At 54.4% G+C, this 57,671-nt stretch carries 52 protein-coding genes (2 of these 52 running past the window's edge); 28 read left to right on the plus strand and 24 right to left on the minus strand.

The genetic code is table 11. From position 1 onward, the window contains the following. Window positions 1-1,139: the 5' portion of a lysylphosphatidylglycerol synthase domain-containing protein gene (locus BLP93_RS06395; RefSeq protein WP_092118783.1), read on the minus strand. It extends 529 nt beyond the left edge of the window; only the first 1,139 of its 1,668 coding nucleotides appear in the window; its start codon is at window positions 1,137-1,139; the stop codon falls past the left edge of the window. Window positions 1,140-1,183: 44 nt separating this feature from the next. Between BLP93_RS06395 and BLP93_RS06400 the strand changes: the two genes are divergently transcribed. Continuing rightward, a complete protein-coding gene (locus BLP93_RS06400; RefSeq protein ID WP_092118786.1) occupies window positions 1,184-1,708 on the plus strand; it encodes an acyltransferase in 525 nt (174 codons plus the stop codon). Window positions 1,709-1,913: 205 nt separating this feature from the next. On the opposite strand, the gene BLP93_RS06405 is transcribed toward BLP93_RS06400, so the two are convergent. The 4 genes from BLP93_RS06405 to BLP93_RS17005 all read right to left on the minus strand — a co-directional run bounded on the left by BLP93_RS06405 (window position 1,914) and on the right by BLP93_RS17005 (window position 4,640). Further along, on the minus strand, window positions 1,914-2,636 hold the full coding sequence (locus BLP93_RS06405; RefSeq protein ID WP_092118790.1) for a class I SAM-dependent methyltransferase: 723 nt from the start codon (window positions 2,634-2,636) through the stop codon (window positions 1,914-1,916). Window positions 2,637-2,707: 71 nt separating this feature from the next. After that, window positions 2,708-3,877, minus strand: a complete 1,170-nt coding sequence (locus BLP93_RS06410) for a DegT/DnrJ/EryC1/StrS family aminotransferase (RefSeq protein ID WP_092118793.1) — start codon at window positions 3,875-3,877, stop codon at window positions 2,708-2,710. Window positions 3,878-3,880: 3 nt separating this feature from the next. Beyond that, a complete protein-coding gene (locus BLP93_RS06415; RefSeq protein WP_161946210.1) occupies window positions 3,881-4,351 on the minus strand; it encodes a methyltransferase domain-containing protein in 471 nt (156 codons plus the stop codon). Next, window positions 4,329-4,640 (minus strand): class I SAM-dependent methyltransferase, encoded by a 312-nt coding sequence (locus BLP93_RS17005; RefSeq protein ID WP_161946211.1) that lies wholly within the window; start codon window positions 4,638-4,640, stop codon window positions 4,329-4,331. Before BLP93_RS17005 ends, BLP93_RS06415 begins: the two co-directional genes overlap by 23 nt. A 421-nt stretch (window positions 4,641-5,061) precedes the next feature. Here BLP93_RS17005 and BLP93_RS06425 point away from each other — a divergent pair, with 421 nt between their 5' ends. Continuing rightward, window positions 5,062-7,170 (plus strand): hypothetical protein, encoded by a 2,109-nt coding sequence (locus BLP93_RS06425; RefSeq protein WP_092118802.1) that lies wholly within the window; start codon window positions 5,062-5,064, stop codon window positions 7,168-7,170. Window positions 7,171-7,380: 210 nt separating this feature from the next. On the opposite strand, the gene BLP93_RS06430 is transcribed toward BLP93_RS06425, so the two are convergent. From BLP93_RS06430 to BLP93_RS06450, 5 genes are all read right to left on the minus strand, one after another. Then, window positions 7,381-7,785: a prepilin-type N-terminal cleavage/methylation domain-containing protein gene (locus tag BLP93_RS06430; protein ID WP_244148665.1), complete on the minus strand. Its 405-nt coding sequence runs from the start codon at window positions 7,783-7,785 to the stop codon at window positions 7,381-7,383. Between the two features lie 41 nt (window positions 7,786-7,826). Next, window positions 7,827-8,189, minus strand: coding sequence for a type II secretion system protein (locus tag BLP93_RS17540; RefSeq protein WP_092118808.1), 363 nt, complete (start codon window positions 8,187-8,189; stop codon window positions 7,827-7,829). A gap of 970 nt (window positions 8,190-9,159) precedes the next feature. Continuing rightward, window positions 9,160-10,362, minus strand: a complete 1,203-nt coding sequence (locus BLP93_RS06440) for an efflux RND transporter periplasmic adaptor subunit (protein WP_092118811.1) — start codon at window positions 10,360-10,362, stop codon at window positions 9,160-9,162. A gap of 47 nt (window positions 10,363-10,409) precedes the next feature. Further along, entirely contained in the window at window positions 10,410-12,773 is a 2,364-nt protein-coding gene (locus BLP93_RS06445; protein ID WP_092118814.1) for an ABC transporter permease, read from the minus strand. Beyond that, the gene (locus BLP93_RS06450; protein WP_092118817.1) at window positions 12,770-13,513 is read right to left on the minus strand and encodes an ABC transporter ATP-binding protein; all 744 of its coding nucleotides are present in this window, start codon (window positions 13,511-13,513) and stop codon (window positions 12,770-12,772) included. Before BLP93_RS06450 ends, BLP93_RS06445 begins: the two co-directional genes overlap by 4 nt. Before the next feature lie 444 nt (window positions 13,514-13,957). Here BLP93_RS06450 and metX point away from each other — a divergent pair, with 444 nt between their 5' ends. Together metX and metW are read left to right on the plus strand one after the other, a co-directional pair. Beyond that, entirely contained in the window at window positions 13,958-15,151 is a 1,194-nt protein-coding gene (gene metX, locus BLP93_RS06455; protein ID WP_092118820.1) for a homoserine O-acetyltransferase MetX, read from the plus strand. After that, window positions 15,148-15,807: a methionine biosynthesis protein MetW gene (metW, locus tag BLP93_RS06460; protein ID WP_092118823.1), complete on the plus strand. Its 660-nt coding sequence runs from the start codon at window positions 15,148-15,150 to the stop codon at window positions 15,805-15,807. The genes metX and metW overlap by 4 nt, the downstream gene beginning before the upstream one ends. A 41-nt stretch (window positions 15,808-15,848) precedes the next feature. On the opposite strand, the gene BLP93_RS06465 is transcribed toward metW, so the two are convergent. The 3 genes from BLP93_RS06465 to BLP93_RS06475 are packed head-to-tail and all read right to left on the minus strand — an operon-like array spanning window position 15,849 to window position 18,325. Then, window positions 15,849-16,517 (minus strand): ABC transporter ATP-binding protein, encoded by a 669-nt coding sequence (locus tag BLP93_RS06465; RefSeq protein ID WP_208596582.1) that lies wholly within the window; start codon window positions 16,515-16,517, stop codon window positions 15,849-15,851. Between the two features lie 24 nt (window positions 16,518-16,541). Next, window positions 16,542-17,714: an ABC transporter permease gene (locus tag BLP93_RS06470; protein ID WP_092118826.1), complete on the minus strand. Its 1,173-nt coding sequence runs from the start codon at window positions 17,712-17,714 to the stop codon at window positions 16,542-16,544. Then, a complete protein-coding gene (locus BLP93_RS06475) occupies window positions 17,711-18,325 on the minus strand; it encodes a DUF2318 domain-containing protein (protein ID WP_092118829.1) in 615 nt (204 codons plus the stop codon). The genes BLP93_RS06470 and BLP93_RS06475 overlap by 4 nt, the downstream gene beginning before the upstream one ends. A 108-nt stretch (window positions 18,326-18,433) precedes the next feature. On the opposite strand from BLP93_RS06475, the gene thiM reads away from it, so the two are divergent. The 5 genes from thiM (at window position 18,434) to BLP93_RS06500 (ending at window position 25,956) form a co-directional block, all read left to right on the plus strand. Next, window positions 18,434-19,249, plus strand: a complete 816-nt coding sequence (gene thiM / locus BLP93_RS06480; protein ID WP_092118832.1) for a hydroxyethylthiazole kinase — start codon at window positions 18,434-18,436, stop codon at window positions 19,247-19,249. 81 nt (window positions 19,250-19,330) lie between these two features. After that, window positions 19,331-21,526, plus strand: coding sequence for a ribonuclease R (gene rnr, locus BLP93_RS06485; protein ID WP_092118835.1), 2,196 nt, complete (start codon window positions 19,331-19,333; stop codon window positions 21,524-21,526). After that, window positions 21,519-22,616: an A/G-specific adenine glycosylase gene (gene mutY, locus BLP93_RS06490; protein WP_167353017.1), complete on the plus strand. Its 1,098-nt coding sequence runs from the start codon at window positions 21,519-21,521 to the stop codon at window positions 22,614-22,616. Before rnr ends, mutY begins: the two co-directional genes overlap by 8 nt. Before the next feature lie 837 nt (window positions 22,617-23,453). Beyond that, the gene (locus tag BLP93_RS06495) at window positions 23,454-25,055 is read left to right on the plus strand and encodes an HsdM family class I SAM-dependent methyltransferase (protein ID WP_092118837.1); all 1,602 of its coding nucleotides are present in this window, start codon (window positions 23,454-23,456) and stop codon (window positions 25,053-25,055) included. Then, window positions 25,048-25,956: a hypothetical protein gene (locus BLP93_RS06500; RefSeq protein WP_092118840.1), complete on the plus strand. Its 909-nt coding sequence runs from the start codon at window positions 25,048-25,050 to the stop codon at window positions 25,954-25,956. The genes BLP93_RS06495 and BLP93_RS06500 overlap by 8 nt, the downstream gene beginning before the upstream one ends. Window positions 25,957-26,527: 571 nt before the next feature. Here the strand turns inward: BLP93_RS06500 and BLP93_RS06505 are convergent. From BLP93_RS06505 to BLP93_RS06520, 5 genes are all read right to left on the minus strand, one after another. Beyond that, a complete protein-coding gene (locus BLP93_RS06505; RefSeq protein ID WP_092118843.1) occupies window positions 26,528-27,235 on the minus strand; it encodes an ABC transporter ATP-binding protein in 708 nt (235 codons plus the stop codon). Beyond that, window positions 27,228-28,391 (minus strand): ABC transporter permease, encoded by a 1,164-nt coding sequence (locus tag BLP93_RS06510; protein ID WP_092118846.1) that lies wholly within the window; start codon window positions 28,389-28,391, stop codon window positions 27,228-27,230. The genes BLP93_RS06505 and BLP93_RS06510 overlap by 8 nt, the downstream gene beginning before the upstream one ends. Continuing rightward, window positions 28,392-28,775: a hypothetical protein gene (locus BLP93_RS06515; protein ID WP_092118849.1), complete on the minus strand. Its 384-nt coding sequence runs from the start codon at window positions 28,773-28,775 to the stop codon at window positions 28,392-28,394. Between the two features lie 283 nt (window positions 28,776-29,058). Then, window positions 29,059-29,406: a hypothetical protein gene (locus BLP93_RS16605; protein ID WP_139162937.1), complete on the minus strand. Its 348-nt coding sequence runs from the start codon at window positions 29,404-29,406 to the stop codon at window positions 29,059-29,061. A 315-nt stretch (window positions 29,407-29,721) separates the two neighbouring features. Beyond that, window positions 29,722-30,225 carry a CinA family protein gene (locus tag BLP93_RS06520; RefSeq protein WP_092118852.1) on the minus strand — a complete coding sequence of 168 codons (504 nt, stop codon included), beginning with the start codon at window positions 30,223-30,225 and terminating at the stop codon, window positions 29,722-29,724. A 280-nt stretch (window positions 30,226-30,505) separates the two neighbouring features. Here BLP93_RS06520 and BLP93_RS06525 point away from each other — a divergent pair, with 280 nt between their 5' ends. The 8 genes from BLP93_RS06525 to recR all read left to right on the plus strand — a co-directional run bounded on the left by BLP93_RS06525 (window position 30,506) and on the right by recR (window position 40,565). Further along, window positions 30,506-31,360 (plus strand): NAD(+)/NADH kinase, encoded by an 855-nt coding sequence (locus tag BLP93_RS06525; protein ID WP_161946212.1) that lies wholly within the window; start codon window positions 30,506-30,508, stop codon window positions 31,358-31,360. A 2-nt stretch (window positions 31,361-31,362) separates the two neighbouring features. Continuing rightward, window positions 31,363-33,183 (plus strand): ARMT1-like domain-containing protein, encoded by a 1,821-nt coding sequence (locus tag BLP93_RS06530; RefSeq protein WP_092118858.1) that lies wholly within the window; start codon window positions 31,363-31,365, stop codon window positions 33,181-33,183. Between the two features lie 180 nt (window positions 33,184-33,363). Continuing rightward, on the plus strand, window positions 33,364-34,794 hold the full coding sequence (gatB, locus tag BLP93_RS06535; RefSeq protein ID WP_092118861.1) for an Asp-tRNA(Asn)/Glu-tRNA(Gln) amidotransferase subunit GatB: 1,431 nt from the start codon (window positions 33,364-33,366) through the stop codon (window positions 34,792-34,794). Window positions 34,795-34,859: 65 nt separating this feature from the next. Continuing rightward, window positions 34,860-35,888: an S-methyl-5-thioribose-1-phosphate isomerase gene (gene mtnA / locus BLP93_RS06540; protein WP_092118864.1), complete on the plus strand. Its 1,029-nt coding sequence runs from the start codon at window positions 34,860-34,862 to the stop codon at window positions 35,886-35,888. 101 nt (window positions 35,889-35,989) lie between these two features. Then, complete coding sequence (der, locus tag BLP93_RS06545; protein ID WP_208596583.1) at window positions 35,990-37,405, plus strand: ribosome biogenesis GTPase Der; 1,416 nt, start codon at window positions 35,990-35,992, stop codon at window positions 37,403-37,405. Window positions 37,406-37,610: 205 nt separating this feature from the next. Continuing rightward, window positions 37,611-39,437, plus strand: a complete 1,827-nt coding sequence (dnaX, locus tag BLP93_RS06550) for a DNA polymerase III subunit gamma/tau (protein WP_092118867.1) — start codon at window positions 37,611-37,613, stop codon at window positions 39,435-39,437. Between the two features lie 199 nt (window positions 39,438-39,636). Beyond that, the gene (locus tag BLP93_RS06555) at window positions 39,637-39,948 is read left to right on the plus strand and encodes a YbaB/EbfC family nucleoid-associated protein (protein ID WP_092119023.1); all 312 of its coding nucleotides are present in this window, start codon (window positions 39,637-39,639) and stop codon (window positions 39,946-39,948) included. Window positions 39,949-39,959: 11 nt separating this feature from the next. Beyond that, a complete protein-coding gene (gene recR / locus BLP93_RS06560; protein ID WP_092118870.1) occupies window positions 39,960-40,565 on the plus strand; it encodes a recombination mediator RecR in 606 nt (201 codons plus the stop codon). 200 nt (window positions 40,566-40,765) lie between these two features. On the opposite strand, the gene BLP93_RS06565 is transcribed toward recR, so the two are convergent. Next, window positions 40,766-41,980: a M23 family metallopeptidase gene (locus BLP93_RS06565; protein WP_161946213.1), complete on the minus strand. Its 1,215-nt coding sequence runs from the start codon at window positions 41,978-41,980 to the stop codon at window positions 40,766-40,768. Window positions 41,981-42,561: 581 nt separating this feature from the next. Between BLP93_RS06565 and BLP93_RS06570 the strand changes: the two genes are divergently transcribed. After that, complete coding sequence (locus BLP93_RS06570) at window positions 42,562-43,515, plus strand: hypothetical protein (protein ID WP_092118876.1); 954 nt, start codon at window positions 42,562-42,564, stop codon at window positions 43,513-43,515. A gap of 222 nt (window positions 43,516-43,737) precedes the next feature. Here the strand turns inward: BLP93_RS06570 and BLP93_RS06575 are convergent, their stop codons facing one another. The 5 genes from BLP93_RS06575 to BLP93_RS06595 form a co-directional block, all read right to left on the minus strand. Next, entirely contained in the window at window positions 43,738-43,956 is a 219-nt protein-coding gene (locus tag BLP93_RS06575; protein ID WP_092118879.1) for a hypothetical protein, read from the minus strand. 8 nt (window positions 43,957-43,964) lie between these two features. Beyond that, complete coding sequence (locus BLP93_RS06580) at window positions 43,965-45,014, minus strand: tetratricopeptide repeat protein (protein WP_092118882.1); 1,050 nt, start codon at window positions 45,012-45,014, stop codon at window positions 43,965-43,967. 348 nt (window positions 45,015-45,362) lie between these two features. After that, entirely contained in the window at window positions 45,363-46,049 is a 687-nt protein-coding gene (locus BLP93_RS06585; RefSeq protein ID WP_092118885.1) for a TIGR04282 family arsenosugar biosynthesis glycosyltransferase, read from the minus strand. Then, entirely contained in the window at window positions 46,046-46,750 is a 705-nt protein-coding gene (locus BLP93_RS06590; RefSeq protein ID WP_092118888.1) for a TIGR04283 family arsenosugar biosynthesis glycosyltransferase, read from the minus strand. Before BLP93_RS06590 ends, BLP93_RS06585 begins: the two co-directional genes overlap by 4 nt. 13 nt (window positions 46,751-46,763) lie before the next feature. Then, a complete protein-coding gene (locus BLP93_RS06595; protein WP_092118891.1) occupies window positions 46,764-49,244 on the minus strand; it encodes a Lon protease family protein in 2,481 nt (826 codons plus the stop codon). Between the two features lie 698 nt (window positions 49,245-49,942). On the opposite strand from BLP93_RS06595, the gene BLP93_RS06600 reads away from it, so the two are divergent. The 10 genes from BLP93_RS06600 to BLP93_RS06645 all read left to right on the plus strand — a co-directional run. Beyond that, window positions 49,943-50,185 carry an AtpZ/AtpI family protein gene (locus tag BLP93_RS06600; RefSeq protein WP_244148666.1) on the plus strand — a complete coding sequence of 81 codons (243 nt, stop codon included), beginning with the start codon at window positions 49,943-49,945 and terminating at the stop codon, window positions 50,183-50,185. Next, entirely contained in the window at window positions 50,160-50,582 is a 423-nt protein-coding gene (locus tag BLP93_RS06605; RefSeq protein WP_092119026.1) for an ATP synthase subunit I, read from the plus strand. The genes BLP93_RS06600 and BLP93_RS06605 overlap by 26 nt, the downstream gene beginning before the upstream one ends. A 4-nt stretch (window positions 50,583-50,586) precedes the next feature. Continuing rightward, window positions 50,587-51,279, plus strand: coding sequence for a F0F1 ATP synthase subunit A (gene atpB, locus BLP93_RS06610; protein WP_092118897.1), 693 nt, complete (start codon window positions 50,587-50,589; stop codon window positions 51,277-51,279). 61 nt (window positions 51,280-51,340) lie between these two features. Then, entirely contained in the window at window positions 51,341-51,664 is a 324-nt protein-coding gene (gene atpE / locus BLP93_RS06615; protein ID WP_092118900.1) for an ATP synthase F0 subunit C, read from the plus strand. Window positions 51,665-51,766: 102 nt separating this feature from the next. Further along, window positions 51,767-52,423 (plus strand): redox-sensing transcriptional repressor Rex, encoded by a 657-nt coding sequence (locus BLP93_RS06620; RefSeq protein ID WP_092118903.1) that lies wholly within the window; start codon window positions 51,767-51,769, stop codon window positions 52,421-52,423. Continuing rightward, window positions 52,423-52,926, plus strand: coding sequence for a D-glycero-beta-D-manno-heptose 1-phosphate adenylyltransferase (rfaE2, locus tag BLP93_RS06625; protein WP_092118906.1), 504 nt, complete (start codon window positions 52,423-52,425; stop codon window positions 52,924-52,926). Before BLP93_RS06620 ends, rfaE2 begins: the two co-directional genes overlap by 1 nt. A 215-nt stretch (window positions 52,927-53,141) precedes the next feature. Beyond that, a complete protein-coding gene (locus BLP93_RS06630; protein ID WP_092118908.1) occupies window positions 53,142-54,488 on the plus strand; it encodes a TrpB-like pyridoxal phosphate-dependent enzyme in 1,347 nt (448 codons plus the stop codon). A gap of 289 nt (window positions 54,489-54,777) precedes the next feature. Further along, window positions 54,778-55,677 (plus strand): permease, encoded by a 900-nt coding sequence (locus tag BLP93_RS06635; RefSeq protein WP_092118910.1) that lies wholly within the window; start codon window positions 54,778-54,780, stop codon window positions 55,675-55,677. Window positions 55,678-55,690: 13 nt separating this feature from the next. Further along, entirely contained in the window at window positions 55,691-56,728 is a 1,038-nt protein-coding gene (locus tag BLP93_RS06640) for a TIGR03943 family putative permease subunit (protein WP_092118913.1), read from the plus strand. Between the two features lie 4 nt (window positions 56,729-56,732). Continuing rightward, on the plus strand, window positions 56,733-57,671 hold the 5' portion of the coding sequence (locus tag BLP93_RS06645) for a histone deacetylase family protein (RefSeq protein WP_092118916.1). Its footprint extends 816 nt past the window's final position; only the first 939 of its 1,755 coding nucleotides appear in the window; it begins with the start codon at window positions 56,733-56,735; the stop codon falls past the right edge of the window.

Consider the following 57,671-nt stretch of genomic DNA (forward strand, 5'->3'; position numbering starts at 1 on the left):
GATGTCAACCGCCCGTAGCCACAGCCCACATCCACGGCCACCCCGCCTTGACCTCTTGGCAGATGCCGCTCCAGGGCTTTTTCCTGGAGCATGGTGATATAGGCCGTTTTCACCCCCAGCGTGTCCTTGGGGTCAAAGACGTTCAACCCCTGATCATCGAAGTCTGGAGGTTGGATTGCGGCTTGTCCTTGGCGGGTACGGACAAAAGGCAGGACAGCCAACCACAGTATAACATCCCCAAGCATCAGCCAGAATCTCGCCAAAAGGGCGACGAAGGCCACGGCACCGGCACCGGCGGAAACCCCGGCCATTCCCAGGAAAGCCCCTTCGCGGACTCCCAATCCGCCTGGGGTTATCGCCGCGGCGAATCCGACCATCCAGGCCAGGCTGTACCAGGCGCAGAGAGCGGCCATGTCGGTCTGTTCCAATATGGAAAAAGCACGTCCGAGACAGACCCAGGCCCCCAGATACAAAGCCCAGCTTGCGGCAAAGAGGATGATGAGTCTCAGGATAACGCCGCTGGGCAGGCGGGAATGGGCCAGGGCCTCGCAAAAAGAGCGAGTCTTGTGAAATGTTGACGGAATACGCTTGGCAACACATTGCAGGAGGCTGTTTGTTCCACCGAGAAGCGACGCTCCAAGTAGCAGGGCGCTCGCTAACGCAGCGGTATATGCCAGAAGACGCGGCAGTTGCGCGGTCCAACCCAGGATGACCAAGGCAATGGCCAGGTTTCCGAGCAACCCGAAAACCATCAGGTCGACATTGGCGCGGGTAATGGCGCCTGCACTAAGACGGTCTCGTGCCGCGCCGACTTGATAAACCACACCCAGGAATCTGCCCGGTAAATACCGGACCACCTGACCTGAAGCATGAATCCATACGGCCCAGACCGGCGGGAGGGGTTTGTTGGCCGCGGCGCTGAGGAAGTGACGAAAAACAAGTGCGATAAGGGCCATGGAAGCAGTAAGCAACACCATTGCACCGGCCAGCCACCCCGGTCGCGCAGGAATGAAGCTCCCCATCCCGTGTTCGGCCACGATCCCAAAAAGCAGGTAACCGACCCAACCCAAGCCAAGCAGGATAAGGATAAGTGTTGCTAACCGAATGGTTCTGTTGTTAACTGATTTAGTGTTACACATGAATATATGATGCGTGCAAAGAAATAGAAATATATGGAGTAGTTATGATCGCAAGCATTAAAAAAGGCCTGTTTATGATCATCGAGGTAATGTTACGGATTGTAATACACCCGTATATCCGAGCAAGAATATTCGCAGTTTTGGGATCAAAAATTGGTAAAAATGTAAGAATTTATGAAGTAAGATTGATTAACGTTGAGAATGGTTTTTCAAATCTGACAATAGATGATGATGCTCATATCGGAACAGGGTGTATATTTGATTTAAAAGGAATGATATTTGTTGGTAAGGGAGCAACATTGTCACCATTTGTTACTATATTAACACATAATGATCCGGGATCGCATCACAACTCTCCGATATGCAATGTATATCCTCCAAATGTAAAAAGTGTTTTTATTGATGAGTATTGCTGGATCGGATGCAATTCAACAATTTTGCCAGGAACACATGTAAAAAGAAGTACTGTCGTTGGTGCTTGTAGTTTGGTTAAAGGTATTCTTGAAAAAGAATGTCTTTATGTGGGCACTCCAGTAAAAAAAGTAAAAGGAATTACAGTTAGCGATTGATTGTTATTCATTGTAATGTATTAATATTGTATTGTTGTTGAAATGTGAATGCACATTGTGTTGTTTCTGTTATGTTGTATTGATTTTTTTATCGGATGCAGCCATGGATGGGCTGAGCATAAAATAGTTAAGCCTAATCAGTGAGTATATGATAATCATAATTCCAAAACAACTATACTTGCGTCGTATCTAACGTCAGCTGTCTTCATTTTTTTAGTATAAAAACAAATGTTGGCGAGATCCATGTCATATTATCTATTATTTTATTTGGAATACAGCTTAAGATGCGCCATAACAGATTATCTTTTTTATAAAGACTCGGATTCTTTATGATGTAAGGAACTGCATTGGTTACGAAAAAATTCCTCAACCAGCGCAAAATTTTCCAGTAGTGAGTTGCATTAGCATCAAAAATTGAATTTGGCCTGATTGTTTTTGAGATATAACAACCGATTCTCCGTGGCAACCAATGAACAAATGGAAGCATTACATGTTGTTCAATTGGAGATAGTATGTTTGGTCCAGAAAAATAACACAAACCTCCTGGTTTCAATATGCGATATATTTGTGTAATTAGAATTTCTGGATTTGAAACGTGTTCATATACTTGGTTGCATACAACATAGTCAACTGATGAATCTAAAATCGATAGTTTTTCTGTTTTATTTTCAATATAAAAAATGTTTTTTGCTTTTTTTTTATATTCAATCCATAGTTGCCATGGCTCAGGGTCAATTCCTATAATATTTTTAAAATATGGAGACAGGTGATATGTAATCCCTCCACTTCCGCAGCCAATGTCTACACATAGAGAATCTATTAATGGCCTTTCTTTAAATTTTTTAATTGTTTGAAGTATTGCAAATGCTTTAATATCCCGTTGCTGGGAACCCCATTTTGGATTATTTTCAATAATCATTTTGCTCATATTCCATGTATCGCAATAATTTATACCGAATACATATTTCAAACATCATAAAGATGCATAATTGTCACAATTCAATGCAACGAAAGTATCTCCCTTACAACCGAAACAACCCGCTCCACGTCGCTGTCCGTCAGCTTCGCGGATAACGGCAAGCTCACCGTCTGTCTCCCAATCCGCATGGCATGCGGCCATTGCTCCGGTTTCCAGCCGAAGCGATTCTGGTAGTAGGGATGTTCTGGGATGCTCAGATAGTGGACGCCGACTCCGATTTCCGCGGCGGTCATGGCGTCCAGGAATGCATCTCTGGAAATACCACTCCGACTCTCATCTATCAGCAACGTATAGAGGTGGTGGCCGTGGCGGGTTTCCGCCTGGTCCGGCGCCGGTCTGATCACGGGCAGGTCCGCGAATGCGAGCTGGTACTGTTTCCAAATCTCACGACGCCGAAGCCAGTTGCTTTCAACACGGGCAAGCTGATGAATGCCTATCGCAGCCTGGATGTCCATCATGTTGTACTTGAATCCGCATTCAGCCACGAAATAATGCTTGTGCCCCTCGTCGCCGAACCTGTGCCAGGCGTCCTTGGTCATGCCGTGCAGGGCAAGCATCTTGACACGGCTGACTTCCGCTTCGTTTCTGGCCAGGACCATGCCCCCCTCGCCCGTAACGATGTTCTTGGTCACATAAAAGCTGAAACATCCAAAGTCGCCCATTGTTCCCGCTTTTTGTCCGCGATACTCCGTCTCAATGGCATGGGCGCAATCCTCAATAATCTTCAGGCTGTGTTTCTCGGCGATCGCGCATATCGCATCCATGTCGCAGGGGCGACCCGCGAAGTGGACCGGAATGACGGCTCTGGTTCGGGAGGTGATGCGATCCTCGATCATCGCGGGGTCGATATTCATTGTTACGGGGTTCACGTCGGCCAACACCGGCGTCGCACCGGCGTGAATAATGGCGTTGACCGTGGCGCAGAAGGTCAAGGGGGTGGTAATGACTTCGTCGCCTGGCTGAAGTCCCGCCGCAATCATGCTCACATGCAAGGCCGCGGTACAGGAGTTGACAGCTGCCGCCCTTTCGGGGGGGATGTCTTTGTAGGCCGCGAACTCCCGCTCAAAGCGGGCGACTTTGGGTCCTGTTCCCAGCCACCCGGTACGAATGCAGTGCGCGACCTCGGCGACTTCCTCTTCGCCGATGAACGGCGAACCGAACACCAGAAAATTTTGGCCGTATTCAGCCATGAATCAACCATGTATCCTTGTTTCATCTTGTTCGGAGATCTTTCTGCCAAGGCAAAGATAGCCTGAAGGCATGATCGTTGATGAGGGCAGCAGCTTGCCGAGCAGCCAGCCGCCGATATTGATGGCCGGGATGCAAGCCAGAATCAAGGGGGCCAGCAGGAGTATGGGGCTTTTCCTCCGCAGGACGTCAAGCAGTCCTTTGGCCAAAGCGATGCAAAAAAGGGAAGCTCCAGTTTCAGCCGGGTTTGTGGATGGTGTCGTTTCCGTGACTTGAAAGCCGTGTCGGGTCAACATTCGCTCTAACCCGTGTCCGGTCCAGCGTTGATAGTCGTGCGGCTCGTCATGCAAGGGGTAGAGAAATGGGACATGAATCAGGCAATTTCCACCAGGGCGAAGAACGCGGGATGCTTCGGCCAGGGCTTGTTCAGGTTGGGGCAAATGTTCCAGCACATCAAGCAAAAGGACCGTGTCCATGCTCGTGGGGGAAAAGGGCAGCCTGGCGGCGTCGGCCAGAATCCGGCCTGCCCTGATAACCCAGTGCCATAGTCGGCGGGTAGTCCAGGCCGATATAGTCCGTATCGTCGGAAATGGCATCCCGGATTCGGGCATCGCCGCAGCCAATGTCCAGCACGGTGCCGGAGGTGTGCTGCCTGATCCAGTGAAGGGTCCGAGTCCGACCACGCAGGACTAGCCACTGTGGATGCAGGGGAGTACGGGCAAGCGGCATGAACCGGCGTTTCAGTGTTTTGGTGTCGGATGGCATGATGGGAACGTTCAGGAGATCAAAATGAACTGAACCATTCAAGGACCAGCCAGTCATGCTTCAAATATTCCCTGAAAGCAATCAGTTGTCGTCTCAAAACCTGCTACTCGAGCAGAGAATGCATATGGTTGCGGTGTACACCCCCCTCCCACGGTCGGTAATGCCCATGGTCCGCAATATCGGCCAGACGATCCCATCTCACTTAGAGCTACATATGACTATAGAAGAGGCCTGCCCCATTACGCACCCCTACTATGTGATGAATGGGGATCGGTTTTAGTACCTTTATCTCTCGGCGGTACCTAACGTGCCTGAGCGTCACTGTTCGCGGCAGTACTGTTCATTTCTGGTGTTTTCAGGTTTGAGTTGTTAAAGGCATTTGAGGAGAAGAACTCATCAACATAAAAACAAGCGAGCCGTTATGCCGACATCCGCCCCTGCACAAGTCTTCTGCACCCCGGACAAGACCAATTGCTGGCGGGCTCACCTGTTCCCGCTACTTCTGGTATTCATCATCCTCTCCATTATCTATGCCAACAGCTTTCAGGGTACGTGGATTTTTGACGATGAGCCAAATATTGTTGCTAACCCTAATGTCCATCTCAAAATATTGGACTGGGAGAGCATCAAGGGTACATTTTACGGCATTCACGGCAATCGTATAGATCGACCTCTAGCCTTCCTGTCCTTTGGCCTGAACTACTATTTTCATGGCCTGGACACCTGGAGCTATCATCTCGTCAACTTCATTATCCACTGCTTGGCATCGCTCTTCCTGTACCTGTTCATCTTCCAGACACTGCATCTCCCCAGGCTCAGGGAAAAATACGCTCAACACGCTGGATCTATTGCCCTGCTGGCGACTCTGCTTTGGGCAACCCATCCCATCCATGTGACTTCGGTCACCTATATCGTGCAGCGCATGGCGAGCATGGCCGCGATGTTTTTCATCATGGCCATGTTCTTCTATCTCATGGGGCGGATTACTCCTAGACTTTGGAGCAAGATCGGATGGTTCAGCCTGTGTTTCTTGAGTGGTTTTCTGTCCCTGTCCAGTAAGGAAAACGCGGTCATGCTCCCGGTGGTGCTTTACCTCTTCGACCTGCTGCTCATCCAGGGTGTAAACCGTCAAACAATCAAGCGCCATCTGCTCTACGGAGCCTTTCCCCTTACGTTTCTAGGAGTCATGGCCTTCGTCTTGACCAGCCCCACGAATATCCTCGCTGGTTATAGTAATCGGGAATTCACCCTGACTGAACGCCTACTTACCCAGCCGCGTATCTTGCTGTTCTATCTCTCTCTCCTGATCTACCCCATGACCGATCGGTTCACCCTGATTTACGAAGTCCAACTCTCCAAGTCTCTGTTTACTCCCTGGACTACCCTGCCAGTCATTCTTTTCTGGATTACTTGGGCCGGATTGGGTGTTTATTTGGTTAAACGCCTTCCCCTTATCGCTTATTGCCTGCTTTTTTTTATTGTCAACCACCTGATAGAGGGTTCTTTTATCCCACTTGAACTTATTTATGAGCATCGTAATTACTTGCCATCGATGACCATTTTTCTGATGATTAGTATAGCGTTAATTATTTTCATCCGTGACTTCACCCATAAAAGATTATTGCATGTTCTTACTGTGGCACTTATCTGGATAACAATAGCAGGACAAGGATTTTCGGTTATCCAACGTAATACATTATTTAAACATCCATTTTATTTATGGTCTGATAATGTAGCTAAGTCTCCGGGAATGAGTCGTGTATATACAAATTTAGCTCATGAATATGCATTGTTAGGGTTATACGAAGATTTCAAGGAATTAAATTATGCAGCTATAAAATCTGACCGTCATCATAGATTGACTTTGAGAGCAGTACCATTCAATAACCTGGGATATTATTATTTGCAAAATGCTGGTGATCCGTTGATGGCCATTGAGATGTTTGAAAAGGCCCTATATGAAGACCCAGCATACTGGCGTTCCAGGCTTGGATTAATTCTTGCGCTTATTCAGTCAGGTGAAGTTGAAAGAGCAGGTAATATTTCACTAGAGACTCTCGCCACCACTTCACACTCAGATAAATTCCATAGCCTTAACGCACTTGCGCTACTTAAACTTGAGGATTATCAATCTGCTGTAAAGGAAGGACTGAAAGTAATTTCTGTTGACACCGACAATTCAATTGCCTTGAAGGTATTGGGCGAAGCTTACATGCAGTTAGGTGAATACCATAATTCACAGTCGTACTGGCAGAAATATGCAGAAATAAATGCTAATGATCTCGAACCTCTCTTGGCCTTGTTATATTTAGCTTATATCTTGGATGATGAAGACAAATTACGCTTAAATACGATGAGAATATTAAGCCTTAAACAGGATAAAACATGGGAACGATTCTTTTCACAATATAATCGTGTTGGAGAGATGGATATTCTGATCTTTTCGGTATCTCCCTGGGAGTTGTTCCACCTAATTCGCAATGGATTGGAGCTTGAGATTAAATATGAATTCTCTCGAGAATATTCATGAGGATTTTGATTTCTAGAACAACTGGTGTTTATACATATCAAATATAAATCCCAAATGATAGAATAAATCATTTCCGTATATAAACGATAATTTTTTAGAATGTTGGCAACGTCTATGGATAGCCACGAAATGAAATAAAGGTTCTGAGCCTGCGTAGAAAGGGGTTAATATCTGCTCCGAGAATTAACCTGGGTATAGCCATACATTTTATCACTTACATATCGTAAAATCTTTAAAAGTAAGAAATCCAGAAGGTAAACTCGCCCAGCCAGTGGGACCATTGGTTATTGTAACTCTGGCAGCATCAATGCCGCAGCCATAAGATATGGTTGCTACAAAATCGCCAAGCTGAACATCCGTCACGTCAGGCAATTCACCCCAAACTTCCGGTTGATTGCCCTCCAAAATAAATTTTGAAAAATCTAATGACATAGTTGCAGCACCAGATGCAAAAGCACTTTCAAGGACTATCTGACGCGCAACATGCTGCAAATCCATATATTTTTGAATCGATACCGCTGCTACTATGCTAATAATTATCAGTACAGCAATAATCTCGATCAATGTAAAACCAGATTGTGTAGTGAGATTGTTCTTTTTCATCTTTCTGTTCAACAACGCATCCTAATATTAGGATGCGTTGTTGGAAAAATGGGCTAGTTTGGCATTGCCCAAGTGTAGGATTTAGTTGCATTATTTTTTGAAGCAGTAATCACTCCGGTTTCCGCACACGCTACACTAAAATCACCAGTAATAGCTGTACCGCACGCTGCTTCAGCTGCGACTTGAGCCACTGTCGGCGAAACATTTCCTCCCAAAATCAAATTTGCATATGCAATGGACATCCTTGACTGACCCGCAGCAATAGCTCCATCAAGGGATCGCTCTAAAGCAGCTGTTTGTAAATCCATATACCTCGGAACCGCCACCGCTGCCAAAATGCCCAGAATAACCAGCACGGCAATGATTTCGATGAGAGTGAAACCGCCTTGGGCCTTCTTAATATCTTTTTTTTCCATGATTTTCTCCTCTGAAGTTAAACAAATGAAATTTGGGTAACCAAAGCCACAGGTGTTTGTGATTTTGAGTTTGATCGCTTTGTTTGCACCTCCTCAATTATCTGGACTGGTAAGTTAGATGATAAAAAAAGCCGTCTGCCTTATTTGCGATGGTCCTGATCTAGCGGAGACAACCCGCTTTGTGGCAAATCCCTTGGCAAAGATCGTGCTAAAGTGCAAGAGAATCGGCGATAGTTGCAGATGGTTTCCACAACTGTCTGATGACGTTACGAAAAATATTTGAAATTGAAGAAAATTCAATGGGAAAGAGTTGCCTGGAAGTGAGACAGGAGGGCAAAATCTACAAAAATTGATGAGACTGAGGTCCAAAAACGACAAATTTTGAAAGTGCAACCATGGGAGATGCATTATTCAGAGTGTAGTGGAGGTTGTGGTCAATGATAGTCAACCTATGGATCGGGCCAGTCGTCCCAGCGCCAGTACTCAATCTACATCGACTTCCTGCCAGAGACTCCATAATTCGCAACCGAGGTGGACGCTGCCGGCGGTACTTTGTTTTTCAGATCTTTTGTTCCACCGCAAAAGCGTTGGGCAAGTGCTGAGTGTCCCAATACCGTACAGTCGGCGGCCTTTTTCCAAGAGGCGTGGCCGATAACGGCTCGTTTGCGGGCCGTATTTATTGTGTGCATGAAAGGCCCCTATGTGCTTTCGCCTTTCCGCCTGATCATCCTATCATGCAAGATTCATAATGTCTTCCGGTAAGCTGAAGTGCAAAATGCCTTTCCGCCATCGTGCTACTGAAGGGTTAGTGGGTGGCCCCCGATACACAGCCCGCCCGTTGCTGATACTCCCGAAACCTGGAATACTCCAGTCAATGCCTCTCGAAGTCGCGTCTGCATTCTCGTTTGTAAAATGCAGATCAATCAGGCTCTGCGTCTGTCGCTGCCAAAGTCAAAGCAAGGTGCTCAAGTTATCCATCTGTTGCATTTCTCATCCGCACTCGGACGCCGTCCTGGAGGTCCCGGTCCGGGTGAACCACGACAATCTCCTCCTGTTCGACTCCGGACAGGATTTGCGTCCAAAAGCCGCCTCTGCGGCCCGGCTCAACGATCCGCAGCCGAGCCCGGTTCTCATGGACCGTGAACAGGGCCCATCCGTCGCCATGGCGGAACACGGCATTGGTGGGCACGCGCAGGATGTCCTCCGCCTCCCAGAGCATGAACCGGGCGTTGACCCGGTAGCCGTGGCCCAGTCTGTCCCATTGCTCCGGGGGCGAGATCAGGTCGGCGATGACCAGGACGCGCTGCTCCTCCACGCCCAGGGCCGAGATTTTGGTGAAACCCAGAGGCTCCACGCGCCGCACCCTGGCTTCCAGGGCATCGGGGCGGCCCCAGCGTTCCAGGGACACGCGCATGCCCGGTTCCAGACGCACGGCATCCGAGGAAAGCACGTCCACCTCCACTTCCAGAATCGTCGTATCACCGATCTCCAGAATCGGCTCGCCCGGCTGCACCACGCGGGCGCTTTCAAAATGGCGCTGCAGAATGCGGCCCGAAACCGGGGCGCGCAGTTGCAGAACCCCTTCCTCGGTTCGGGTTTCACCGGCAAAGCGCAGCGCGGCTCGAGCCGCCTCCAGCTCGGATGTCAGGGTTTGCATCCGGAAACGGGCTGATCGCTCCTGAGCCAATGCCCTTTGGGCTGCTGTCTCGGCCTGTTCCAGATCGCCGAGGGCGATCAGCTCCTGGTCGGCGAGCCGACGCAGACGTTCAAGATCGCTTTCGGCAAAACGGGCCGAGGTCGCGGCCGCGTCGAGTTCGGCCCGACCCATCCTGACAGCGGATTCGGCGGCCCGCACCCGCGCCTGGGCCTCGGCCGCGGACCGGGCGTCCAGTGCGGGCGAGGGCAAGGGCATGAGCACCGCGAGCACGTCCCCCGCCTGAACAGCATCGCCGACTTCCCATGTCACACGCTGGGTCTGCGCCGTCAGGGGCGATGAAAGCACGTATCTGTCCGCTACTCTGGTCCGTCCTTCCTCCTCGACCACCATTTCCACTCGGCCGCGGGAGACCGGCTCCGTGTCCACCAGGATCGGGGAAGGTCTGAAGGACCAGACCAGCAGCGCGACCACGCCGGCCAGGATCAATGCGTAAATTATGCGCTTGCGCCAGATCATATGCTGTTTCCTTGGTTGCGGGGCGGATGCGTCCGCCGTCTTGAACGTCAATTCCGGCTTTTCAGCACTCCCACGAGATCCAGGTTCTTCAGTCTTCTGGCCACGACCAGCCAGGAAACGGCGCTGGCCACGAGGATGACCGTGGCCGCGAAGGAGAAGATGCGCGGCTCCAGGATCATCGGGATGCGGTACAGCTCGGAATCAATGCCCTGGACGATATAGGCGATCAGGCCGATGCCGATCAGAAAACCCACGGGAATGGCCGCAATGGTCAGCACGGCCATCTCCCCCAGCAGGATAAAGCCGATCTCCCCCCTGGTGAAGCCCAGCACGCGCAGGCTGGCCATCTCCCGGGAGCGTTCGGTCAGCGCGATCCGGGCGCTGTTGTAGACCACTCCGAAGGCAATGCTGCCGGCCAGCAGGGTGCTGAAAAAAGCGAAAGTAAGCACCATGTCGGCCATGGTGTCGTAGAAATTCAGAATGGCCGCCTGCCGGTCCGTGACCCCCGCCACCCGCGGCGAATCCTTGAGCCGACGCAGCACTTCGCCCCGGAATTCCGGGTCAACGGCCAGGTATGCTCCGGAAACGGCGGAGCCTTCACGCAGGATGCGGTTCAGGGCGTCCAGGCGCATATAGGCTGATGCCCCGGTGAATTCCCGAACCATGCCGGTCACGGGAACCGTGAGCCGTTCCCGGCGTCCTTCAAGCAACTCCACCTCCACCGAATCGCCGATGCGCACGTCCAGGATTTCCGCCAGATAGTCGCCCAGCACCAGCCCTTCCGGGGGAACGGCGATCACCCGCAGATCCTCGTCCAGGATGCGGAACAGGTCCCCGTCCTCCGCCAGCCCCTGAATCGTGGTCCGATGGCTGGCATGACCCCGGTGCAGACGGACTCCGGCTACCCGCATCGGTTCGGCCAAGTAAACGCCGGGCAGGGCTTCCAGATCGTGCAGGACGCGGCGGGAGGTCGGCTCGATAAAGGTGACCGTCAGGTCGTCGCGCTGGGCCAGACCGAACTGGACCTTGATCAGGTAGTCCACCGAGCCCTCCTGGAACCGGCCGACCATCAGGATGCCGCAGGCCAGGCCGATGCCGGCCATGGACAGGAGGGTTTTCAGCGGACGGCGTTCCATGTTCCGCAGGATCATTCTCGTCGGCTGGGCCAGGAAACGCTGCAGACCCAGGCGCTCCACCAGAGTGATCCGAAAGACCGGCGGCGGCTCCGGACGCATGGCCTCGGCCGGAGGCAGTCCCACGGCCTTGCGCACGGCGAACAGGGCGCCGAGCAGGCTTGCGGCAAGGGTGACCACCGCGCCGATGGTGATCACCCGCGGCGAGATATGGTATTCCAGATATGGGAAGCGAAAGAAATCTCGGTAGATTTCCGCGAGTTGTTGTCCGAGCCAGCCTCCGGCTGCCACGCCCAAAGCAAGCCCGAACAGGGAGATCAGCAGTGCCATCTGGGTGTAGTGCATGCCGATCCGGAAATTTGAGTAGCCGAAGGCCTTGAGAATGGCGATCTGCTCGCGCTGGGTGCTGATCAGCCGGGAAAAGACGACGTTCAGCAGGAATGCGGCCACACCCAGAAAAATGGTCGGGAACAGGGTGGCCATGTTGGCCAGTTGATTCAACTCTTCCGAGAGATACCTGTGGGAGAGCTGTTCCTCCCGGCCTACGGCGCCCAACCCTCCGTAGGGCTCCAGCAGGGCATCCAGACGTTCCAGCACATCCCCGATCCGGGCTTCTCGGCTGACGGTGAGGATCACGTCATTGAAAGCGCCGTCCAGATCGTACGCCGCGGCCAGGGCGGAACGATTCATCCAAAAAATGCCGTGTCGCTCGAAATCCGGAAACATGTCGCCGGGCTTGAGGTGGTAGATGAATTCCGGCGACAGGGCCACGCCAACGATTTCCAGCTCCTGCCGTCGTCCGTTGATGATCGCGGCCAATTGGTCGCCGGGTTGAAAGCCATGCGCCTCGGCAAAAGCCTCGCCGACCACCGTTTCCCGGTCCTGGCCCGGCCGGGGCAGGCGTCCGGAACGCAGAAACAGGCTGTTCAACTCGGCGTTGCGGCCGTCGGGCAGGGACAGGAACTGTCCCGTGGCCGGATCAGTATAATCCGGAATGTCCAGATTGGCGCCGGCCTGGATGCGCGTCTCCACGACCTGGACTCCGGGAATGGCCCGGATGTGTTCCTCGAGGGAATGGGGGGCGCGTTTCAAGGACGCGAAGACGTGGCTGAACCGGGAATCCCTGTAGAAAACGTCGCGGGTCTCGGTCAGGGATTCGAGGCTGGTCAGGGACATGACCAGAGTGGCCACGCCGCCGGCAATGACTACGGCAATGGCCAGGGCCTGACCACGCATCTGCAGCAGTTCGCGCAGCAGCTTGCGTGTCAGAACACTCACCAGAACAGCTCCCGGGGCGCGATTTTGTCCGGGTTGTCGGAGATGGAAGCGATCCGGCCGTCGCTCAGGGTGACGACCCGGTCGGCCATTCTGGCGATGTCCGCGTTGTGGGTGATCACAGCGGTGGTCGTGCCGAGATCATGGTTGGCCCGCTGCAGGGCTTCCAGCACGGAAATGCCCGTGGCCGAGTCCAGCGCGCCGGTGGGCTCGTCGCAGAGCAGGACTTCCGGACGCTTGGCAATGGCCCGGGCTATGGCCACCCGCTGCTGTTCACCTCCGGAAAGCTGGGCCGGAAAATGATCGTGGCGCTTGGAAAGCCCGACCAGTTCCAGTGCCTGCTCCGGCGCCATGGGATTTTCGCTGATCTCGGTGACGATGGCCACGTTTTCCCTGGCCGTGAGGCTGGGAATCAGGTTGTAGAACTGGAAGACGAAACCCACGACCCGCCGCCGGAACCGGGTCAGCTCCCGCTCCGTGGCCTGAACCAGATCCAGCCCCCGGCAAAGCACCGTGCCCTCCGTGGGCCGGTCCAGCCCTCCCAGGATGTTCAGCAGGGTGGACTTGCCGCTTCCGGACGGCCCCAGCAGAACCACGAACTCGCCTCGAAACAGGTCCAGATCCACCCCGCGCAGGGCGATCACCTCCACCTCCCCCATCCTGTAGACCTTGGTCAGCCCACGAGCGTGGAAGACGATGTGCTCGTCTCGCGTAGCATCATTGTCCTGATCCGAAGAGTGCATGCTCGATGACTCCATGCCCGTAGGGCTTCAAGTCGAATAAAGAAAAAAAGCGCCAATTCAGCCGCTTACCTGCTCAAGCGTCGAAAAACAACAGCCGCCGCTCCCATTTTCAGATCTCATCGAAATCGAAATCGCAATCGCAATCGCAAATTAGAAATACGACAGAAATCGGTAGCGCAACAGCACTCGTCATTCCGGCGAAAACCGGAATCCAGGTCTCCAGATTTTCGATTGCGATTCCGATTGCGATTGCGATTGCGATTTCGATTTCGATTTCGATTGTGAGTATGGGTTGACTTTGCTGGGCGACAACTCATCTCCAGCGTTGCCCGTCAAGGTTGAAGTTGTTCCGATTAAATGCAAAAATAACGCCTTTTCGGCTTGCTTCAGGACCTTTCGTCCGCAAATCGTCAAATCCTTCTCCGCGAAGTTCATGGAGTTTTAATGAGTGAGATCGTCAAGCGTCCGCAGACCCTGCCGGAGGTTCGTCCGACCGATGTTGGACGGCTGGAGCCGGTGCGGACGCAAACGGTAACCTTCGAAGGACCGGGGGAGACCCTGCACCTTGAGTCCGGCCAGACCCTGCATCCCATCACCGTGGCCTACGAAACCTACGGCGAATTGAACGAGCGCCGGGACAACGCCGTGCTGGTCTGTCATGCCCTGTCCGGAGACGCCCATGCCGCCGGATATTACGGGCTGGAACGCGATGAAAAGCCGGGATGGTGGGATATCCTGATCGGGCCGGGGAAGCCTCTGGATACGCGCAAATATTTCGTGATCTGCAGCAATTTCCTCGGCGGGTGCAAGGGCACCACCGGACCTTCGTCCATCAATCCGGCCACGGGCAAGCCCTACGGCATGGATTTTCCCTTCTATACGGTGAAGGATATGGTTCAGGTCCAACGGCGGTTGCTCAAGCACCTGGGCGTGCCCCGCCTGCTTGTCGTGATCGGCGGGTCTTTGGGTGGAATGCAGGTCCTGCAATGGGCCATCAGCTTTCCGGAAATGGTCCGCGGGGCGATTCCCATCGCCTCCACGGCCCGGTTGTCGCCCCAGGCCATCGCTTTCAACGAGGTGGCCCGGCAGGCCATCATGAGCGATCCGGAATGGAACGGGGGGGATTATTCGCTGGACGACCAGCCGGAACGGGGGCTTGGGCTTGCGCGGATGATCGGCCACATCACCTATCTTTCGGAGCAAGCCATGCTGCGCAAGTTTTCCCGGCGCTACATCAACGATCAGGGCCGCTCCTTCTGCCTGACCAAGGATTTCCAGGTGGAAAGCTATCTACATCACCAGGGCTCCAGCTTTGTCCGCCGGTTCGACGCAAACACCTATCTCTACATTACCAGGGCCATGGACTATTTCGATCTGGAGGCGGCCTACGGGCGGATCTCCACGGCCTTTTCCGGATGCCGGTCCTCGTTTCTGGTGGTCTCCTTCACCAGCGACTGGCTCTTTCCCCCGGACCAGTCCCGGGAACTGGTCCAGGCCCTGCGCCGGGTGGGGCTGGACGTCTCCTACTGCAACATCGAGAGCGACCAGGGGCATGACGCCTTTTTGTTGCCCGGACACCGCATGGGCGATGTCGTCTCCGGTTTTCTGGAACGGCTGGCCCGGGTGGACGCATCATGAACGCGCAATGTGAAATCCCGCAACAGGTGGACTGGAGCCGAAGCCAGCCCCGTGACCGGGCCCTGGACGAGGCCATCAGCGGACTGGTCCCGCACAAGGCCAGGGTGCTGGATCTGGGATGCGGCAACGGGGATTTGCTGTTGCGGCTCAAGGCGGACCGGGAAGTGGAGGAGCGCGGGGTGGAGCTGGATCCCAACGCAGTGGCTGAATGTCTGAGTCGGGGGTTGTCCGTGATCCAGGCCGATCTGGAGGAAAGCCTGTGCGATCTGCGGGAGGGGTCCTTCGATGTCGTGGTGCTGAACCAGGTGCTTCTGGCCACGGCCAGTCCGCTGCACCTGCTGACCGAAGCTCTGCGCGTGGGCCGGCGGGTCCTGGTCAGTTTTCCCAACTTCACCTACTGGCGAATCCGCTCCCAGATCCTCTTCCGCGGCCGCCTACCGGTCAACCCGGCCCTGCCCTACCAATGGTACGACACGCCGAACATCCGGTTGGTCACGGTCAAGGATTTCCGTATATTATGCCGGGAAAAAGGCTGGTCCGTGCATAGGGAACTCTTCGTCAACCTGGACCGCCGCGACCAACCCCACCACGTCCGCTTCTGGCCCAACCTGCGGGCCTCGCTGGCGCTGTTCGCGCTGGAGGGAAAACGCGGTTGATTCGCCCTCAGGATAGTAAGTTTTCTGTTCAACCATCGGGGTCATTGCAGCAATCGCCCGTCCGCCAGCCGCAGAATCCGGCCGGCGTGTCGGGCGTTGTCTTCGCTGTGGGTGACCATGACGATGGTCCGGCCTTTGGCGTTCAACCTTCCGAGCAGGGCCATGACCTCGGAACCGGTCTTGCTGTCCAGATTGCCCGTGGGTTCATCGGCCAGGATGATGGGCGGGTCGTTGACCACGGCCCGGGCAATGGCCACCCGTTCCTGCTCGCCCCCGGAGATTTCGTTGGGCAGGCGCCTTGCCTTGTTCTCCAGCCCCATTTCGGCCAGCGCCTTCAGGGCCCGGTCCTCCTTGCTTTTCCTGGGCTCATTGATCACGGCCAGGGGGATCATCACGTTTTCCATAACGTTCAGATAGGGCAGCAAATGGAAGCTCTGGAAGACGAATCCCAGGTATTCCCGGCGAAAATCCGCACGCTGGTCCTGGGTCAGGTCATAAATGTCCAGATCATCCACGACGCACGTTCCGGAGGACGGCGTGTTCAAAGCGCCCAGGATGGAAAGCAGGGTGGACTTGCCCGAACCTGACTTGCCCATGATGGCCACGAATTCGCCGGAAGCGATGTGCATGCCGACATTGTCCAGGGCCGTCACGGCCGCATTGCCCGTCCCGTACTGCTTGACGAGATTCGTTGCTATGATTGCGCTCACGTTCGTACCTTGTTCAAATTGTTGTTAGATCGCCCGCAAGGCTTCGTTCGGGTCCATTCTCGAAGCCATGACCGCGGGATAGATGCTGGCCGACAGCCCGACGAGCACGGACAAGCCGACAGCCGACACGAGCAGCAGCGGATCCCAGTGCGCTCCGTGGTGGAACACTGTGTCCATTTCTCCGATGGTGAACAGCGGCAGGGTCAGCTGCGTCAGGGCCTTGCCCAGCAGGTAGCCTGCCAGTCCGCCCACCAGAGCGAGTATCCCGGCCTCGAGGAATATGATGCGCATGACATGGCCGCGGCGATAGCCGATGGCCCGAAATACGCCGATTTCCCCGGCCCGCTCGCGGACGTTGCCCATCATGGAAACCAGAACCATCAGACCGGAGACCACGATCACCACGCCGGAAACTCCGTAGGCGAACTTTTCAAAGTGATCCATGGCCTGCATCCGGCTTTCCACCACCTGCTGAATGGCCATGACCTGCGTCCCCGGCAGGGCCGCGGAAATGTGTTCCACCATTTCATCGATGGGGCATCCGTGGCACAAGGCGGCCACTTCGACCATGGAAACGAGTCCTTCCTTGCCCAGAAGCACCTGGGCGGTGCGCAGGTCCGTGAACAGCAGCTGATCATCCTGGGAGCCGGAGGGCTCGAGGATGCCGGTTACGGACAGCTCTCCCGCTTCAAGCGACAGGGAGTCCCCGATGCCGATTCCGAGCAGCCGCGCTGCCTCAGCGCCCAATAGGACCTGATTGTCCCCGGGAATATCGCCCTGAATCCGCCACCATGGCTTGAGCACGACTGTCGCGTCGAAATCCAGCCCGGTCAGGAGCACATTCTGTCCCTGGGCTTGCACCACCCCGAGCACCACCGGCCCCACGGCGGCGAGGTTCTGGCGGTAGGGGATGGTATAGATCTTTTGCAGCTCTTCTTCGTGGATCTTGCGCACGTCGAAGGAAACTCCGCCCATGGATATGCCGCCGTAGCTCAGGGCCAGGCTGTCGCTTTGGGGCAGGATCACGATATTCGCGCCGTACTGCTCCAACTGATGAATAATATTCATGGAAACGGCCTGACGCAGGCCCACCAGCGCGACCACCGTGGTCACGGCGATGAGCAGCCCGGCCAGGACGAAGGCGGCCTTGGCCTTCCGGCGTTTGATGTTTGCAATGGCAATGGTGTTCAGGTTCATCCGCGCGAGCTCCCCGGGCTGAGGTCGAAGTAGGGCCGGCCTTCCAGAACATCGCTTTCCCGGATCACGATATTACCCTCCCGGACGACGCTGGCCAGGGGCGTGGGGTTGCAGCCTCCGCGCACCTCGCCGATGACCCGGGTTGGAAAGCGCATGTTGCAGTTGCGGCAGATCATCACCTCCCCGTCCTGAACATATCCCATGTTCGCCTGCCAGCAGGCGTCGCAGGCGTCAAAGGCGGTCCGGACCGTGCCGTCCGATGCTTGCAGCACAAAATATCTGATGCCCACGCCGTCGGCCGTTTCCAGGACGTAGTGCCGGGCCCGGCCGTCGGACAAGGTGGCCGCTGCATGGACCAATTCCCCGTCCATGGGTACAACCGGAACAGGCGTGGCCGCGGTAGCCGCCTTGTCCTGAGGCCCGGAATGGGCGAAAAGTAAAAGGACCGCGAACGCCACGATCAAAACACAGCCAAGGACGATGAACTTTCGCGACTTCTGCGCGGATGAACCGCCCGCGGAACCACCCTTCGTTGCGCCGAGAACGGCTTTTTTCTTGGCGTCGAGATCACGTCGTTGCTCTTTGGAATCGTTGTGTTTATTTGTAGTCATTGTGCGTGAGCCTCCATCTGGTTCACAAGATAGGTCAGGTTAATCCCGAGCGGAAAGGTAAGGATTGAATGTGAAGTTGGCAAGATATACCTGCATTGCGGAGACGACATGAACAGTCACAACAAAGAATGGTCCGAGATCGCGGCGGAGCAGCTCGGCAATCTGCGCGGGGCAGGTCCGCTGGTCCACAACATCACCAACTTCGTGGTCATGGGGATATCGGCCAACGTGCTCCTGGCCCAGGGCGCGTATCCGGTGATGGCCCATGCTGTGGAGGAGGTCGAAGAGATGACCGGCATTGCCGGAGCCCTGGCCCTGAACATCGGCACCCTCAGCCGGCACTGGGTGGAGGCCATGATTCTGGCCGGAAAAAAGGCCAACGAGCTGGGCAAGCCCGTCATTTTGGACCCTGTCGGCGCCGGAGCGACCCGTTATCGGACCGAGACGGTGAACCAGATCCTGGACTCGGTGCGGGTAAGCGTTTTGCGAGGCAATCCTTCCGAAATCCTGGCCGTGTCCGGTGCTCAGGGCGGAGCCCGGGGCGTGGATGCGGTGCACAAGGTGGAGGAGATTGCCGATGCTGCCCGCGAACTGGCCTCCAGGCTGGGCTGCGTGGTGGCGGTTTCCGGGGAGCGGGATCTGGTCGCCGACGGCAAGCGCACCGTGCGCCTGACCGGAGGCTCGCCCCTGATGACCAAGATCACCGGCATGGGCTGCGCGTTGAGTTCCACGGTGGCCGCGTTCACGGCAATTGCTCCCGACGCCCTGACCGGCGCCGTGAGCGCCATGGCCATGTACAACGTCGCCGGCGAGCTGGCCGCCCAAAGGGCTTCCGGTCCGGGCAGCTTCGAGCCGGCCTTTCTGGATGTCCTCGGGATGATCGGCGCAACGCAGATGTTGCGCGCGGAGATCGAGGAAGAGTGAGAGAGCTGCCGGTGGATCTGCTTCTTTTCAGTCGATACCTTCAAAACCTGTTGCACCACATGTGCACGGAGGAGTGACTTCATGGCCCGAAAAAAACGATCAGCCGAGCCGATGGGCGTGGAATCCCTGCTGCGGGTCTTTCGCAAGTCCCGCAAGCCGCTGGGTTTCGGAGAGCTGCTGAAGCTGCTGGGGCTGCCCAACCGACAGCGCAAGGAGCTGGACGAAGCCCTGGACATCCTGGTCCGCGACGGACGGCTGATCCGAATGCGCGACGCCTACGGGCTGGCCGACAACATGCAGATCATCACCGGAGAGCTGGAAGTCCAGCGGTCCGGCGTGGGCTTCGTGCTTCCGGAGGACAGCCGGCGCAAGGACGTTTTCGTCAGCAGTAAGGATCTGGGGGACGCCCGGCACGGGGACAAGGTGGCCGTGGCCCTGCTGCCCAAACGCGGCGGACGCAATCCCGAAGGACGGGTCGTGCGCGTTTTGGAGCGGCGGACGGAAATCTACGCCGTGCGCATTCTGGACGTCCGGGGCAAGGGCTACTGGCTGGCCCAGGCCACGGACCCGAAACTGGGCTTTCATCTGCTGCTCACGGCGGAGGACGTTGATATCGCGCCGCAAAAGAACGACATCGTCCTGGCCCGGATCGGCGAACGCCTGGAAGAGCATCTCTGGGCCGGAACCATGGTCGCCATGCTGGGAACCGAAACCGACCTGGCCGTGCAGGAGCAGTTGGTCAAGTTCAATCACCATGTGCCCACGGTTTTTCCCGAAACGGTCCTGGAGCAGGCCGCGGCTCTGCCGGAGCGCCCAGCAGAAGAGGATTTCGGTGGACGCCGCGACCTGCGTGATCTGCCCCTGGTGACCATCGACGGCGCGACGGCCAAGGATTTCGACGACGCCGTCTGCGTGCGGGAGACGTCCAAGGGCTTCACCCTCTGGGTGGCCATCGCGGACGTGGCCCATTACGTGCCGCCCTTTACGCCCCTGGACGAGGAAGCCCGGGAACGCGGCAATTCCTACTACTTTCCCAAATCCGTGGAACCCATGTTCCCGGAACGGCTCTCCAACGGGCTGTGCAGCCTGAACCCTTCCGAGCCCCGACTGGCCATGGCCGCGGAAATGGAGTTTTCGCGGGACGGCAAGATGACCGGCGCTTCCTTTCACGCCATTGTCATGCAAAGCCATGCCCGGCTGACCTACGAGCAGGTGCACCAGGCCCTGGAGGAGCGCAATCCCCAGGTTCTCCGGGACCTGGAACCGCTGCTGCCCATGCTGGAACAGGCCGAATCCCTGGCCCGGATCCTCAAGAAACGCCGCCATGGCCGCGGCAGCCTGGATTTCGACCTGCCGGACCCGGAAATTCTGCTGGACGTGCGCGGCGAGGCCGTGGACATCCAGTCCCGGACCAGACATTTTTCGCACCAGATCATCGAGGAGTTCATGATCGCGGCCAACGAGGCCGTGGCCGAGTTTCTGACCAAAAAAGACGTGCCCATGCTCTACCGGATTCACGACACGCCCGACCCGGAAAAGCTGCGCGGCCTGTTCGAGGTTCTGGGCCGGACGGAACTGGCCGTGCGGCTGCCTAAAAAAGGCGAGCCCGCGGAGCCCGAAATGCTCCAGACCCTGCTGGCCGCGGCCCGGGACACGGAGATGGAGTTTCTGGTCAACCGGCTGTTGCTGCGCAGCCAGATGCAGGCCAAGTACAGCCCGGACAACATCGGGCACTTCGGCCTGGCGTCCAAATGCTACGCCCACTTCACCTCGCCCATCCGGCGCTACGCGGACCTGGAACTGCACCGGGCCCTGAAAAACGCCCTGTCCGGTCGCGGCCCCAAGGTGTCCCACAAGCAGCTCAAGACCCTGGGCGACGCCCTGAGCATTCGGGAGCGGCGAGCCATGGCCGCGGAACGGGAGATCCTGAAGCGGGTGACGGTCATGTTTCTCATGGACCGGGTGGGCGAAGAGTTTTCCGGGGTTGTTTCATCCCTCACGGATTTCGGATTCTGGGTGGAACTCGCCGATGTCATGGCCGACGGCATGGTCCGCCTCTCCTCGCTCTCGGACGACTATTATACCTTTTTCCCGGAGCGCCACGAACTGATCGGGCGGCGGACCGGGCGGACCTTCCGCCTGGGCCAGCATGTCCAGGTCGTGCTCGAGGAAGTCAGCCTCTCGCGGCTGGAGATCACGCTGGTGCTCGCACCGGAGAAAGAGGAGGAGAAGAAAGCCAGGAAATCCAGGAAAGGCAAGAAAGAAAAGCGTGATTGACCAGAAGTCCTTTTCCGCGCCGCTCCTGTCCTGGTTCGCGGATCAGGCCCGGGATCTGCCCTGGCGGAGGAACTACGACCCCTATCAGGTCTGGATTTCCGAGGTGATGCTCCAGCAGACCCAGATGGACCGGGTCTTGGGTTATTTTCAGCGCTGGATTGCCCGCTTTCCGGATGTTCAAGCCCTGGCCTCGGCCCGCGAGGATGCAATCCTCGCGTCCTGGGAAGGCCTGGGCTACTACACCCGGGCCCGCAACCTGCACCGGGCGGCGCGCTACGTGGTGGAGCGGCTGGGAGGCGAGTTGCCCCAAGAACATGCCTCCTGGCTGGCCCTGCCCGGCGTGGGCCCCTACACCGCGGCCGCTGTCTGCGCCATCGCCTTCAACCAGCCCCATGCCGTGGTGGACGCCAACGTGGGGCGCGTCTTCGCTCGGGTCTTCGATCTGGATACCCCGGTCAAGGAACGTACCGCCAGGGATTTCATCGCCGAGCACGCCTTGCGGCTGACTCCGCCGGGTCAGGCGCGCCATTTCAGCCAGGCCCTGATGGAACTGGGCGCCCTGGTCTGCCTCCCTCGTCGCCCCCGCTGCTCTTTCTGCCCGCTGCACGACCTCTGCGAGGCCCGGCGGCTGGACATCGTGCTGGAACGGCCGGTACCGGCCAAAGCAGTAACCTACATCCCCATCGACGTGGCCACGGGCGTGCTCATGGCCGGCGGACTGATCTACATCCAGAAACGTCCGACCACCGGCGTCTGGGCCGGCCTCTGGGAATTTCCCGGCGGAACTATCGAAGGCGCCGAAACACCGGAACAGACCCTGATCCGCGAATACATGGAAGAAACCGGCTTCCGGATCGACAACCTGCGCAAACTGGCCGTGATCCGCCACGGCTACACCAAATACCGCGTCGCCCTGCACTGCTTCTGCTGCCACCTCCCCGACAACACCCCCCAAACCCCGCCCATCCTCACCGCGGCCCAGGAATTCCGCTGGGTATCACCGAAAGAACTCGACCACTTCGCCTTCCCCGCCGGCCATCGCAAGCTGATTGACCAGACGTTTGCGGGTGGGGGATTTTGTACTGAGTGAAACTGGAAGGGCACCAACTTGCGGTCCCATGTCACTGGAAAGATAAAGGTTGTCCGCGTTGCTCTCTTCATGACTTTATGTACGTTGGAATGTACGTAAATCGACAAGGAGCATTGCCATGAAGCGGTTGAGATGATGAGGATATCGACCATCCGGACGGTTTCCGGAGACTGATTCCCTGAGGTGGCGACAGGGTAGGGCTCTATTCTTTCATGAGAGGAGGGGTCTGTTCTCGAGCCTTGATCATCATCGCCGGGTTCTGTTTTCCCCGGCGATGGCACCTTCTCCTGTTCATTCGCTTGCACCCTTCCAGGTAATGCCAGCGCAGAGCCTCTCGACGGACCGTGAAAAGATCAGGAGCCAGATATGATTGCTTCCACTCAAAATGTCGTTTAAAGGCTTCAACATTTAGTACATTATAGGTTTTCCCGGAAAACAGTATCGGAATTGGACGATGGCTTCCAGATACGCGTGATAACGTTCCAGTGGGACACTTACCTTCAAGACCTTCCCAGTCGTCAACAGTGATCACGGTGTATCCATCATCTCCTCCGAGGTTGGCTTTATGCCCCGCCCTTATGGTGGTTATATGGCTGCCGCATAAAGCTAACTTCAACACAGAGCATAAATCCAACTTCGGAGTCAAGAATGATTTGACAGACATTTCTCAAGCTATTGAAAGATAAAAATACGGATCGTATTTTCAAAAAGTGCTTGTAAAATCAGCAGGTGCTAAGGCCGTGAATTTGAGGGGCAGATTTTGTGAAATTAGCATAATAACACTGCGAAGCGATAAAGTCGACTTCGCAGTAAACAAACTAATGAGAAGTAAACTTAATGAGTGAACATACTGAAGTCCGCCTTCCTCTTGTAGAAAAATTGCTCAAACTCGGATGGGATAAAAACCAGCTTCAATATGAGCCGGAATGGCGCGTGCCCAAAACGCCTAGCGAGGCTAGTCGTCGTGAGAAAGGGCAGAGCTTTAAATCTTTTCCAATCGATGTGGCGATTTTTGATCATCCATCCCATGTCGGTGATTATCAACATCTTCAAGTCATAATTGAAACAAAAGCTCCAACTATAGTTGAGGGGATAAATCAGTTAGAAATTTACATGAGCCTTGAGCCTCATGTATTGCTTGGAATATGGACTAATGGTCAGGAATTGATTCTTGTTTATAGGACTCCTGATGGCAAATTTGATATTGAGAAAAACGGGAGCCTTCCCAAACCGACGGATAGCCTTATAAGAACAGCAGGAAAGCGCCTAACTTGGGCTGACTTGGAAGTCCCAACTACTGCGGAATTAAAAAAGACATTTTCTCGGCTGTTAGACGTAGTGGTAAGCAGAGATACCTTAAGCACTCGCAGGGATGATCAGCTCAACAACTTGTGCAATATTATTCTTGCTAAGCTGGAAGGCGATAAGCTAGCCAAATATTCCCCTGATGATCCAGCGCCTTTTCAAGTATGGGGTAGTGAAGAGGAAACCGCGAAAAAGGTAAAGGCACTTTTTGATGGTATGCGCATAGCCCATAGCGACCTATTTTTAACTGATTCGGATAAAGACATACATCTTGATGATCATACAATTCATTCATGCGCGTACGAAATTTCTAAATATCGACTTCGAGACACTTCGATTAGTGTCATCTCTGAAGCATTTCAAATATTTCGAACGTCGAGCTTAAAGTCCGAAGAAGGTCAATATTACACTCCATATCCCGTCATCCGGAGTGCGATAAAATTAATGGAAATCAAGCCAAGTGACAAAGTCCTAGACCCTGCATGCGGAACTGGAGGTTTTCTTCTAGAGAGCTTTAGGCAGCTAATCGAAAACCACCCTACCATGTCTGATGGCGATACAAAGAGCTGGGCAAATCGTCATCTATTTGGAGTCGATAAAGACCGTATTAACGTCAAATTAACAAAGGCGATTATGCTAACGATTGGCGATGGCAGCACGAATACCTATTTGGGTGATTCCATAAGAAAGCATTTGTGGGCTACATATTTTCAAGATTTGCAAACTGCGCTTACGCCTAGATCATTTACATGCATTGTAACAAATCCACCGTTTGGAAAAGGATTGAAGGTTTCAAAGGTTGATGCAAAAGCGGCTGGTTTCACTATTTCCAGAAAGCCGAAAAAACTACCAAGTGGTGGCTTCGAATATTCAAAGAGCGTTCATGAAGAACGAGAGATAGGGATTTTATTTCTTGAGCGCTGCTATGACTTGCTTGCAGATGGTGGAAGGTTAGGAATTATTCTGCCTGAAACATATATGTTTTCACCTTCCTATGCTTGGCTTAGGTTCTGGCTTAAAGATCGGCTTGAGTTAAAAGGCATGCTGAATATTGCCATGGAGGCATTCCAGGGATTCTGTCGCGCGAAGACAAATTTCTATATTTTCGAAAAGGTGGTCGATAAAAATGCATAAACCTAGTTGGTTCCGAGATGGACAAACCCTAATTGTAAACGCAAAAACATGCGGAATTAACAAGGATGGTCATGAGCAGTATATTGTGAATCCAGATACTGGAATTCGTTCAAACTCTGATATTGATGACGATCTGGCAGAATGTTGTGATCTTGTTAAATCTGGGGATTTTTCTAGAAAAGAGGTGTTTTTCTATGTTACGAGTCGAATTGTAGAAAGTAGTTCATATGTTCCAAAATATTTTGACCACAAAACACTTGAGGGAATTGAAGAGCTCTCAAAAAATAATAAAGGATTTACGCTTAAGTCATTAGGTCAGCTTAAAAAAGAAAAAAAATTATTGCTGTTTGGTGGTCATGGAAGCCCCAGCTCCGATCAAAGGCTTGGTGAAATTCCATATATCAAAGTGTCTGACCTTCGCGCGGGGCATGTCAATATTAATCCAACAAATATGGTGCCTCTTGCGCTGGCAAAGAAGTTTTGGGGTGATGACACCTCTGGCCTGCAAGCATATGATCTGGTTTCTCCTGAAAGAGCATCTAAAAATATTGGTGAGTTTTGTGTTCTTATGCCGGGACAAGAAAACTCGGTGTTAACCAAAGAAGTTATTGTTGTCCGAACTAATACAGATTTGTTCGATCAATTCTATTTGCTTTGGGCTCTCACTCTTAAAGAAGTGGTTGCACAATGGGAGCGCATCGTATTCATGCAAACAAATAGGGAAGATGTCGGAAAAAGAATGCATGAGATTCTAATTCCAATACCAGAATCAAGAGAGCTTGCTGATAAACTTTCATTTCAATTTAGAGATTACTATCAAAGCCTTGAAAAGGCTAGACGGATTTTTGTTGACTCTATTGAACATAGCAGCTTTAGTCATCACATTCATTTGGGTGAGTAGCGCTTAACAAATTGCTGCACGCGGGCAGCAAAAAGGGACATCCATGATAAGAAAGTCAAGTGGGAAGATTGAGATTCCCTGAACATCCTGGTTTGAGAAATCCGGGTGCTATGAAATGTTGCTTGCCGACGTCTTTTTATTCTCTCGCTTGGGTCGAGATTGGTTACCGACCAGACATCCATTTGCAGCATCAGGCTGGGAGATATGGCTCTATGTCCCTCCCTTGCGGAAATAGCTTTCGCTGAAGAGTCAGTTTGGGTTAACCCTGCCGTCCTCGAAACAGGCATACAGAAGCATCATGGCAAAAGTGCCATTCGCATAGTCCCTTATTACGCGAGGAACGGCAGGGTGTCGGCAAAAGCTATGTGTCACATCGTATCAGCGCGTTGACGCTCAACAGCTGTGGTTTCGGCAATTTATGCTGCTTTTTTTTCCTCTCTGTACGTGAAAGGTTGCTGTTTTTTGTCTGCAGCCAACAGATATGCCACCATTTTTCTCGCCACGGCCAAAGTAGCGGTGTCTCTGTGCACTCTGCTCAGTACAGGGGAAGAAAGGACAAAATATGCTTGATTCACTGAGCCGTCCGAAGGGTTTCTCTCTGTACTGACGAGTCAATCATGCCGTCCTTGACCCGGATGATGCGTTCCGACGCCATTGCTATCTCATTGTTGTGGCTCACTATGACGATGGTCTTGCCTTGGTCGTGCAGGGAATGCAGAATGGACATGACTTCCGCCTCCGCGGACGAATCAAGGTTGCCCGTGGGTTCGTCCATCATGAGAATATCCGGATCGTTTGCCAGTGCCCTGGCAATGGCGACCCGCTGCTGCTGACCGCCTGAGAGGTCCGAAGGCCTGGAGTCGGTCTTGTCGCCAAGCCCCAGCGACTGCAGCAGATGCATGGCTCTTTCGGTTTGATCCCTCTCCGGTGTTCCCGCAAGCATCATGGCCGTTTCGACGTTCTCAATGGCCGTGAGCCCTTGCAGAAGATTGAAGAACTGAAAGACGAAGCCGATCTTGCGCCCTCGAAGGCGAGCCAGCTCGCTGCTGCTCAAAGCACCGATGTCCACACCGTCGAGAAGAATCCTACCACTTGAGGGGCGATCCAATCCACCGAGCAGGTGCAAGAGAGTGCTTTTGCCATGACCCGAAGGGCCGACTACGCAGGTAAATGATCCGCGGGGAATATCCAGTGTTATGCCGCGTAAAGCCATGGTGGCGGCATCCCCTCTGCCGTAGGTTTTGAAAACGTCCATGGTGCGCAAAATGATGTTATCCATGGCTGATGGCCTCCACAGGCGAGAGACGAGCCGCTCTCCAAGCAGGATACACACCGGCGATTACCGCAACCAGAATGGAGAGCGTCATGGCACCGAGGATAACCGTGACATCGAATACATTGCCGCTGCCCGACCCCTTCATCAGGGTCGTAAAGGCGTTCTCGCTGATGTAGGGCGTCACGATCACCGATGCCAGCATGCCTCCCGCGACTCCGCAGATGCCGCCGAACAACCCATAAAGCCCAGATTCCATGACAAAAACGGAGAAAATCACTTTTCGAGTAGCTCCAAGCGCCTGCAGAATGCCGATTTCTCGCTTTCGCTCATAGGTGGCGGTCATCATCGTGTTGATGATGCCGAAGGCAGCCGCCAGAATCGCCACCGCCGCAATGAGCTGCAGCGTGACGTTCACCGAGCCGACAATGGCAAGCACGGAGCTGAGCATCTGCTGGTCAGAAACCACGCCAAGTCCCGTGGCCGCCCGGATCTGATCGCTGTAGCTCTCGGCAAGCGCCGGATCGTTGAAGGCGATGGCGACATACGAATAGAGGTTCACGGAATTGAAAATATCCTGGGCCAGCTTCATGGGGAGGAAGATGGTTACATCGTCCTTGCCGCCCGTGGCTTTGAGAACGCCTAGCACCGGGACCTGTGCGCCTCTGAGGGTCAGCGTGCTTCCGGGAGGGAAGCCGAATCGTGCGGCAACTTCGGAGCCGATCACGGCCCCCGTGTCCTCAGGAGATGAAAAGTACCTGCCCTGATCGACCGCCAAGCCTCTCGAATGCATGACCTCGTCAGGAAGGATGCCGTTGACTGTAATCGGCACATTGTTGAGGGCGGTCCTCTGGACGAGGAACGGGATCACTGTCAGGCCTTCAATGGATTCGATCCTGACGACCTCCTCAGAAGTGATGTTGGTCGGCATCTGATCGCCGGTAAGAATGGAAAGCTGCTCATATCCGCACGAGCCTTTGGGAATGACGATGAGATTCGCCCCTAGGGCAGCGGTTTCCCGGTGGATCTCGTTCTTCAAGCTGCCGCCCATGGACAGGAAGGTGACGTAGGAGGCTATGCCGATGGTGATCCCGAGCAAAGTGAAGACGAATCTTCCCCGCCGCCAAACAATATTACGGACCACAAGCTTGGAGATGGTCATTTAGCCTCCCAGATTATGGTTACGCACAATTTGGACGGAGTCTGCGTCGAAGATCAGGGTGCCCTTGTTTTCGGTGAAGCTGCCCGCGACAACGACCTCATCTCCCATTGAGGGCCTCTTGCCCGTATATTTGATTGGGAGAAAGACTTTCTCGCAACCCTGGACTGTGCATCGAAGTTCCTTCACGTCCATTATTCCAAAGATGCTCGGATCTTGATTGGATACGGCGCCCGTCACGCCGCGAATGGTGATGTTCCCTGTGTAGGCCAGGGGATCAAAAGCAACGTCGTTCACGTTGAGAGCGGGGGTCGCAGTCGGGTTGAAGACAGCAAGCCCGATGACACTGATGGATATCAGCGAGAAGACGAGAACATATTTTCGCATAGAGATTTTCCTTGTTGTGAGAATTGTTGACAACACCGATCACCTGGACCTCTTGATAAAGGGCCAGCGTTCCGGTTCGCCGGTTGCGACGAGATAGGATGTTCAGAGGTAACTTTTCAGCTCATTCGGTGAATGGGCATTTCCGCACGGGATTCCGGCCTTCGCTGGAGTGACTTTACGCTGCGAGCCGTATCCATGTCAGTCAAGCCCGTGAACGCCGGCGCTATCGCTACCCAGGTCTTTTTTTCGAATATTGCTGAACAGAACGTTCAGAGAAGAGAAATCAGGCGGTTTCTGGAGGGCGTTCGACAAGCATCGAGATTCCCTGGAGACAGCTTTCCGGGAAAGAATCAGAAAGTGTTGCCTGCTCATGCGGAGCAACGATGCTCGTCGCCTTGCCGGTCATGACGATCGGCGCGCACAAGCCGCAAGGGCAGGAAACAAGGAGGCAGGGCGTGCTCTTTGATGACCTCTCGGAGTCGGCCTCGCGGGAGCAGCATTCGCCGTAACCATCGTCGAAGCCGGAGGCGACGGTGGCGAAGGAAATGGGTACTCCTACCAGGGTCAGCGCAAGCACGACAGCGAGCAGAAGAGAAGAGGCATGCGGGATGGAGTAGCTTGTTGAAGACATAAATGGGTCATTAGGTAAATAGGTATCCGGGGCTGTCTACGAAAAGATTCGGCCGATCGTATGAATAAAACGAAGTCTGAGCCTATTGCCCGGATTGCAACGCATATCCGCTACTCAGGTCCAACGGGCATGTCAATGGAGCATGGACAGGTAACCAAGACTGATCAGACAATTACTCCCACAAAACCTCACGCCTCAGAAACTTGAGGAATTGCGCTTGAAAGTGCAAATAAGTTTACAGGTCATAAAACACTCAGGGGCTTGATGGTAAAGATTTATCAAGTTGTTGAGGGGCGCGAAAGCGTGGGCCACAACTCAGTGTTTTTCCCGTAGCATCTCAAGCATTCCCTTCAGGGACGCCAGGGCTGATTGCCGTTTGATTTCCAGACGTGAACCGGAGAAATGAAGGCATGCACTGTGCTGGTACTCTTTGTACGACCAAGCCACCCAGACGGTGCCAACCGGTTTATCGGGTGTTCCTCCGTCGGGACCGGCGATGCCGGAGACGGCAAGGGCCGCTTGGGTGTTCAGCAGTTGCCGGACACCGGAAGCCATGGCCAGAACCACTTCCCGGCTGACCGCGCCACGGGCTGCGATGACGGCCTCAGGCACGTTCAACACCGTGCTTTTGACCTGGTTTGCATAGGCCACTACCGCTCCGGCAAACCATTGGGAACTCCCAGAGATGTTCGTGGTCAGATGGGCGATCAGCCCACCTGTGCAGGATTCCGCCGCGGCCAGCATCCCGCCGCGTTCCATCAGAGTGCGGCCCAATTCCATGATCAGCTTCTCGTGACCTTCATCGCAAATTCTCGCCATGATGAACTCCCTCCTGGTTAAATCGGCGGCATTGTCTGGCCGCTCATTGTCGACCAGAAGGATGGTTGCTTCAATAAGCCACCCTCCAGCCGTCCTTGATCCAAGAAGTGGTAAAGGGTAAGAGCTTTCCGTGCAGGGCGCAATTCTCGGGACGGCACATGTCAGATCTTATCAAAATAATTTTGCTATTTTTAAAAGTCCAGGTTTTCAGTGATGCGATTGAACATAACTAAACGTCACCATGGCCTTCCATGTTCCGGAGAATTTTCAGGAACGAGACATGAATAATTTTCATCCCGGTTCGGTTCTTCTGGTGGCGAAGCGCGACCATGTCGAGGCATTGAACCTTGCCGGAGAAATTTCCGAATGGCTGTCCGGACGCGGTGTCGTGAACAGCGTGTCGGAAAATGTTGACGATCTCGCGTCCCGCCTGCCTCGGTCCTGGCCCACGCCAACGCTGATTCTCGTCCTTGGCGGTGACGGGACCATGATCAGCGTTATCAGAAAGTTGGCCTCGAATCACATCGCCATCTTGGGGATCAATTTTGCCCGGGTCGGTTTTCTCACGGAGTGCTCCAAAGATTCCTGGCAGCCCATGCTGGATGGAATTTTCGAGCATGGAGCGATGATTTCTTCCCGGATGCTCTTGGATGTGCGGTTGATTCGTGACAGCCGGACCATGCTTTCGACCATCGTCGTGAACGACATCGTTGTCGGACGGGGAAGGTTGGCCAGACTGATCAACCTGGAACTTTTCTTCGAAGAGGAACGCATTGCCGCATTGCGAGCCGACGGACTGATCCTCTCCACGCCCACCGGCTCTTCCGCCTATTCCTACTCTGCCGGAGGTCCACTGGTGTATCCGGAAATGGACGTGATCTGCACAACGCCTATCTGTTCGTTTCTTACCGAGATCAAGCCGTTTGTCTTTCCTGCGGAGAGGACGATTCAAGTCCGGATTGACGAGTACACCATGGAGGCTTTTCTGACTCTGGACGGGCAATCCGGCTATCCGCTGATCAAGGGTGATCAGGTGCACGTCACCAGATCGCAATGCAGAATGAATCTCGTAACATCTTCCGGCTACTCGTATTTCCAGAAACTCCGAGCCAAAGGGTTCCTGCAGGAAAGCTGACCGTGTCTCTCCGAAAACATATCGCCTCTCCCCAGGAGATTCGTCTGGGACATGACCCCCGTCTGGATGCCTGGATCCTGCACTTTCTCACCGAAAACAATCTGGACCACGCCACCAGCCCGGATAAAAACGCCTCTCCCGAGCAGATCCGCTTCATGGTTGACCTGGATGAGGATCAATTCTTTCCGGCATGCACGGATTCGATGTTGGATTTCCTGCTCAAGCAGGAAATTGCACCCGAGTTGCGCACTGAATATACGAAGCATTGGGAGAGCATCTTTCGGTTGATTCGCGACCAGATCGCCGACCCATATCTGCGTCGAAAGATCACGGCCCTATGCCGCTACAAATTTCGATCGGCTCTGCATTCCTCCATCATCATTCCCTCCCGGCTGCTCAAATGGATGTTGACGATTTACATGAGCTACAGCGGATTGGATGATCCTTTGCGGGATCGAAAACGTCGCGCCAATGCACGTGCCTACGCCTTTACCCAGACCGCTTTGTACCGCCAGATCACCAGTGCCTGTCCCAAGGAATTGATCGCATGCACAAGCATGGAACAGCTCCGTGAAGATCTGGATCTGCTGGAATTGAAGCGTCTTGTGCGCCTCGCGACGATTTGCGGCATATGGGAGGCCAAGGAGTTTCGGCTGCACAAGACAGTTGCGGAATGGTCGGATGTGATTCCGGTTTGGGAATCCAAAGAAATTCAGCCTGACGCCCAGGCCGTCGTGGCGGAGATAGATGGTCCTTGGCCGGAGTTCGAGGAACTGCGCAACTACTTGTTCCAGAAACGTCATGACGCGTTGAAGATTCTCTACCTGCCGGGAGAAAGCGGGGCACTGATCTTCGACATCCTGATCGTGCGTTCCCTGATCCGGCAAGGGCACCGGGTCATCCTGGCCCTACGGGAAGGCTTCGACTTCATGATGCCGACGATCTGGGACCAGGACAATGATCCCGTACTCGCCGAATGTCTGGACGGAGCGTATTTTCTCACCGATAACCAAGTCTCAAAGAACGAGTTGCTCAAGCGCATCCGCGAGAACCAGCTTCTGGTCATTTCCGACGGCACTCGGGAACGCTTGAATCTCTACCGGACCAGTCTGACTTTTGCCAGAGCCTGGAAGGAATCGCACCTGATCATGGCCAACGGCGCTTCGAACTATCGTCGTCTGATCGCCGTGAACCAGGGATTCACCAGGGATATCGTGTCCTTTCATCGAACCGACCAGAAGGATGTCGTTTTTTTCTGCAAGCCCCGCTCGGAACGCATCCGTCATGTCACGGAAAGAGAGTTGCTGCTCATGGCCGAAAAGCTGATTGAATCCATGCGGACGGCCAGGGCGGAAGGCAAGACCGTCATCTTTTACAGCGCTATTATCGGTTCCATTCCCGGACAGACCAAAGTGGCGATTTCCATCCTGAACACCTTTGTCTCCTATCTGCGCTCCCGGCTGGAACAGTGCCTGATCATCAACCCCGCCGAGCATTTCAAACCGGGCATGGACGGCGACGATCTGATGTACATGTGGGAAAAGGTCCAACGTAGCGGGTTCATTGATGTCTGGCGATTCCAGACGGTGGAGGACATTGAACGCAGTTTCGAGCTGCTTGGTCAGAAAATGCCCGCGGTCTGGAACGGCAAGGACGCGACGTACTCCACCGGCTGCACCAAGGAAATGACCATCGCCTTGGACATGCAGAAAAAGCATTCGGAATTGCAGATCATTGGACCGGATCCAGCCAAATTTTTTCGGCGCAGAGAGTATGGCGTAGGCAAGTATTTTGATATTAGTCTGGAACGAAACTGGCGATAGCTGTGTGACATACATGCTCACAAGGAAGTTCACTTGTCAGGCTTTTCGTTTTTATGACTTGACTCGGAAACTGCATGCAAAAGAAGCATCCCGCAAAGACGTGAATTCAGCGAACTGATCCACCAATTTCAGCTTTCGATTCGCATGATTCAACCAATGAACGACAAAAGGAGTCGCGTCGTGTCCGTATATGAAGCCGTGATCGGCCTGGAGGTGCATGCGCAGCTGCGCACCCGGACGAAGATTTTTTGTGGCTGCTCTACCCAGTTCGGGCGGGAGCCCAATTCCAATGTATGTCCGGTTTGCACGGGCATGCCCGGAGTGCTGCCGGTACTCAACCGAACAGCCGTGGAATACGCGCTGAAAATGGCTTTGGCGGTCCAGTGCAGAGTAAATAACCGCTCGGTTTTCGCCCGCAAGAATTACTTTTATCCGGACCTGCCCAAGGCATATCAGATTTCCCAATACGAACTTCCGCTGGCGGAACATGGTCATTTGCGAATCTGGGTGGACGACGTGGAAAGAACCATCGGCATTACGCGCATCCACATGGAAGAGGACGCGGGAAAGTCCATTCATTCGGCGACGGAAAACAAGAGCTTTGTGGATCTGAACCGCACCGGGGTGCCGCTGATCGAAATCGTCAGCGAACCGGATCTTCGCAGTGCCGACGAAGCCGTGGCCTATCTCAAGGCGTTGCGTTCCATCCTGGTCTACCTCGAAATCTGCGACGGGAACATGGAGGAGGGCAGTTTTCGCTGCGACGCCAATATATCCATCCGTCCCAAGGGCGTGACGGAACTCGGGACGCGCACCGAATTGAAAAACCTCAATTCTTTTCGCCATGTGCACAAGGCGATCGAATATGAAATCTCTCGTCAGGCCGTGCTCCTTGAGGACGGGGAAATGATCGTCCAGGAAACCCGCCTTTATGACGTGGACAAGGGCATCACCATTTCCATGCGCGGCAAGGAAGAAGCCCACGACTACCGCTATTTTCCCGATCCTGATCTCGTGCCCGTGCTGGTCCGGGAGGAGCAACTGCATACGCTGCGGCAGTCCATTCCGGAATTGCCGCAAGCCAGGGAGGCCCGATTCATCTCCGAGTATGGTCTGCCGACCACCGCGGCCCAAACATTGACCGCGGAAAAGGACTTGGCGGAATATTTCGAGAACGTGGTCAGGCTGGGACCGGAACCGCAGAAAGTCTGCAACTGGATGCTCACTGATCTGCTGCGCGAATTGAACCAGGCCAGGATTCCGGTCGCGCAATCCCCGCTGAACCCGGGTCATCTGGCCGAGTTGCTGGCCATGATCGATTCAGGCAAGATCAGCACGAGCATCGCCAAGCAGATATTTCCGGAAATCTTCGCCACAAAGGATTCACCGCAAGCTATCGTGGAGCGCAAAGGGTTGGCCCAGATTTCAGACAGCGGCGCTCTGGAAGCCGTGGTGGATAAGATTCTGGCTGCGAACCCCAAGGAGGTCGAGGCCTACAAAAACGGAAAGACCAAACTGATGGGTTTCTTTGTCGGCCAGATCATGCGTCAAACCAAAGGCCAGGCCAATCCGGACATGGTGAACAAGTTGATCCTGGAGAAGTTGCAATAACTTCAATCTCACGGTCTGACCCCCAAGCACTTCAAACATTCATAACTGAACCATTTGATCACATCATGCAGCCACATATCCAATTCAAACCCGAATCCAACGAACTTCACCTCCTGGATCAACGCCTGCTGCCGCGGACGGAAGAGTGGTTCGTCTGCCGAAACATGGACGACATTATCTTTGCCCTCAAGGAGATGGTCATCCGGGGGGCGCCGGCCATTGGCGTGACAGCGGCCTACGGGTGCTGCATCGCGGCGGGCAATGCCGATCCGTCCTCCTCCCATTGGGTCACGGATCTGGACCGCCAGTTGACGGAACTTGCCCAAGCTCGGCCTACGGCCGTCAATCTGCAGTGGGCCGTGAACTTGATGCGCGAAACCTGGAACGTCAGGCCGGACATCCAGCTTGGGGAGCTGCATCGGATGTGGATCGCGCAAGCCGAGGAACTGCATCGCCAGGACGACAAGATCAACCGGGAGATGGGTCGACATGGCGCGGCCCTGCTCCAGAACGGCGACACCGTGATGACCCATTGCAACGCCGGAGCCCTGGCCACTGGGGCCTATGGCACAGCCCTGGGCGTGATCCGCGCAGCCGTGGAATCCGGCAAACGTATTCACGTGCTGGCCAATGAAACCCGGCCGTTCTTGCAGGGCGCCCGATTGACCGCCTACGAACTGGCGCAGGATGAAATTCCGGTGACCGTTTGCTGCGACAATGCCGTGGGATTGCTCATGGCCAAAGGGATGGTTCAGGCCGTGGTTGTCGGCGCGGACCGGGTCGCGGCCAATGGCGACGCGGCCAACAAGATCGGGACGTACACCGTGGCCGTGTTGGCCAAACGCCACAACATCCCCTTTTACGTGGCCGTCCCCTTCTCGACCATCGACTTTGCAACGGCTTCGGGTGAGGATATCCCCATCGAGGAGCGGACTCCGCTCGAAGTGACCCACATCCAGGATCGTCAAATCACTCCTGACGAGGTGCCCGTGCTCAATTTTGCTTTTGACGTCACCCCAGCCGAACTGATCACCGCCTTGATAACGGAGAAAGGCGTGATCAAGCCCGGGGAGTTGAGGAATTTCAAATCTTAAAATCTGAAATCTCCATCAGAATCCGATTGGTTTGAAATCTCAAATCTGAAACTTGAAATTTTTTTTACCAACCAGCATCAACCACAGGATCCCGAATATCCATGTCCTATGAACTGCCCATTGTCGCCTTGATAGGCCGGCCCAACGTGGGCAAGTCGTCCTTGTTCAACCGCCTGTTGCGATCCTCCAAGGCGCTGACTCACGATTTACCCGGTGTTACCCGGGACAGAATCTACGGCGAAGTGAGACGAGGTGAAAAACCCCACGCTCTTGTGGACACGGGAGGCCTTGAGCCTGAATCCAATGAAGACATCAAGCAGGCTGTGCTCTCCCAGGCCCGAGAGGCCCTTCGCGAATCCTCGCTGGTGCTGATGGTCGTGGATGGTCGGGAAGGACTGACCACCCTTGACGAGCAGGTGGCCGCTCTTTTGCGAACAGCTGACAAGCCGATGCTGCTGGTTGTGAACAAGGTGGACGGAGCGGAAAAGGAAGACTTGATGACCGCCGAATTCCACCAGCTCGGATTCACGATAGTAGCCGTATCCGCGGCACACGGTCATGGTCTGAATTATCTGCGCGATACCATTATCGACCTGCTGCCGGCTCCACCGGAAGATGTTTCGACGCCGACGATTGCAGCCGTGGAGCCGGCCTTTGCTGAAGAATCCGATGAGGATTCCGAAATCACATCAGATGCTGAGATGGAAAATGTGGCCACAGGTCTGAGATTGGCCTTGCTCGGGAGGCCCAATGTCGGCAAGTCGTCCCTGGTCAACGCGCTGATCGGCTATCACCGGGTGATTGTTTCCAGCGAAGCCGGAACTACGCGGGACAGTGTGGACGTTTCGTGGCAGGCCGGCCCCAAACGGTATACGCTGGTTGATACCGCCGGGGTGCGGAAACGGACCCGGATACAGGACAGCCTGGAACGTTTCAGTGTGCTTAAATCCTTGCGCAGCAGCAAGAAAGCGCAGGTTACCCTGTTGGTACTGGATGCCGTGGACGGTTTGACGGGTCAGGACAAAAAGCTGCTTTCCTTCCTGGACCGGGAAAAAACCCCCTTGATCGCCGTGGTCAACAAAATCGATCTTGTCCCCCGCAACCAGCTCAACGCGTTGAAAAAAACTTTTCAGGAGGAACTCTCCTTTGCCGGGCACATCCCGCTCATGTTCACATCGACGATTACCCGGGCCGGCTTGGGCGGACTGCTTCCGCTTACAGAACGGGTCTGGGACCAGTGTCAGACCCGAATCTCCACGGGTCAGCTGAACCGCATCCTCGGAGAGGCCACGCAACGCCATCAGCCTGCCGTGGTCAACCGCAGGCGGGCCAAGTTTTTCTATGTCACCCAGACAGACATTGCTCCGCCGACCTTTGTATTTTTCGTCAACGATCCTGAACTGGTAAAACCGGAGTATTCACGGTATCTGGAGAATCAAATCCGGAAGCGTTTCAGTTTGAATCTGACGCCCGTGCAGTTGTATTTTCGGTCCAGCCATGAAAATTCGAAGAAGTAGGGAGTCTAGGGCGTATGGAAGGAACGCTTCAAGGCAACTCATCAGATGCGCCGCTGCAGGCGACTTTTCCTCTGTGGTGGATCGTATGAACGGATTTGTCTCCGGCAGCCGTATCGATTATTAAAGAACGTAAACGACTGCCTTCGTCCCGACAAAAGATTTCCACCTACACCCATCACCCCGCTTCAGGCCAAGAACGACTTCCATGTCCCACATTCAGCTCACAGCCAAGCACCGCCCGCAAACTTTCGCGCAGGTCTGCGGACAGGAGGATATCCGGGCGATTCTTTCCAGGGCGTCAGTCCAGGATCGTGTAGCTGCCGCCTATTTGTTCAGCGGAACGCGAGGTGTGGGCAAGACGACATTGGCCCGGATTTTCGCCAAAGCCATCAATTGTGTTACCGCCCCCACCAGCGAGCCATGCAACCAATGCCATCACTGTCGTCAAATCACTGCCGGCTCAGCTGTGGATGTGGCTGAAATCGACGGCGCATCCAATCGGGGCATCGAACAGGCCCGACGGTTGAAAGAAGATGTCGGATATGCCCCCCTGGAGTGCCGGTACAAGGTGATCATTATCGATGAAGCCCACATGCTCACCAGGGATGCCTTCAACGCCCTGCTGAAGACCATGGAAGAGCCGCCTCCGGGAGTGACCTTCATCATGGCCACCACGGAACCCCACAAGTTCCCGGCCACAATCATCAGCCGCAGCCAACACTACGTATTCAAGATGCTTCCACAGGCTCAACTCCAGGCACATTTGCAACGCATTCTGGAACTGGAAGGACGCGAATTCGAGCCTGCGGCCACGGCTCTTCTGGCCCGCCGCGCAGCGGGCAGCGTGCGGGATGCAATGTCTCTGCTGGAACAAGTCCTGACCATCAGCGACCAATCCCTGCGCCTGGAGGATGTTCGCCGAATTCTCGGTCTGGCCGGCGGGGAGCTGTTCCAGCGGCTGATTCACGCCATGCGCACCCAAGATTGCCTAGATGTCCATGACGTGCTCAAGGTACTGTTGAATCAAGGCCTTGATCTTGGTTTTTTTTTGCGCGAACTTGCCGGATTGTGGCGCAATCTCTTCTTGTTGCGCCAAATCGGGGAAAAGGCCCTGCCGCTGTTGGAACTGCCGGATGAAGAAGGGCGGGCTTGGTTGACCGTGGCCTCGGAACTGTCGCCGACGTATATCCATGCGGCATGGCAGATCACTCTGGAAGCCCAGCGCAAGGTTCTGAACAGTCTTGAGCCGGCCCAGTCTTTGGAAATGCTGCTCTTGAACCTGACGTACCTGCCGCAACTGGTATCATTGGAAGAGTTGCAGCATGATCCAGGCGATCAAAGAGCTGCTCGAGAAGTAGCCGGTCCGCTCCAGGCCGGGATGGCTCGCCAGGCACAAACACAGCCCCCGAAACATATTCCGGATCGGCAGAATCAGTGGCCAGCCGTAGCGGACCCCCGACATCCTGCTCCCCCGGCACAGCCTGGGATGTCCCTCCCGGACCAGGCTCCCAAACAATCCACCGTGGAATACCCTTCCGCCGGCGGCGCGAATGAACCGCCCGTCAGTGTACATGAATCCGTGCCGCAGGCAGGAAAACAGACTGAGCCTGCGGGGCAGGACACCTCACCGGTAGCCGCTCTTGCCGACGTATCTTCCTCGGCCAAAACCTGGGAAGGATTTCTGGAACATTATGACCGGCTGTGCCGCAGCAATCAGGCCTGCCTTCCCGGTCTTCGTCAGGTGAAATGTTCCCAAAGTCAAAACCGATTGACCTTACGCTGTGCCCACCGCGTTTTGTACGATGGGCTGAGCGATCCCGCAAAATGGCGGATTCTGGAAAACCTGGTCCATGAGTACTACGGGGCTCCCATCAAGCTTGAATTGGTCCCGCCTGATGCTCCACAGGCAACGAAACAGGCCAGGGAGTCGATTTCACCGGAAGCGCATCCGTTGGTGAACGAATTTGTCGAACAATTAAAAGCGAAAGTTGTATCCGTTGAACCGCGGACGCATTATAACCAGAAACAATGAACGTACCGACAGTGACAATTGTAGCTACTCAGGACATTTGATCGCAAGCCGGAAAAGGTTCGGCTTGTAAGTTTTGCGGTGCAACGTCCAGCTGAGAATTGACTTGCCTTGCGTTTGCTTGGCCGTATAAAGATCAAGGCATGTTGGACTCTCGGCTGATCGTTGCGATTTTTATAGCCTCAAGGAGATAATAATTATGATGAAGGGAATGGGAGACTTGGTGCGCCAAGCCCAGATGATGCAAAACAAGATCAGCAAGTTGCAGGAAGAAGTCGGCAAGAGAACGGTGGAGGCGTCCGCGGGAGGGGGGATGGTTTCGGTGACCGCCAATGGCGCTCAGGAGGTTTTGGCCGTGAAGATTGATCCTGCCGTTGTCAATCCGGAAGACGTGGAAATGCTGCAGGACCTGGTTCTGGCCGCTGTGAACGAGGCCATGAAAAAGGCCGGGGATATGATGAAGGAAGAAATGGCCCAGGTTACCGGCGGATTGAAGATTCCGGGAATGTTCTAGGATTGTCTGGAGTGCGGGAACTGCCCCAGACCTTGCGGGTCGTTGTGGACCAGTTGGCCACGTTGCCGGGACTCGGTCCGAAGTCGGCCCTGCGCGTGGCCTTGACACTGCTTAAATGGCCCAAGGAAAGAACCATGGACCTGGGCCGCGGCATTCTTGAACTGCGGGACAAACTCTGTCTCTGCAGTTCATGTGCCGGAATTTCGGACCAGGATCCGTGCGCTATCTGTACGGATCCGGAACGGCGGCCCGAGCAGCTCTGCCTGGTCGCGGAATGGGATTCCATGCTGATCATGGAACAATCGGGAATATACAAAGGCATGTACCTCGTCCTGGGGGGGCTGTTGTCGCCTCTGGACGGGATCAAGCCAGAAAGTTTGGAAATGGTTCGATTGCGGGAAAAGTTGTCCCGGGATCAGGTGACGGAATTGATTTTAGCTCTGGGAACAACCATGGAGTCGGAAACCACCGGCTCGTACATCAAGAACCTTGTCGAGCGGGAATTCCCGCTCACCCAAGTGACTCGGCTCGCCCAGGGGATTCCGTTGGGCACGGACTTGAAATACATTGACAAGGAAACCCTTCGCCAATCCATAGCCTACCGCCAAAAAATCTGACATCAGCCAATCGGCTCGAGGACATGATCCGGACATTCAGCACTTGATACACAACAGAGATTCGGCATCCATTACCTCTGTTGCGCGGCATGTTATGATACCCGGAGACTCCGTCAGTGTTTGGATCAAAAGCCTAATAGGATTTACTCAGCCGGGCTGATTCCTATCCCGCAAGAGTTTGCAGAGTAGATACGGCAAATTCAATGCGGTTGAACAGGCGCATCCTGATCATCGATTCCGGCCAACACTTTTCCGGCCAGAGCAGCATAACGGGACTCGACATCAAGTACTGCCAGTTTGAACAGTTCCAGATCCTTTCCCGCCAATGTGCGGCCGGGAGGCGAGTTTACGGCGGCCGGATTGACGTGCTGGCCTCGCAGGTGGACTTCGTAATGTAGATGCGGTCCCGTGGACATGCCGGTGGTGCCGACGTAGCCGATGACCTGCCCCTGCTTCACACGTTTTCCTTTTGTCATTCCCGAGGCCAAACGGCTCATATGGGCATACAAGGTGGTATAATCGTTGGGGTGGCGCATTTCCACGGTGATTCCGTAGTTGCCTTTGCGGCCGGCATGAGTGACAACGCCGTCTCCAGCGGCCATGATCGGCGTGCCAGAGGGGGCGGCAAAATCAAGACCTCGGTGCATCCGGCTGTAACCGAGGATCGGATGTCGACGCATGCCGTAGCCCGAGCTGAGTCTTGCGCCGTCGATGGGCGTGAGCATCAAGGTTTTTCTGACGCTCTGACCGCGTTCATTGAAAAAATCGGACTCTCCGTCCGGAGTCGTAAAGCGGTAAATTCGTAATGCTCTCCCACTGGTTTCCAATTTGGCGAAGAGCAGCGGACCTTCTCGCACGGCTTGACCCTGGTCATCCACTTGCTGTTCAAAAAGCGCTTCAAAGCGATCACCGGGATGAAGATCTCGCTGAAAGTCAATGTCGTAGGAAAGAGCGCGGATCATCTGTATCAACAGGGGGCTTGGCATACCAGCCTGCATGGCCGCCGCGTAGAGGCTGGACGTAATCTCCCCTTGAGCCGCGACCTGTTGCACCGATAGCTCCAGATGTTCTTCCTTGGCTAGAAAGACTTCTTCGTCTTCACGCAACACCATGACGTTTCTGTCCACATCAACCTGCATCCGCAGGCCGGCGAAGAGATCTTCCTCCAAGTCTTCGCCAGCAGGGCGAAACGTCAAGACAACTTCATGGCCGGGTCGCAATGCCCGAGGGTTGTATATTTCTTGCAGGGCGGACACGGCAGCATGCGCCTCCGAGCGGGCCAGACCGGCATCCAGCAGGATGCCCATCAACGTGTCCCCCCGGGCTACGCGCACGATGCGCTCCAGTACACTGTCGGAATCTTCCTCAAGGTTCTCTTCCACCACATCCAGCAGGTACTCATCGATTTCATTCACAAGAACGGGCGCTTGGCGTGAAGAATTTATTTGGATTTGTTTCACGGTATCGAGAGTCTGGGTAACGGTCAGAGTCGGACCGTTTTCGTCTTTCGATGAGGATGGGAAAAGCATTAGCAGTTTTGGGAAGGCCAGAACCAGAAGGATTGCGAAAAAAATCGGTTTCCACCGGATTCGCTTTGGCTGGACGAGCTTTGACCGATAAACATAATTATTGCGATTCACGATTGCCTCCGGCATGTAACAGTTCGCCTGGTCAGGAGCGGTTGGAATTCATATGAGCGCATTTGTACGCAGAGTTGACGCCGAATTTAAATTTTGCCCCAAGCGCCAAAAAGTTAATGAAGTAATATGGGAGTGGATGCATCTATGGCTCCTTCGATTTGCTAACCAAAATTACCCGGTTGTGGCAAGCCTTGACATACGAATACGCTATCCCTGTAACAACCTCTGATAAAAAACAGGAGCTGATCCGGCTTGTCATGAAGGCTGGTCCTTCTTGATTGTCAGAATCAGGGTTCGCTCCAACATAGTATAACGGGCAGTATATTCATTAAGAGCATCAAAAGAGAAAAAACATCATGGATCTTGCGGAAATATGGAATTCTTTGGTGTGGCCGTTGGCCAGACTGACCATGTTCATCAGTCTTGGCTTGCTCATCGGACAATTGATCGAAGCAATGAACTGGACCAAAGTTGTTGCCGCCGGAGTTTCTCCTTTGCTGCGCCTTGGACGCCTTTCGGACATTGCCGGAGCAAGTTTCTCACTGGCATTTTTTTCTGGAATTTCAGCCAACTCCATGCTCGCGGATGCCTATGAGCAGGGCAGGATCAGTCGTCGTGAACTGATCATGAGCAACCTGTTCAACAGTTTGCCCACGTATTTTTTGCACTTGCCCAGCGTTTTCTTCATTCTTGCGCCCCTGATCGGGGCCGCTGCAGTAACATATCTCGGACTGACGATCGGTTCGGCCGTATTGCGCACGGTGTTTATTCTGCTCTTCTCCAGGTTTTTCCTTCCCGTGCCGAAGGAGCGTTGCGTTTCATGCCGTCTGGATGAAAAAGAAGCCGCGGGTTTTCGAGATATTTTCAAGCGCACCATGCAGCGTTTCAAAAAAAGAATCAGCCGTGTTCTGTATATGACCGTACCAATTTATATTCTGTTCTTTTTTCTGAATCGTTGGGGCATGTTTTCGGCAATAGAACAATACATGTCTGAAAACCTTGGCTGGTTGTCATGGCTGCCACCCCAGGCAGTTGGCGTGGTTGTTTTTCAGATGGTCGCCGAATTCTCCGCCGGCGCGGCTGCCGCCGGCGCTCTGCTTGCGGATGGCGCCTTGGCGCATAAAGAAGTGGTCCTCGCTTTGCTGGTGGGCAATATTCTTTCCTCGCCCATGAGGGCCATCCGACATCAATTCCCGTATTATGCAGGCATTTTCAAACCGGGATTGGCAGCCAAGCTGATCTTCTGGAGTCAGGGATTGCGTGTCGCCAGTTTGATTTTTGTGGGAGTGGTTTATTTTCTTGTTGGCTAAACCAGACCAATCAAGTTTGGCCGTAACTCAAGAGACTTCTCATGAGTCGAGGTATTGCTCAATGAGGCCGGGCAACCTATCGGGGGCCGTGCTGCCTGGATACCGGCCTTCGCCAGCATGACGGAACGGAGTGGCGCGTTATCGAGTTCCTGCGATCTCACCCCGGCGCTGGCCGGGGTCCAGGTGTTTGGTGTAGTTCAATTGCCCGGAGTTATTGGGTAGTTACGTGTCGAGCAGGTTCTGCCCCTTGAGAGAAAGCCGTGCATTTAGGATATCGACTTTTTCACTCAGTTTTTGTCGCTTCGTCGGGTTGATTTCCTGGTAGAGTTGCTTGAGCAAAAAATTGCGGCAGTGAAACAGCGTATGTCGCTCTTCCTGTATGTGGACCATTTTGCCGCAGGTGGGACAGGCTCGAATGGGTGACTGTTGTAGTGGGGACATGGAGATTCTCAGGCTTGATGGAGAGACTCGACGTTTTTTTCCAGCCGCGCATTTTTATCATCCAACCATTCCACTTTTGTAAAAAATTTATAGAGCTCCAACGCCTCTGAATGATTCTCGTTCAGGAACAAACACTCGCGAATGCTGGATAAGGCATCGCTGAATCTTTTCGAGAACATCTGGGCCTTGGCCAGATTATAATAAATGTTCTCGTCCTTGGGCGTCAGCTTCAAGGCATTGATATAGGCATGGATGGCCTCAACGTACATTTTCTTGTGGCGCAATTCAATTCCCAATGTATTGTAGGCATTGGGCGCATGAATATCATATTTTGTGATTTTCGCGAAAATTCGTTTCACGTCGGCAAAGTTGTCCATCCGGGCATATTCGTCCGCGGCCTTTTGTAGATACAGCTGGCAGTTCTTCAAGTCCCCTTTTCCTTTGTACGACTCCGCAAGCCCCTCATACGCCTTGATGAAAAGATGATTCATCCGCAAGGCCTTGTTGAAGGCCACGATGGCCTTGCCGAATTTTCTCTCCATCAGAAACTGATTGCCCAGATCAAAATATTTACGGGCCTCGTCATGTTCGTCATTGGTGTTGCCCGCGACGATTTCCTCAAAACCTTCAATGGCCGCGGCATAATTGCCTGCATGAAGCTGGCTCTGGCCTTCGGCCAAAACTTCCTCATTGATGCAGATGGCGTCGGCTTCCTGTTTGACGCGCGCATGACGTGTCAATGTTTCCAGAGTGTATGGCCGGATGATAAAACCGGTACAACCCGCGGTGATGGTGTCAATGACAAACCCTTCGTCGGAAGTGTCCGATATGACGATGAGGTTCATCGGCGTGCCACGAAGATATTTTCGAATTTGGAAAACCAGTTCATGGATGTGGCAACCTGAAACCGCGGAATCAAGAACGATGGTTTTGATGGAATTATGCCGAATATAATCCAGAACCGCGCTTGAGGAGGTCAGTCGGCAATTCAGGACCATGCCGACTTTACGCAGATTTTCCCGGTCCAGCTCATAATTCGTTTCATTGGACGTCACCATCACATAGGACGGAAGGAGCTCGACTGCACTTACTGATGCGGGCACTCGCTTCACTTCAGCCGGATGTGGCGCTTCCTTTGGCTTGGAGGACGTTAAAACAACTTTTTTCATGGGAGAGAGTTCAAACAAAATTGGTAGATGGTGGTGGTTGTCGAAAAATCGAATACTGAATGTCTAACACGGCCATATCCCCACGATCCGGTAGCTGGGCGGAAAAAGGTGCTTTCGATCTGTGGACAAAGCTTCAAAACAACAATGGCAGCATCACTACAGCATATTACATAAAAAAATCAAGGCCATGAATGTTAAACGTGTGTAACGTCGCGCTACCTCCTCAAGCGATCGTCATCAATGCAATCGAAGCGGTTCACACTGTTCAAGTGACTGCAAGTAACGAAATGTGCGGGAATCCTTGGGCAGAACATTACTGTTCATGAGCCGGACCAGGGCTTCCAGATCGTCTACGTCGGATATTTCTTCCAGAAGGAGAACCGTCAGGCCCGAACGTCGCAGTCGGATCAGCGTTGCATCGAGTACAGCGGGCGTGCTCCAGCGGATGTCGGTGAGCACGCCGTTTTGAAAGGATCTGGATTGCCGGCCGATCAGATAGAATCCGCCATCCGTGGCTGGACCAAGGACGACATCATGGGACGCCAGGCCGGCAAAAGCCGCTTGAACGAGCCGGCCCGGCAGATCCGGCAGATCGCTGCCGAGCAAGACTGCCCGCTCAAAGCCGGCGTCAAAGGCCTGCGCAAAGGCGAAGTCCATTCTTGCGTCGAGCGTTTTGCCGTATTGAACCAGGAATGATCGATTCGGGCCAAGCCAAACCGCGAATTCTTGCGCCATCGACGGTGGATCGATGCAGATCAGGACCTGCGCGGGAAGAGCGTCCAGCGTGGCCAAAACGTCCTGAACAAAGCATCGATACAAATCCACGGCCCTGGAATCGCCCAAAGTAGCGGCCAGGCGCGTCTTCACCCTCCCGGGCCGCGGGTATTTGACCATGACGATCACGCAGTCCTTTTGCCCGGTCACGGGGCACCCCTCGTACGATAGAATCGTTTGAGTCGTTCGGGTGAAACTCCGAAGCGATAGAGCAGCCGAATGGTCCAGTTGCGCAGGCTGCACCAGAGAACCCCCTCCTCTGCCCAACGCCGGCCGGATGTTTGCACTGTCGCTGCAAGCAGGGTGATGCGCCAGCTCTTTTGCCGTATTCGGCGCATCAGTTCCAGATCCTCCATCAACGGAATATCCGGATAGCCTCCCAGGGCTTCAAAAGGTTCGCGGCGCATAAAAACGGCTTGATCACCGTAGGGGACTCCGGTCCATCTGGTACGCAGGTTGGCTGCCGCGGCAATGAGACGCAGACCGAATCCCGCCGGGGCAATCTCAAGGCTGAAAGCGCCGCCAACCACTGCCGGGTTCGCGAGAGCGCGGCGGATCATCCTGCCGACATGCGGCGGCAAGCGTGTATCCGCATGCAGAAAGAGCAACACCTCCCCCCGGGAACGTTGCGCTCCGGCGTTCATTTGTCGTGCCCGCCCGAGATCGGACGCCACCAGAACAATGTCCGGATCATCAACAGCAGCGCTTGTTCGGCGCTCCGGGTCCCCGTCCGCAATCAAAATCTCCCAATCCTGAACTCCATCCTGAGCTTCCAACTGCTCCAGCAGCAAGCGGATTTGACGCTCCTCCCGGAAAACCGGAATGATGATCGAAAGCCAGGGAATGTTCACGAGAAGGGGTTGGTCAACGTAGGATGCGCACTCTCGCTTCGATTCCAGAAGAGTCGGCTACCGCTGTCTTGGGCGAAGAACGTCTTGTCTTTCTTGTAGTGACGTCCCGGGTAGCCAGTTCCTCCAGCTCCTTGAGACGGTCATCTACGTGACGATACAGGCTCCCGGCGCTGAAGGAGCCGTTTTTCAACCTCCGACCCGCCGGCAAACCCGTCAGGATTTCCAGGGCCTCCTCGATGCAACAGACCGGATAGATATGGAACCGGCCTTCTTCCACGGCCTGAACAACCTCCTGCTTGAGCATCAGGTGAACGACATTGTCCTCGGGAATGATCACCCCCTGGTTCCCGGTCAATCCCCTGCGTCGACACACTTCAAAAAAACCCTCCACCTTGTACGTCACCCCGCCCACGGCCATGATCGCACCGGACTGACTGACCGCGCCGGTAAAGGCCAGGGCAAGGTTGTTCGGGCAACCGGAAAGGGCGGAAATCAGGGCGGCCAACTCGGCACCGGAAGCAGAGTCGCCGTCGACGTGGGCATAGCTTTGCTCAAAGCAAAGGCTGGCGTTGATGACAACAGGCTTGTTCTGGGCAAAGAGCTTGAGCAGGTAGCTTTTGAGAATCATCATGCCCTTGGTGTGAATCGGACCACCGAGTTCCGCCTCCCGTTCCAGATCAATGACGCCGCCGTGTCCGACGCCGACGCTGCAGGAAATCTGATGAGGCAGGCCAAGTTCATAGTCGCCGAGAAAGGTGACGGAAAGACCATTGGCCTGGCCCACGGCGCTGCCGCTGGTGGCCACCTTGATCAATTGACGGTCGTATTCAGACAGAAACTCCTCTTCGTACAGGTTGGAGCGGTAGTTCTTGGCCTTCCAGGCCTCTTCCAGAATGCCCTTGTCCACCATGACCGCGCCGTGCATCATGCCCATGGCTGAAGCCTCGATCATCACCTCCCGGACAATGGGCAGGCGCAAGGAAAGCTTTTTCTGATCCTCGGCAAGTCTGGAGGCAAAATCCACCAACCAGGCCAAAGCGTTCCTGTCAAAGGGCAACAGGTCGTCCTCCCGGATCATCCGGCCCAGGGAGTGCACGTACTTGAGGATGGAATCTTCGTCGCGGACAACGGTGTCCTGGATCTGACCCTTGATCTTGAACAGCTTTGGAAAGCGGTCGTCGTAGGCCAGCAACATGTCGTAGGCTTCGTCCGTTCCTACGAGGATGACCTTGACGTTCAGGGCGATGGGTTCGGGAACAATTGTTTTGGTGCGAATGGTTTCATGGTGGTCGCCTGGATCCTCGATCCGGATCTGCATCGAACGCAGCGCCCGCAGCAATCCCTCCCAAGCCTGGGGATGCTGGAGGATGTCTTCAATGTGCAGGATCAGAAATCCGCCATTGGCGCGGTGCAGAGCGCCGGATTTGAGAAGGGTGAAATCCGTGAACAGGGCGCCCCATTCGGCCTCGCGTTCAATGCATCCCAATAGATTGAAGAAGGTTGGGTTGTCCTCGACGATGATGGGTGCGCCGGACAACTTGCTGTTGTCCACAAACAAATTCACGGTGTATCGGTCGAAGAACCCCTCATTGGAGGCCGCTGCTTCCGGCCCTCCCATCTGGACGGCGCCTGCTTCCCGTGGTTTCAATTGATCCAGGTTCTCCAGAAGGTCCTGGCGCAAGGACGACAAAAAAACATGCAGCCTTTCGTGATCAATGAACTGTTCAACAAAGGGGTCAAGAACCTCGACCAGCACCTGTTCCAGGAGTTCCCGCTCCAGGTTGCGTTCAGCATCCCGGAGTTCCTGCTCCCGGGAATTGATTTGGCGGAGCAGCCCGAGCATCGCATCCAGGGTCTGATCCCCCTCGCTGCGGAGTTTCTGGCGCATCCCGGACTCAAGCTTGTCGACCTCGCCGCTGTTCAGCACCTTGCCGTCCACCACCGGAAAAAGATTGACGTTGCCTTGCTCATCGAAGGAAAGACTGAAGCCATGGTATTCTGCCTGCTCTTCCATCTGGAGGATAAGTTCTTCCTTGGAATTTTGAAACTGACGAACAAGCTTTTCCTTTTGTCGCAGATAGTGATCCTGGGCGAATCGTTGGGGAACTTCGTCGCGGATGCGATGGACCACCGAAGCCAGTTCATTCTTGAATGTTCTGGCGGCTCCCGAAGCCAGAGAGAGAGCCAGCGGCCGGTCCGGGTCATCAAAATTGAAGACGTAGATCCAATCCGGAGGAGTAGCTCGCTCGGCCGCGCGAGGTGCAAGAAAGTTTTGCACCAGATATGTGCGGCCGAGTTGGGGTTCGCCGACAATAAATATGTTGTATTCCTTTTTGGCAATGTTCAGGCCCAGTTCCAAGGCGTGCAGCGCTCTGGGCTGCATGGGGGGCGCTGGGTGAGTGGGGCATATCTCCGTACTGTCCCGGTATGGGATTTTTTCAGGAGCGAGTTGAGCGCGAAGTTTTGAAGCGGACAGGCTTTTAAGGATGGCCATAGCGTGTATTGATTCCTCCAACAAAAGAGATGTTGTAATTTCAGCAAAAGCTGATCGTCTTGACAGACGGAAAGTGGTTTCGCTTGCCTTGAGTATGCGGCTTTGCAGGTCTGATTGTGCCGGGATTTTCATCCACATCAGATTCCAGGCATGCCTGTGCTTCTGGAAAGGAAAGCATGCCCGAAAAAAAACATAGCCTGCAAGGTTATTAACGCGGCGGCAAATCAAGGTTAGCTCAGCCCCAGCTGAGCAATTGAGAGATGTTCCGTGCCAGCTGGTCTTCGTCTGCAACGGCTGAATGGCGGACGGAGCAAGGTCCGTCGAGCAGGACCAGAGATTATCTATTCATTTAAGCGGATCTTGTCATCCCGCTTTTGATCAGGTCTCGCCAAAAAAAGGCCATCCGTTTCGAGTTTCTACGCTTTGGCGGCGAAAGGTTGGAAGTCGCTGAAATTCACTTGAATGGCGACAAAATGTGATTGTTTTTTTTTACCCATCACGTTGACTTGCTCTAAAGCGCTGTGATAGACGCCGAAGTCATGTGAATGTTTGCACGAGAGAGCAGGGATTATTGCTGTTCAAAATGTGTGTGGGTCGTGTGTTGAGAGCCAGGGCTCTCGTCAACATGCCTGTAAAATCCTGCTCCAGGTAAGTTGTACAAAATGTTTTTTCGATCCAAATCTAAATATAAAGACCTGATGCAGCCCTTTTCCCAGGCCGGGCTGCTGGGCATTCACCTCGTCGCCTCGACTTTCGTGGGCGCATTGATCGGGTGGTATCTGGATAAGTGGTTGGAAACAAAGCCTACTTTTTTCCTGATATTCTTGATCTTTGGGATCATTGCCGGTTTCAAGAACATGTACATGGAAACCAAAAAGATCCAGAGAGAGTTGGACAGGCAGGAAGCAGAAAAAAATGCGCAATATAAATCTAAGGATTGAAAAAATACTCCATCGGCAGGGTTTTTTCTTGCATGATTTCCGGACCTTGCTTAGGAATCAAATCTATTTGCTTTTTCTGGCATTCGTAATAATGCTTCTTGCCGGATTCCATCCCGCGGCATTGGCGTTTGCCTCCGGCACCGCACTGGTCACAGTGAATTTCTGGTTTTTAGCCAAGGGGTTGCAAAGCCTTACTCGGCAGCAGGAAGGCCTCATGGCCCTTTCGTTGATTCGGTTCTACGGGCGAATGATCCTCACAGGGTTTATTCTTTTCGCGCTGATCGTTTGGAGCGGACTTCCCGTGGCTGCACTGGTGGCAGGGCTCACGACGGTTATCATCAATATATTGTTCTGGGGCGTTTTCCGGTTTCACCGGCAAAAAGTGAAGGAGGCATGACCAAATGGCGGGTTCAATTCAGTACGTTCTTATACTGGAGGAAGGATTGGAAGCCGTGGGAATTCATTTTCCCCACGCGTATCTCCATATCGTTTACTCCTGGGCGATCATCGCTCTCTTGATTTTTCTGGGCTGGCTGGGCACCCGGCGGTTGACCCTTGTTCCAGGGAAAAGCCAAAATGTTTGGGAGTCGCTTATCGGGGGAATGGAAGATTTTGTCGTACAAAACATGGGCGAGGCCGGTCGCAAGGTTTTTCCGGTTCTGTTCACCCTGTTCATCTACATCCTGTTTTGCAATATTTCCGGGTTGATTCCCGGCGCCGACGCCCCCACCGCGAACATCAACACCAACGTGGGCATGGCCATCTTTGTTTTCCTCTACTACAACTACTGGGGATTCAAGTTGCATGGCCTGCACTACATCAAACATTTCACCGGTCCTTTCTGGTGGCTGGCGCCCCTCATGCTGCCCATCGAGTTGATCAGCCATCTGGCTCGTCCGCTTTCGCTCACTCTTCGACTCTTCGGAAACATCCGCGGCGAAGAAATCGTTATCGCCTTGATGTTCTTTCTTGCGCCTGTGCTGGGTTCGCTGCCCATCTTCTTTCTCTTCATTTTGATGAAAGCAATGCAGGCCTTTATCTTCTTCATGCTTTCCCTGATGTATCTGAAGGGAGCTTTTGAGGAAGCCCACTAATCCGGGGGAAATGGTCATTTGACCAAAACAATAACACACTTCTCAAGGAGGACTTCGTCCAATGCGTAAACTGTTTCTCATCGCCCTGAACACTGTTGCCCTGATGGGTTTGGCCTCTGTCGCTTTCGCTGCCGATGCTGATCCCGCAACCATCTCCATGATCGCCCTCGCCACTGCTTTGGGCATGGGTGTAGCCGCCTTCGGCTGCGGCATTGGTCAGGGCCTGGGCCTGAAGGCTGCCTGCGAAGGTACAGCTCGCAATCCTGAAGCCAGCGGCAAAATCACCGTTACTTTGCTCCTGGGCATGGCCTTCATCGAGTCTCTGGCGATTTACGCTCTGGTTGTGAACCTGATCCTGCTGTTCGCCAACCCCTTCATCGGTTAGTTTGATCGGGTTTTAAGCAGACATTGCTGAAAGACCGTCTTCTCCAAAAGAAGACGGTCTTTTTTAACCTCAATATGTTCAATTTTTCACAACAGATTTACTGTGAAAAGTAAACACATCCCCAGGGCCACGATTCAGCGGTTGGCCGTCTACCTCCAAGTTCTCGAAGCCTTGCATGGCGAAGGCGTGGAAGTTATATCCTCGGAAGCCTTGGCGCGTGCTTGCGAAGTCAATCCATCTCAAATTCGAAAAGATCTTGCATACTTTGGGGAATTCGGGGTCCGCGGTGTTGGATATTACGTTCCCAACCTGATCGATTCCATCAAAGTTTCCCTGGGTACCGACCGCATTTGGCGCGTTGCATTGATCGGCGTCGGCAACCTCGGCAGATCGTTGCTTCGTTACCAGGGGTTTCCCAAGCGCGGGTTTAAGGTCGTCGCCGCTTTTGATTGCGACCCGTTCAAGATCGGGGAAGAAATCGCCGGCCTGGAAGTGATGTGCCCAAGACGGATGAAAGAGAACGTCAAGGACTTGAGCATCGAGATCGGCATCATCACTACCCCAACTGATCGGGCTCAGCGCGCGGCGAACTATCTTGTGGAATCCAACATTCCAAGCATACTGAACTTTTCAGCTGCCCGCATTCATGTTCCCAACCATGTTCATGTGGAGTATGTCGATTTTTTTCACCACCTTTATGCCTTGACTTTCAAGCTGAATGCCGGCGAATTTCAAGGTCATGACTCCTCTCCGAATTGATGTCATCTCATCTCCTTGTCGACACGAAAATCCAGACTTTGCAGCAATTTCTGGATGACACAGACACTTATCCCGCTCCCATCGTATTTACCAACGGCTGTTTCGACCTTTTGCACGCCGGGCATGTCAACCTGCTGCGACGGGCGAAAAATCATGGCAAAACCCTGGTTGTCGGACTGAACAGCGATGCCTCTATTCGTGGATTGAAAGGGGCGACCAGACCGATCACTTCGCTCGAACAAAGGGCCTACGTTCTCTCGGGATTGGAGTGCGTGGACGTGATCATCACTTTCGAGGAGGACACCCCTTTGAATTTGATCCTGGCTATCAGACCCCATGTTTTAATCAAAGGCGGAGACTGGCCGAAGGATCGCATCGTTGGCGCAAGTGAGGTCGAGGCATGGGGCGGCCAGGTTCTCAGCCTGGAACTCTTACCGGGTTACTCCACTACTTCCATTGTCGAGCGCATTCTGCATCAGGCCGCCCGGACCGCTTTCCCGTGAGCTGCTGGAGTTGACACACTTCTCTCTTCCAGACAATAAATTCGGACTCAGGACGTCTTACGGCGGCTATCTTGTCATCATACTTGTGCTGCGGCACAGCCAGGACAAGATTTTAGCCGGCTGTTAACTGTCCGGTTACCCGCACATGAACTCCGGAAGTTGTACTAAGAGCAACCAGCCGTGAGAGTGTGAAATCCACATCCAGGAGAATCTTCATGGATTACCGAATCAATCTGCCGGAACAGGAAATGCCGAAACAGTGGTACAATGTGCTGCCGGATCTCAACCCGCCGCTGGCGCCTCCCCTTGATCCGGTCACGCACCAGCCGCTGGGGCCGGAAAAGCTGCAAGCCATTTTCCCTATGGCCGTCATCGAGCAGGAAATGTCCAGCCAACGCTGGATCGAAATTCCCGAGCCGGTCTGGGACATCTATCGCCTGTTTCGCCCGACGCCTCTTGTCCGGGCCCATCGCCTGGAAGCGGCCCTGGGGACGAAAGCGAAAATTTATTACAAAAACGAATCCCTCTCTCCGGCCGGTTCGCACAAACCCAACACCGCCATTGCCCAGGCCTATTACAATAAGCAGGAAGGCGTTCAGCGCCTGACCACGGAGACCGGGGCCGGGCAATGGGGGACAGCTCTCTCCTTTGCCTGCAAAATGTTTGGGCTGGAGTGTACGGTGTACATGGTGCGCTGCAGCTACGAACAAAAACCCTACAGGGGAATCTTGATTCGTTCCTATGGTGCTGAAGTCTTCCCGTCACCTACGGACAAGACCAACGCAGGACGGGCCGTGTTGGCGGAAAATCCAAACTCGGGCGGCAGCCTGGGATTGGCCATTTCCGAAGCCGTTGAAGATGCGGCCACCCATGACAATACCAAGTATTCTCTGGGCAGCGTGCTCAACCATGTTCTCCTGCACCAGACCATAACCGGTCTGGAAGTCCAGAAGCAACTGGCTCTGGCCGGTGAGAAGCCGGACGTGCTCGTGGGCTGCGTGGGAGGGGGAAGCAATTTCGGCGGCCTGGTCCTGCCCTTTGTCCCCGAGAAGATGCACGGCAAGGGCCCACGCTTCGTGGCCGTGGAACCCAAGGCCTGCCCCACCCTGACCAAAGGCGAGTTCCGATATGACTACGGCGACATGGCCAAGATGACCCCGTTGCTCAAGATGCACACGCTGGGCTCGGGCTATTTTCCCCCGCCCATCCACGCCGGCGGCCTGCGCTACCACGGTGATGCGCCCATCGTGTCCCATCTTGTGGACCAGGGCATGGTCGAGCCTCGTTCCTACTACCAGAACGACGTCTTCGAAGCCGCCAAACTGTTCCTGCAGACCGAGGGCTTCCTCCCTGCGCCAGAAACATCTCACGCCATCAAGGCAGCCATTGACGTGGCCCGGGAAAGCGATCCGGGCACGGTCATCGTTTTCCTCTATTCAGGCCACGGCCTCCTGGATCTGGGCGCATACGACGCCTACAACCAGGGCAACCTCAAGGACGACACGTTCTCCGAATGCGATCTGCAAAACGCACTGGCCACATGCCCCAAAATCAATATCTGAGCCTTGCAGGATCATATGGATGTAAGGTTCGAGGCCGGGTATTTAACTTGGCAGAATCTCCGTGACCAACATCACCTTCAGTTCCAAATTATCCTGGATATTTTTGAACTACACACTTTCAATTTGTCCAGGATAATTTGAAACCCTGGTTTCAAATTATCATTCTGACGAAATCTACCACACAGAGCAGCACCAAGCTGATCTTCATTGCAAGGCTGTCTCGCTGAAGTAGCGATATCATTCATCGAGTCCGTTCCGCCCTAACATCCACAGCCAATATTCAAGCACCATGATCGACGCCCTTCTGCACGCCAAGATGATCTTCTTGAGCATCATCTTTGAATCCTTTCCATTCATCCTGCTCGGAGCGCTTTTTTCTTCGCTGGTTCTGGTGCTCATTCCGGAAAATTTTTTCCGGCGCTGGCTCCCCGACAATCCCTGGCTGTCGCTGTTTCCGGCGGTCCTGCTCAGCGCCCTGTTTCCGATCTGCGAGTGCGCCATCATTCCGGTGATCCGCAGCCTGGTGCGCAAGGGGATGCCTTTGGCTGCCGGAGCGGTCTTTCTGGTGGCCGCCCCGGTGCTCAATCCGGTGGTGGCGGCGTCCACCTTGTTCGCCTTCGGGCTCAATCCGGATGTCCTGATTTTGCGACTGGCTCTTTCGGCGGTGGCGGCTCTGATTGTCGGTTCTGTGGTTTGTCTTTTACGCAAACCTCTCGAACAGAGCATTCCGCGGGAACTGCCCATGGACCATGGTCACGCGCCCAAGAGCCTCAGAAAAGCGCAGACTTGGCACGAAATTGCCCGTCACACCACGTCCGAGTTCTTTACCGTCGGCTGCTACTTTATCTTCGGCGCGCTGATCGCCTCCCTCTTCCAGACCTTTCTGCACCAGGCCGTACTTCTGGAAATCGGCTCCGAGCCCTGGTCTGCAACCATTGTCATGATGATTCTGGCCTACCTGCTGTCCCTGTGCTCGGCCGCCGACGCCTTCGTGGCCGCCTCCTTCGGCGCAGCCTTCACCTTACCCTCGCTGCTGGCGTTTCTGGTCTTCGGCCCCATGCTGGACCTGAAGAATACGGCCATGCTTCTGGGGTACTTTCCGCTACGCTTTGTCGGCGTGTTCATTGCCTCCGGCACGCTGGCCGTGTTCATTCTGGTCATGGGCTTGCATTATTTGGGCATCCAGTGAGATAATCAGGGTCATGACGTCTTCCGTTAAACATAAATTTTCCGCCCATGGCGATGCGGGAACAAAAAATTCGAGGGATACCTGTTCCCCAGGTTTTTCCTTTGGCTTGATCCTGGTGCTGATTCTTTTTGCCCTGGCCGCACTCCAGGCAACGCTGCTGGTCAGCGGCGAGAGTCTTCTCTACCAGGCCCCACGCATGCAGCCGTTTCTGTTTTTTTCCACCGTGAGCTTCTGCATCATGGGAGTCTACGGACTGTGGACGCTGTTTCAGCCTGGGACTTCCACCAAAGCGGGATGCGGGTGCGGCCATGAACATGGCTTTTCGAACAAAGCCAAGACCGCTGTGGTGATGCTGTTCGGACTGGTTCTGGCCGCCGGATTCTTCCTGCCGCACCAACTCCTGGACAGCCGGGTGGCCCAGAAAAAAGGAATCTCCTTGAGCCGTCCCCCTGAGAGATCAATTTTCGGGCCGCAACAGGAGTTTGAATTTCCTCCGCAAAGCCACATTCTGTTCCAGGAGGACATTCCATGGGACAGCGGACAGGCCATGGACTTCGGGCCGGAACTGGACGAGGAGCAGGCCATGCTGCGGGAGGAACTCGGCATCTGGTATGATCGCGACACCTATCAGGAAATGTCCGAGGAACTTCTGGCCCGGAGCGCGTTGACAATTACCAGCGAGAATTTTCTGGATTCCATGCTGATCATTTCCGCCTATCTGGACCGTTTCAAGGGGCGTGGCGTGGAATTTTCCGGATTTGTCTATCATGATGGAACCATGGCGGAAAACGAAATTGCCGTGGCCCGCATCGCCGTGACATGCTGCCTGGCTGACGCCACGGTCTACGGGCTGTTGGTGCGTGTTGACGAGCTTCCCCTGCCGGCCAATGACGTCTGGGTGAGGGTTCACGGCCGTATTGCCGCAACGTGGTTCATGGACGAGGAACTTCCCATGGTTCTGGCCGAACGCCTGGAAATGATTCCGCCCCCGGACCAGCCCTACGTCTATCCCCGGCTCTACTCCTCCTTCGTTTTTGAATCCGAACCCTGAGCGCATGTTCCGCATTCGCCGCGTCCAGGACGCCACTTGGCCGGGCGACGCCCGGATCATCAACCAAGTTCAGGATATCCTGCGGGAACAGTTTCCTTTGCTGTCCGCCGAAGATCTAGCCAAGCTTCCGGAACAGCTCAGCAATCCCTTGAAATTTCGTTTTCGGACCATTCTTTTCGCGGCCGAGGGTTCAGACAACCGGCTCAAGGGCTTTGCCCTGCTCATGCACGCTCCGGATCTGCATTTTGGGTATCTGGACTTCATTTCCGCGGCCAAGCTGCAAACCGGCGCCGGGGTCGGCGGCGCGCTCTACGCTCGGGTTCGGGAAGAGGCCAAGGCTCTGGGATTGACGGGAATTTATTTCGAGTGCCTGCCTGATGATCCGGCTCTTTGCCCGGATGCTTCCATTCTCAAGCAAAACAAGGGCAGGTTACGTTTCTATGAACGGTTCGGAGCCAAGCCTATTGCGGGCACGGCGTATGAAACCCCATTCAAGCCCGGTGACTCATGCCCGCCGTACCTGGTCTTCGACCCGTTGGACCGAGGTGACAAGCCGCTGCGGCGCAAAGACGCCCAAAAAGCGGCGCGGGCCATTCTGGAACGAAAATATGCCGGAAGATGTCCTCCTGGGTACGTGGACATGGTTGTGGAATCCTTCCAGGATGATCCGGTTCTTCTGCGCGAGCCTCGATACGAGGCTCAGAACGGTCGAAGCCAGGATCATGTTGGCGTACGGATCCTGCACCAGGACAAACGCATCGCCCTGGTGGTCAACGACCGGCACGACATCCATCATGTGCATGAACGCGGATACGTGGAGGCTCCAGTACGCATCAAGTCCATTCTCAAGGAACTCGAGCCGCTGGGCTTGTTTCAGCGGGTCGATGTTCGTCACTTCGGCGAGGAGCATATCCTGGCCGTGCACGACCGCAAACTGGTCGAG

The organism is Desulfonatronum thiosulfatophilum, assembly GCF_900104215.1.
Taxonomy (GTDB): Bacteria; Desulfobacterota; Desulfovibrionia; order Desulfovibrionales; family Desulfonatronaceae; genus Desulfonatronum; species Desulfonatronum thiosulfatophilum.

What these genes read in the sequence shown, in the direction of transcription:
- BLP93_RS06630 (WP_092118908.1), top strand. Translation starts at nt 53,142, where the DNA reads ATGGATTACCGAATCAATCTGCCGGAACAGGAAATGCCGAAACAGTGG.
- metW (WP_092118823.1), top strand. Translation starts at nt 15,148, where the DNA reads ATGAACGCGCAATGTGAAATCCCGCAACAGGTGGACTGGAGCCGAAGC.
- BLP93_RS06425 (WP_092118802.1), top strand. Translation starts at nt 5,062, where the DNA reads ATGCCGACATCCGCCCCTGCACAAGTCTTCTGCACCCCGGACAAGACC.
- BLP93_RS06520 (WP_092118852.1), bottom strand. Translation starts at nt 30,225, where the DNA reads ATGGCGAGAATTTGCGATGAAGGTCACGAGAAGCTGATCATGGAATTG.
- atpE (WP_092118900.1), top strand. Translation starts at nt 51,341, where the DNA reads ATGCGTAAACTGTTTCTCATCGCCCTGAACACTGTTGCCCTGATGGGT.
- der (WP_208596583.1), top strand. Translation starts at nt 35,990, where the DNA reads ATGTCCTATGAACTGCCCATTGTCGCCTTGATAGGCCGGCCCAACGTG.
- BLP93_RS16605 (WP_139162937.1), bottom strand. Translation starts at nt 29,406, where the DNA reads ATGTCTTCAACAAGCTACTCCATCCCGCATGCCTCTTCTCTTCTGCTC.
- BLP93_RS06405 (WP_092118790.1), bottom strand. Translation starts at nt 2,636, where the DNA reads ATGAGCAAAATGATTATTGAAAATAATCCAAAATGGGGTTCCCAGCAA.
- BLP93_RS06505 (WP_092118843.1), bottom strand. Translation starts at nt 27,235, where the DNA reads ATGGATAACATCATTTTGCGCACCATGGACGTTTTCAAAACCTACGGC.
- BLP93_RS06555 (WP_092119023.1), top strand. Translation starts at nt 39,637, where the DNA reads ATGAAGGGAATGGGAGACTTGGTGCGCCAAGCCCAGATGATGCAAAAC.
- BLP93_RS17005 (WP_161946211.1), bottom strand. Translation starts at nt 4,640, where the DNA reads ATGCCATCCGACACCAAAACACTGAAACGCCGGTTCATGCCGCTTGCC.
- BLP93_RS06495 (WP_092118837.1), top strand. Translation starts at nt 23,454, where the DNA reads ATGAGTGAACATACTGAAGTCCGCCTTCCTCTTGTAGAAAAATTGCTC.
- metX (WP_092118820.1), top strand. Translation starts at nt 13,958, where the DNA reads ATGAGTGAGATCGTCAAGCGTCCGCAGACCCTGCCGGAGGTTCGTCCG.
- BLP93_RS06470 (WP_092118826.1), bottom strand. Translation starts at nt 17,714, where the DNA reads ATGAACCTGAACACCATTGCCATTGCAAACATCAAACGCCGGAAGGCC.
- atpB (WP_092118897.1), top strand. Translation starts at nt 50,587, where the DNA reads ATGGCGGGTTCAATTCAGTACGTTCTTATACTGGAGGAAGGATTGGAA.
- dnaX (WP_092118867.1), top strand. Translation starts at nt 37,611, where the DNA reads ATGTCCCACATTCAGCTCACAGCCAAGCACCGCCCGCAAACTTTCGCG.
- BLP93_RS06595 (WP_092118891.1), bottom strand. Translation starts at nt 49,244, where the DNA reads ATGGCCATCCTTAAAAGCCTGTCCGCTTCAAAACTTCGCGCTCAACTC.
- BLP93_RS06400 (WP_092118786.1), top strand. Translation starts at nt 1,184, where the DNA reads ATGATCGCAAGCATTAAAAAAGGCCTGTTTATGATCATCGAGGTAATG.
- rfaE2 (WP_092118906.1), top strand. Translation starts at nt 52,423, where the DNA reads ATGTCATCTCATCTCCTTGTCGACACGAAAATCCAGACTTTGCAGCAA.
- BLP93_RS06475 (WP_092118829.1), bottom strand. Translation starts at nt 18,325, where the DNA reads ATGACTACAAATAAACACAACGATTCCAAAGAGCAACGACGTGATCTC.
- BLP93_RS06640 (WP_092118913.1), top strand. Translation starts at nt 55,691, where the DNA reads ATGACGTCTTCCGTTAAACATAAATTTTCCGCCCATGGCGATGCGGGA.
- BLP93_RS17540 (WP_092118808.1), bottom strand. Translation starts at nt 8,189, where the DNA reads ATGGAAAAAAAAGATATTAAGAAGGCCCAAGGCGGTTTCACTCTCATC.
- BLP93_RS06600 (WP_244148666.1), top strand. Translation starts at nt 49,943, where the DNA reads ATGCAGCCCTTTTCCCAGGCCGGGCTGCTGGGCATTCACCTCGTCGCC.
- BLP93_RS06575 (WP_092118879.1), bottom strand. Translation starts at nt 43,956, where the DNA reads ATGTCCCCACTACAACAGTCACCCATTCGAGCCTGTCCCACCTGCGGC.
- thiM (WP_092118832.1), top strand. Translation starts at nt 18,434, where the DNA reads ATGAACAGTCACAACAAAGAATGGTCCGAGATCGCGGCGGAGCAGCTC.
- mtnA (WP_092118864.1), top strand. Translation starts at nt 34,860, where the DNA reads ATGCAGCCACATATCCAATTCAAACCCGAATCCAACGAACTTCACCTC.
- BLP93_RS06605 (WP_092119026.1), top strand. Translation starts at nt 50,160, where the DNA reads ATGCGCAATATAAATCTAAGGATTGAAAAAATACTCCATCGGCAGGGT.
- BLP93_RS06415 (WP_161946210.1), bottom strand. Translation starts at nt 4,351, where the DNA reads ATGGACACGGTCCTTTTGCTTGATGTGCTGGAACATTTGCCCCAACCT.
- BLP93_RS06410 (WP_092118793.1), bottom strand. Translation starts at nt 3,877, where the DNA reads ATGGCTGAATACGGCCAAAATTTTCTGGTGTTCGGTTCGCCGTTCATC.
- BLP93_RS06580 (WP_092118882.1), bottom strand. Translation starts at nt 45,014, where the DNA reads ATGGTGACGTCCAATGAAACGAATTATGAGCTGGACCGGGAAAATCTG.
- BLP93_RS06440 (WP_092118811.1), bottom strand. Translation starts at nt 10,362, where the DNA reads ATGATCTGGCGCAAGCGCATAATTTACGCATTGATCCTGGCCGGCGTG.
- BLP93_RS06570 (WP_092118876.1), top strand. Translation starts at nt 42,562, where the DNA reads ATGGATCTTGCGGAAATATGGAATTCTTTGGTGTGGCCGTTGGCCAGA.
- rnr (WP_092118835.1), top strand. Translation starts at nt 19,331, where the DNA reads ATGGCCCGAAAAAAACGATCAGCCGAGCCGATGGGCGTGGAATCCCTG.
- BLP93_RS06510 (WP_092118846.1), bottom strand. Translation starts at nt 28,391, where the DNA reads ATGACCATCTCCAAGCTTGTGGTCCGTAATATTGTTTGGCGGCGGGGA.
- BLP93_RS06515 (WP_092118849.1), bottom strand. Translation starts at nt 28,775, where the DNA reads ATGCGAAAATATGTTCTCGTCTTCTCGCTGATATCCATCAGTGTCATC.
- BLP93_RS06500 (WP_092118840.1), top strand. Translation starts at nt 25,048, where the DNA reads ATGCATAAACCTAGTTGGTTCCGAGATGGACAAACCCTAATTGTAAAC.
- BLP93_RS06635 (WP_092118910.1), top strand. Translation starts at nt 54,778, where the DNA reads ATGATCGACGCCCTTCTGCACGCCAAGATGATCTTCTTGAGCATCATC.
- BLP93_RS06525 (WP_161946212.1), top strand. Translation starts at nt 30,506, where the DNA reads ATGAATAATTTTCATCCCGGTTCGGTTCTTCTGGTGGCGAAGCGCGAC.
- BLP93_RS06450 (WP_092118817.1), bottom strand. Translation starts at nt 13,513, where the DNA reads ATGCACTCTTCGGATCAGGACAATGATGCTACGCGAGACGAGCACATC.